At 55.0% G+C, this 57671-nt stretch carries 50 protein-coding genes (1 of these 50 cut by a window edge); 26 read left to right on the plus strand and 24 right to left on the minus strand.

What is annotated here, in order from left to right; translation table 11 throughout:
• The first annotated feature begins 234 nt into the window (after positions 1-234).
• From ABJV08_RS01435 to ABJV08_RS01445, 3 genes are read left to right on the plus strand one after another with little or no spacing between them, the layout of a single operon-like run.
• Positions 235-1509: an MFS transporter gene (locus ABJV08_RS01435; protein WP_348039155.1), complete on the plus strand. Its 1275-nt coding sequence runs from the start codon at positions 235-237 to the stop codon at positions 1507-1509.
• 3 nt (positions 1510-1512) lie between these two features.
• The gene (locus ABJV08_RS01440; RefSeq protein WP_348039154.1) at positions 1513-2877 is read left to right on the plus strand and encodes an alpha/beta fold hydrolase; all 1365 of its coding nucleotides are present in this window, start codon (positions 1513-1515) and stop codon (positions 2875-2877) included.
• Positions 2874-3779 carry a hypothetical protein gene (locus ABJV08_RS01445; RefSeq protein WP_348039153.1) on the plus strand — a complete coding sequence of 302 codons (906 nt, stop codon included), beginning with the start codon at positions 2874-2876 and terminating at the stop codon, positions 3777-3779. The genes ABJV08_RS01440 and ABJV08_RS01445 overlap by 4 nt, the downstream gene beginning before the upstream one ends.
• 15 nt (positions 3780-3794) lie before the next feature.
• Here the strand turns inward: ABJV08_RS01445 and ABJV08_RS01450 are convergent, their stop codons facing one another.
• Together ABJV08_RS01450 and ABJV08_RS01455 are read right to left on the minus strand one after the other, a co-directional pair.
• Positions 3795-4541 (minus strand): arylmalonate decarboxylase, encoded by a 747-nt coding sequence (locus tag ABJV08_RS01450; RefSeq protein ID WP_348039152.1) that lies wholly within the window; start codon positions 4539-4541, stop codon positions 3795-3797.
• 13 nt (positions 4542-4554) lie between these two features.
• Complete coding sequence (locus ABJV08_RS01455) at positions 4555-5760, minus strand: FAD-dependent monooxygenase (protein ID WP_348039151.1); 1206 nt, start codon at positions 5758-5760, stop codon at positions 4555-4557.
• A 236-nt stretch (positions 5761-5996) separates the two neighbouring features.
• Here ABJV08_RS01455 and ABJV08_RS01460 point away from each other — a divergent pair, with 236 nt between their 5' ends.
• Positions 5997-7142: a serine hydrolase gene (locus ABJV08_RS01460; RefSeq protein WP_348039150.1), complete on the plus strand. Its 1146-nt coding sequence runs from the start codon at positions 5997-5999 to the stop codon at positions 7140-7142.
• A gap of 10 nt (positions 7143-7152) precedes the next feature.
• Here the strand turns inward: ABJV08_RS01460 and ABJV08_RS01465 are convergent, their stop codons facing one another.
• Complete coding sequence (locus tag ABJV08_RS01465) at positions 7153-8658, minus strand: aldehyde dehydrogenase family protein (RefSeq protein ID WP_348039149.1); 1506 nt, start codon at positions 8656-8658, stop codon at positions 7153-7155.
• Between the two features lie 192 nt (positions 8659-8850).
• On the opposite strand from ABJV08_RS01465, the gene ABJV08_RS01470 reads away from it, so the two are divergent.
• The 4 genes from ABJV08_RS01470 (at position 8851) to ABJV08_RS01485 (ending at position 14619) form a co-directional block, all read left to right on the plus strand.
• A complete protein-coding gene (locus ABJV08_RS01470) occupies positions 8851-10899 on the plus strand; it encodes a hydantoinase/oxoprolinase family protein (RefSeq protein ID WP_348039148.1) in 2049 nt (682 codons plus the stop codon).
• A gap of 10 nt (positions 10900-10909) precedes the next feature.
• Complete coding sequence (locus tag ABJV08_RS01475) at positions 10910-12763, plus strand: hydantoinase B/oxoprolinase family protein (RefSeq protein ID WP_348039147.1); 1854 nt, start codon at positions 10910-10912, stop codon at positions 12761-12763.
• Between the two features lie 42 nt (positions 12764-12805).
• Entirely contained in the window at positions 12806-13663 is an 858-nt protein-coding gene (locus ABJV08_RS01480) for an isocitrate lyase/PEP mutase family protein (RefSeq protein ID WP_348039146.1), read from the plus strand.
• A 179-nt stretch (positions 13664-13842) separates the two neighbouring features.
• Complete coding sequence (locus tag ABJV08_RS01485; protein ID WP_348039145.1) at positions 13843-14619, plus strand: helix-turn-helix domain-containing protein; 777 nt, start codon at positions 13843-13845, stop codon at positions 14617-14619.
• 38 nt (positions 14620-14657) lie between these two features.
• Here the strand turns inward: ABJV08_RS01485 and ABJV08_RS01490 are convergent, their stop codons facing one another.
• From ABJV08_RS01490 to ABJV08_RS01500, 3 genes are read right to left on the minus strand one after another with little or no spacing between them, the layout of a single operon-like run.
• Positions 14658-16166 carry an aldehyde dehydrogenase family protein gene (locus tag ABJV08_RS01490; RefSeq protein WP_348039144.1) on the minus strand — a complete coding sequence of 503 codons (1509 nt, stop codon included), beginning with the start codon at positions 16164-16166 and terminating at the stop codon, positions 14658-14660.
• A complete protein-coding gene (locus ABJV08_RS01495) occupies positions 16163-17314 on the minus strand; it encodes an FAD-dependent monooxygenase (RefSeq protein ID WP_348039143.1) in 1152 nt (383 codons plus the stop codon). The genes ABJV08_RS01490 and ABJV08_RS01495 overlap by 4 nt, the downstream gene beginning before the upstream one ends.
• On the minus strand, positions 17311-18267 hold the full coding sequence (locus ABJV08_RS01500; protein ID WP_348039142.1) for a polysaccharide deacetylase: 957 nt from the start codon (positions 18265-18267) through the stop codon (positions 17311-17313). The genes ABJV08_RS01495 and ABJV08_RS01500 overlap by 4 nt, the downstream gene beginning before the upstream one ends.
• 195 nt (positions 18268-18462) lie before the next feature.
• Here ABJV08_RS01500 and ABJV08_RS01505 point away from each other — a divergent pair, with 195 nt between their 5' ends.
• Genes ABJV08_RS01505 through ABJV08_RS01520 form a run of 4 tightly spaced genes read left to right on the plus strand, consistent with a single transcriptional unit; the run spans position 18463 to position 22217 of the window.
• Complete coding sequence (locus ABJV08_RS01505; protein ID WP_348039141.1) at positions 18463-19503, plus strand: alpha/beta hydrolase; 1041 nt, start codon at positions 18463-18465, stop codon at positions 19501-19503.
• A 28-nt stretch (positions 19504-19531) separates the two neighbouring features.
• Complete coding sequence (leuC, locus tag ABJV08_RS01510; RefSeq protein WP_348039140.1) at positions 19532-20941, plus strand: 3-isopropylmalate dehydratase large subunit; 1410 nt, start codon at positions 19532-19534, stop codon at positions 20939-20941.
• Entirely contained in the window at positions 20938-21567 is a 630-nt protein-coding gene (gene leuD / locus ABJV08_RS01515; protein ID WP_348039139.1) for a 3-isopropylmalate dehydratase small subunit, read from the plus strand. Before leuC ends, leuD begins: the two co-directional genes overlap by 4 nt.
• On the plus strand, positions 21564-22217 hold the full coding sequence (locus ABJV08_RS01520) for an isochorismatase family protein (protein WP_348039138.1): 654 nt from the start codon (positions 21564-21566) through the stop codon (positions 22215-22217). The genes leuD and ABJV08_RS01520 overlap by 4 nt, the downstream gene beginning before the upstream one ends.
• On the opposite strand, the gene ABJV08_RS01525 is transcribed toward ABJV08_RS01520, so the two are convergent.
• Positions 22214-23170 carry a hypothetical protein gene (locus tag ABJV08_RS01525; protein ID WP_348039137.1) on the minus strand — a complete coding sequence of 319 codons (957 nt, stop codon included), beginning with the start codon at positions 23168-23170 and terminating at the stop codon, positions 22214-22216. The genes ABJV08_RS01520 and ABJV08_RS01525 overlap by 4 nt on opposite strands.
• A gap of 155 nt (positions 23171-23325) precedes the next feature.
• On the opposite strand from ABJV08_RS01525, the gene ABJV08_RS01530 reads away from it, so the two are divergent.
• Positions 23326-24885, plus strand: coding sequence for an FAD-binding oxidoreductase (locus ABJV08_RS01530; protein ID WP_348039136.1), 1560 nt, complete (start codon positions 23326-23328; stop codon positions 24883-24885).
• Between the two features lie 12 nt (positions 24886-24897).
• On the opposite strand, the gene ABJV08_RS01535 is transcribed toward ABJV08_RS01530, so the two are convergent.
• Positions 24898-26238: an MFS transporter gene (locus tag ABJV08_RS01535; protein WP_348039135.1), complete on the minus strand. Its 1341-nt coding sequence runs from the start codon at positions 26236-26238 to the stop codon at positions 24898-24900.
• A 27-nt stretch (positions 26239-26265) separates the two neighbouring features.
• Entirely contained in the window at positions 26266-27294 is a 1029-nt protein-coding gene (locus tag ABJV08_RS01540; RefSeq protein WP_348039134.1) for a DUF1838 family protein, read from the minus strand.
• 183 nt (positions 27295-27477) lie between these two features.
• On the opposite strand from ABJV08_RS01540, the gene ABJV08_RS01545 reads away from it, so the two are divergent.
• Positions 27478-28707 carry a class I SAM-dependent methyltransferase gene (locus tag ABJV08_RS01545; protein ID WP_348039133.1) on the plus strand — a complete coding sequence of 410 codons (1230 nt, stop codon included), beginning with the start codon at positions 27478-27480 and terminating at the stop codon, positions 28705-28707.
• The gene (locus tag ABJV08_RS01550; RefSeq protein WP_348039132.1) at positions 28704-29075 is read left to right on the plus strand and encodes a hypothetical protein; all 372 of its coding nucleotides are present in this window, start codon (positions 28704-28706) and stop codon (positions 29073-29075) included. The genes ABJV08_RS01545 and ABJV08_RS01550 overlap by 4 nt, the downstream gene beginning before the upstream one ends.
• 7 nt (positions 29076-29082) lie before the next feature.
• On the opposite strand, the gene ABJV08_RS01555 is transcribed toward ABJV08_RS01550, so the two are convergent.
• Positions 29083-30027, minus strand: coding sequence for an alpha/beta hydrolase (locus ABJV08_RS01555; RefSeq protein WP_348039131.1), 945 nt, complete (start codon positions 30025-30027; stop codon positions 29083-29085).
• Positions 30028-30301: 274 nt separating this feature from the next.
• Here ABJV08_RS01555 and ABJV08_RS01560 point away from each other — a divergent pair, with 274 nt between their 5' ends.
• The gene (locus ABJV08_RS01560; protein WP_348039130.1) at positions 30302-30742 is read left to right on the plus strand and encodes a c-type cytochrome; all 441 of its coding nucleotides are present in this window, start codon (positions 30302-30304) and stop codon (positions 30740-30742) included.
• 25 nt (positions 30743-30767) lie between these two features.
• Here ABJV08_RS01560 and ABJV08_RS01565 read toward each other — a convergent pair whose 3' ends face one another.
• On the minus strand, positions 30768-31742 hold the full coding sequence (locus ABJV08_RS01565) for an alpha/beta hydrolase (protein WP_348039129.1): 975 nt from the start codon (positions 31740-31742) through the stop codon (positions 30768-30770).
• A 19-nt stretch (positions 31743-31761) separates the two neighbouring features.
• Positions 31762-32052: a DUF1330 domain-containing protein gene (locus ABJV08_RS01570; RefSeq protein ID WP_348039128.1), complete on the minus strand. Its 291-nt coding sequence runs from the start codon at positions 32050-32052 to the stop codon at positions 31762-31764.
• A gap of 174 nt (positions 32053-32226) precedes the next feature.
• Between ABJV08_RS01570 and ABJV08_RS01575 the strand changes: the two genes are divergently transcribed.
• Positions 32227-33147, plus strand: a complete 921-nt coding sequence (locus ABJV08_RS01575) for a hypothetical protein (RefSeq protein WP_348039127.1) — start codon at positions 32227-32229, stop codon at positions 33145-33147.
• Between the two features lie 54 nt (positions 33148-33201).
• Here ABJV08_RS01575 and ABJV08_RS01580 read toward each other — a convergent pair whose 3' ends face one another.
• The 4 genes from ABJV08_RS01580 to ABJV08_RS01595 are packed head-to-tail and all read right to left on the minus strand — an operon-like array spanning position 33202 to position 37557.
• Positions 33202-34164: an alpha/beta hydrolase gene (locus ABJV08_RS01580; RefSeq protein WP_348039126.1), complete on the minus strand. Its 963-nt coding sequence runs from the start codon at positions 34162-34164 to the stop codon at positions 33202-33204.
• A complete protein-coding gene (locus tag ABJV08_RS01585) occupies positions 34161-35429 on the minus strand; it encodes an NtaA/DmoA family FMN-dependent monooxygenase (protein ID WP_348039125.1) in 1269 nt (422 codons plus the stop codon). The genes ABJV08_RS01580 and ABJV08_RS01585 overlap by 4 nt, the downstream gene beginning before the upstream one ends.
• Positions 35426-36265, minus strand: a complete 840-nt coding sequence (locus tag ABJV08_RS01590; protein ID WP_348039124.1) for an LLM class flavin-dependent oxidoreductase — start codon at positions 36263-36265, stop codon at positions 35426-35428. Before ABJV08_RS01590 ends, ABJV08_RS01585 begins: the two co-directional genes overlap by 4 nt.
• Positions 36262-37557 carry a M24 family metallopeptidase gene (locus tag ABJV08_RS01595; RefSeq protein WP_348039123.1) on the minus strand — a complete coding sequence of 432 codons (1296 nt, stop codon included), beginning with the start codon at positions 37555-37557 and terminating at the stop codon, positions 36262-36264. The genes ABJV08_RS01590 and ABJV08_RS01595 overlap by 4 nt, the downstream gene beginning before the upstream one ends.
• 114 nt (positions 37558-37671) lie before the next feature.
• Here ABJV08_RS01595 and ABJV08_RS01600 point away from each other — a divergent pair, with 114 nt between their 5' ends.
• Positions 37672-38523, plus strand: a complete 852-nt coding sequence (locus ABJV08_RS01600) for an alpha/beta fold hydrolase (protein WP_348039122.1) — start codon at positions 37672-37674, stop codon at positions 38521-38523.
• Positions 38524-38545: 22 nt separating this feature from the next.
• Here the strand turns inward: ABJV08_RS01600 and ABJV08_RS01605 are convergent, their stop codons facing one another.
• The 4 genes from ABJV08_RS01605 to ABJV08_RS01620 form a co-directional block, all read right to left on the minus strand.
• Positions 38546-39892: a cytosine permease gene (locus ABJV08_RS01605; protein ID WP_348039121.1), complete on the minus strand. Its 1347-nt coding sequence runs from the start codon at positions 39890-39892 to the stop codon at positions 38546-38548.
• A 114-nt stretch (positions 39893-40006) separates the two neighbouring features.
• Complete coding sequence (locus tag ABJV08_RS01610; protein ID WP_348039120.1) at positions 40007-40831, minus strand: formylglycine-generating enzyme family protein; 825 nt, start codon at positions 40829-40831, stop codon at positions 40007-40009.
• Positions 40831-41865, minus strand: coding sequence for a Gfo/Idh/MocA family oxidoreductase (locus tag ABJV08_RS01615; protein ID WP_348039119.1), 1035 nt, complete (start codon positions 41863-41865; stop codon positions 40831-40833). The genes ABJV08_RS01610 and ABJV08_RS01615 overlap by 1 nt, the downstream gene beginning before the upstream one ends.
• Positions 41855-43246, minus strand: a complete 1392-nt coding sequence (locus ABJV08_RS01620) for an MFS transporter (RefSeq protein WP_348039118.1) — start codon at positions 43244-43246, stop codon at positions 41855-41857. Before ABJV08_RS01620 ends, ABJV08_RS01615 begins: the two co-directional genes overlap by 11 nt.
• Before the next feature lie 287 nt (positions 43247-43533).
• Here ABJV08_RS01620 and ABJV08_RS01625 point away from each other — a divergent pair, with 287 nt between their 5' ends.
• The 5 genes from ABJV08_RS01625 to ABJV08_RS01645 all read left to right on the plus strand — a co-directional run bounded on the left by ABJV08_RS01625 (position 43534) and on the right by ABJV08_RS01645 (position 50636).
• Positions 43534-46134, plus strand: coding sequence for a TonB-dependent receptor (locus tag ABJV08_RS01625; RefSeq protein WP_348039117.1), 2601 nt, complete (start codon positions 43534-43536; stop codon positions 46132-46134).
• 165 nt (positions 46135-46299) lie between these two features.
• Positions 46300-47484, plus strand: a complete 1185-nt coding sequence (locus tag ABJV08_RS01630) for a serine hydrolase (protein ID WP_348039116.1) — start codon at positions 46300-46302, stop codon at positions 47482-47484.
• Positions 47485-47522: 38 nt separating this feature from the next.
• Positions 47523-48284: an alpha/beta fold hydrolase gene (locus ABJV08_RS01635; protein WP_348039115.1), complete on the plus strand. Its 762-nt coding sequence runs from the start codon at positions 47523-47525 to the stop codon at positions 48282-48284.
• Positions 48259-49272, plus strand: a complete 1014-nt coding sequence (locus ABJV08_RS01640; protein ID WP_348039114.1) for a phosphotransferase — start codon at positions 48259-48261, stop codon at positions 49270-49272. The genes ABJV08_RS01635 and ABJV08_RS01640 overlap by 26 nt, the downstream gene beginning before the upstream one ends.
• A 17-nt stretch (positions 49273-49289) precedes the next feature.
• Complete coding sequence (locus ABJV08_RS01645; RefSeq protein ID WP_348039113.1) at positions 49290-50636, plus strand: MFS transporter; 1347 nt, start codon at positions 49290-49292, stop codon at positions 50634-50636.
• Here the strand turns inward: ABJV08_RS01645 and ABJV08_RS01650 are convergent, their stop codons facing one another.
• Together ABJV08_RS01650 and ABJV08_RS01655 are read right to left on the minus strand one after the other, a co-directional pair.
• Positions 50637-51983 carry an MFS transporter gene (locus tag ABJV08_RS01650; protein WP_348039112.1) on the minus strand — a complete coding sequence of 449 codons (1347 nt, stop codon included), beginning with the start codon at positions 51981-51983 and terminating at the stop codon, positions 50637-50639. It abuts the gene before it with no gap.
• A 1-nt stretch (position 51984) separates the two neighbouring features.
• Positions 51985-52842 (minus strand): DUF1838 family protein, encoded by an 858-nt coding sequence (locus tag ABJV08_RS01655; protein WP_348039111.1) that lies wholly within the window; start codon positions 52840-52842, stop codon positions 51985-51987.
• A 156-nt stretch (positions 52843-52998) separates the two neighbouring features.
• Here ABJV08_RS01655 and ABJV08_RS01660 point away from each other — a divergent pair, with 156 nt between their 5' ends.
• Positions 52999-53976, plus strand: a complete 978-nt coding sequence (locus ABJV08_RS01660) for an alpha/beta hydrolase (RefSeq protein ID WP_348039110.1) — start codon at positions 52999-53001, stop codon at positions 53974-53976.
• Positions 53973-54344: a hypothetical protein gene (locus tag ABJV08_RS01665; RefSeq protein WP_348039109.1), complete on the plus strand. Its 372-nt coding sequence runs from the start codon at positions 53973-53975 to the stop codon at positions 54342-54344. The genes ABJV08_RS01660 and ABJV08_RS01665 overlap by 4 nt, the downstream gene beginning before the upstream one ends.
• A gap of 11 nt (positions 54345-54355) precedes the next feature.
• Here the strand turns inward: ABJV08_RS01665 and ABJV08_RS01670 are convergent, their stop codons facing one another.
• Positions 54356-55438, minus strand: coding sequence for an LLM class flavin-dependent oxidoreductase (locus ABJV08_RS01670; RefSeq protein WP_348039108.1), 1083 nt, complete (start codon positions 55436-55438; stop codon positions 54356-54358).
• A gap of 327 nt (positions 55439-55765) precedes the next feature.
• Here ABJV08_RS01670 and ABJV08_RS01675 point away from each other — a divergent pair, with 327 nt between their 5' ends.
• A complete protein-coding gene (locus tag ABJV08_RS01675; RefSeq protein ID WP_348039107.1) occupies positions 55766-57148 on the plus strand; it encodes an MFS transporter in 1383 nt (460 codons plus the stop codon).
• Positions 57149-57239: 91 nt separating this feature from the next.
• Here the strand turns inward: ABJV08_RS01675 and ABJV08_RS01680 are convergent, their stop codons facing one another.
• Positions 57240-57671, minus strand: the final stretch of a protein-coding gene (locus tag ABJV08_RS01680; protein ID WP_348039106.1) for a class I SAM-dependent methyltransferase. It continues 759 nt past the right edge of the window; only the last 432 of its 1191 coding nucleotides appear in the window; its start codon lies beyond the right edge, outside the window; the stop codon is at positions 57240-57242.

A 57671-nucleotide genomic window follows, 5' to 3' on the forward strand; every position in this document is an offset into this window, starting at 1 on the left:
CCGCAGCCTAAACTATCTGCCAGATAGAGGCGATATTGGCCCATGATTGAAACGGCAAGGCTTGGATAGCCGTCAGTCGGATAGGTATATCCAACTGGCACGCGAGTTCAAATAATTTGAAACAAAAGCAATAAACCTCTCGTCCCATTCGGCCTTTGACCGTTCAACGATCAAACATCGCAAGATGGAGGACTTCCACTGAGATTTCTCGGAAGCTCGAAACAAACTTGTGGAGTGAGAAAACTGGGAATGGTGAGCAGCAAATCGGAATTTTCTCACGGCTGGAAAATTCTTCTGGCCGGGCTCATCGGCGTCGCCTTTGGCGCGTCCCCCATTCCGTTCAACACATTGGGTTTCGCGATAGGCCCGATCCATGATGAAATGGGCTGGAGCTTTGCCGAGATCAGTCTCGGCTTCACCATCTTCGGGATTGTGGCGTCATTGCTAGCACCAGTCTATGGCTGGCTCGCGGATCGCTATGGCGTGCGCATTGTCGCTATTCTGTCCACTGCTGCCTTTGCCATCACCTTCGCCATGGTCGGTTTAACCCCGGCATCAATCCTGATTTTCTATCTTGCATGGTTCGTCGTCGGCCTGGTCGGCATCGGCTCTACCTCAGTGACATGGAGCCGCGCGGTCAATATGTGGTTTTTCCACAATCGCGGTCTCGCACTTGGCATTCTGCTGCTCGGCACCAGCCTGTCGGCCCTGATTGTTCCGCACATCGCGGTCTGGTCAATCGCGGAATTCGGTTGGCGCGGCATGTATCCTGTCGTGGCTTTGCTTCCCCTTCTGATCGCAGTGCCCTTGGCCATTCTCTGGTTCCGCGAACCGCGACCGGAAGAAGCGCCGGAAGCCATAATGTCGGGCGGCGCGCTGACTGGTATGACCTTGGGCCAGTCGCTTCGGGACCGCCGGTTCTGGACACTCTGGGTCTCTATCGCCTGCATCGCTTTGGCTTATGGCGGCGCGCATGTGCACATGCCGGAAATCATCAAACAGCATGGGATGAGCACTGAGCTCGCCGCGGGTATCATGGGAACCATCGGCATCTCCATTTTCGTCGGGCGCCTGTTCACCGGTTGGCTGTTCGACCGGCTATGGGCTCCAATGGTCTGCCTGCCGATCTTATTGATCCCCGCCATCGCCTGCTATTGGTTGCAAGGAACAGCTACTGATGAAGTGAAAATCTATCTGTCGGCCATCATGCTCGGCTTTGCGGCCGGCGCGGAAAGCGACCTGATCGCCTATCTCGCCAGCCGCTATTTCGGCATGGCCAATTATGGTAAGATATACGGCATGCTCTATATGCCCTTCGGAATCGCCGCTGGCATCTCGCCGGTATTATACGGCCGGGTGCGCGATGTGACGGGCAATTATGACGGGATGCTGCAAGCGTCGATGATCTTATTTGTGGTGGGCGCCCTGTTGCTGTTGACCCTCGGTCGCTACCCCGACTTTGCCAAACAAGCGGCAAAAAATAACCCTAGTAAGCCGCTAACCGCTTAGAAAATGCCACAGATCAGTCGCCATTTTTTGACCATAGCCGCTAGCGGGACAAAGCCACGGCGCACCGTCCATTATCGGCGATGCGGATCCGGTCCGCTTTTGCTGCTGGTCCATCAAAGTCCGCGCAGTTCGGCCGAATATGAAGACCTAATGCGTCGATGGTCGCATAGTTTCACCTGCATTGCCCCAGACTCTCCCGGCTTCGGGCAATCGGATCCGCTACCCGGTGTGCCCGATGTCGGCGATTTTGCCGACGCGATTGTGGAATTTCTGGACATATTGGGTGTATCGCGCTGCTGCGCCTACGGCTTTCATTCCGGCGGCATAATCCTTGCCCATCTTTTGAAGCGCCACCCGGATCGGCTGTCTGCTTTGGCAATCGGCGGCTATGCCATTTGGACCGCCGAAGAGATGCGGACCTTCGGGGAGCGCTACATTCCCGAATTCCACCCCAAGCCATATGGTGAGCATCTCGCATGGCTTTGGAACCGCATTTTGGAACAGAGCTGGTTCTTCCCCTGGTTTGATCCCCGCGATGAAACGCGCTTGTCCGGCGCGCATGCTGATCCCGATCGGGTGAACGCCATTGTCATGGAAATGCTCGATGCCGGCAATGCCTATCGCTTTGGCTATCGCGCCGTGTTGCTCGCTCCCGGCGAAGTACCGCCGCCGGATGCTGATACGGCACCGGTATTGCTTAGCGCCTATCGCGGCGATCCGTTCGGTGCCCATCTCGACCGGATTGACCAGCTTCCCAAAAACTGGCGGGCAGAAAAAGTTGAAACCCCGGCCGACCACCAGGATCTCAGCTTCGCCTTTCTCAGAGATCACGCAGAGAGTGCTTGTCCGGCACTGGCAGAAGATAATGATGCAGGCTTCGTCGCTGTTGGTGATGGTTTGATCCACTGGCGGGGAACACGCGGCGCACGGAATATGGTGCTGCATGCTCCCGGGGCTGAGCTGACAGAGCCATCCCCTGGAATATTGGCGATCGACGTTCCGGGCCACGGTCTTTCAAGCAATTTTGCAAACTATCCTGCGGCGATCGAAGCCGCTCGGGTCGCTTTGGGCGCATCAAAGGTTCTTTGGCCGGCCCTGCCGCTTGGTGACCCAGAGATTCTCTATCCTGATTTAACACCGGATCGTTTCGGCGGCTATCTGCAGCGCGCATGGTCGGTGGCACGGGCATTGGTGATGTTTGCGCCATGGTATGCTGCCGATCCGAAACACGCCATATCGGTCGAGCAGAACGCCCTGATCGATGAAGCCATCGCATTGCGAGCAAGGGCCCTGCTCCGCGCAGGTCAATCTGCCGCGACCTGGCATCATGAAATTGCCTCACACTTAAAAATGGAACCAAGACCATGATCGACACAAATGACGAAAACATGTTGCTGAGCCGCCGCACATTGATGGCGGGCGGCGTTGCCACCGGCGTAGCAGCGGGTCTGCCCATCTCCGCCATGGCCTCTGTCGCAACGCCTCCTGGTTCGGCGGATGATGGCGCGTTGCCGGCTGACCCTGCAACCCGCGCGGCCATCGTGCGCCGGATGCGATTGCGCCACAATGCGGGTCATGTTTTCTGGTGGTTCCGCGGCACCAGCTATGCCCAACAAGGCGCAACATTAATCCCCCTTTGTGGCATGGTTTTTGGTTCCATGATCAAAGTCACACCGCGAGACGATGGCGGATTGAATGTGATCCAATATGAACTGGGCTTCCGAACGGATCTCGAAACCGGTGAGCGACTGGAAAAAATGCGCAATCCCCTGACCGGTCAAATGATCGAAATTCCGTTCGCTCCGGTCGGTCCGACTGCGTTTTCCTACTCGGCAACCAACGACCTAATATTACCGGAGATGATCGGCGGTTCTCGATTTACCATCGAACATATTCCGGAACTATTTTATCGCGCCGGTGACATGGTTTTGTTTCAGTATCAATCTCGTGCCACGGTCGAAACAAAGGGCAAGCCAGATCGCATCCTGAATGATCTCGGCAATATATATGGTCCCGCATCCGAAGCACTGGATGCCAATCTCCCTACAGCCAATGCATGGGTCCAAGGCACCGATGTTACCGATTATGCCCGCTGGCTTCAGATGCCTCCCGGCATGGGAACACAAACGCTGCGCAGCATTGGACAGAAAGTGTTCCGCTTCGAAGATATGCCGAAAGACTGGCTAGAAATGATTACGAAGGCTGACCCGAAAATGGCCGATGATCCGCTTGCTGTATTTGACCGGGAAGAAGCAACCTATCGGAACTAGTCCATCAGGCTGATCTCAAAATTCGGAAAGCAAACGTCCTAGACCTTCGATCTTGTCCGGGATAGCGCAAGCCCGCAAGGCATGCCAATAGGTCGCCGCGTTGATCGCGATGACCGGCTTGCCCAGCCGTGCTTCGGTCTCAGCAGCAAGGTCAACCATCGAGAGATTCGTGCCGACTTGCAACAGCGCATCGACATCCGGCCCGTCTAGTTCAGCGAGCACATCGGTTAGTCGTTCGGGTGAGACTTTCGCGATATCCGTCCAGCATTGGCATTTGAGCGAGACATCGCGCGCCACTTCAAAGCCGGATTCTTCAAGATAGTTTCGCACTTCGGCATTGGCCGCCGGAAAATAGGGAGAGACGAAGCTTAGTTTTTTAATCCCGCCATAGGCTTTCAGCGCAGCGACCAGCGACTCTGATCCGATGCTGACATCTATCCCGGCAACCTCTTCGACTTGCTTCTTGAATCTTTCACCGCCCGCGATACCACCGTAAAACGTAACCGCAGACATGCCCATGACGAGATAGTCTGGCTTGCAGGTCATAACCGATCGCACAGCATCCATCGTATTGTCGGAAATCGCCTGCGTCCCGGCGAAGAAATCTTCGTCAGAAAGCGCAACCGGGTCGGTCACGAAAATCCGGGAATAATGGTTGGTGATGCCGCTTGGCCGCATGCGCTCCATATCGGGCTGCACCACTGTATTGGTCGACGGTCCGATCACACCCATCAATTTGCGTGAACCTAGAATATCAACCATCATGCCCTCCGGATCAATTGATCGCTTCTGCCTGTGCCAGGCTTTCATACATTGCCTGGCGCATCAGATAGTCGCGCCGACGGACATCATCCTGCTTGATCGCAAGCATTTCAAGACGTTTGCGTTCATGCGCATCGCCGCCATTGCCGCCGCGAATGAACTTCATATTCTCGATGGTCTGGGTCTGTGTAAAGCTATGCGTGACCTTACGCCGTTGCCGGTCATAATGTTCCAAACCGCCATTTGCCGGCTTCGATTTCAACAAAGGTTCCAGTTTCTGGAACAGGTTGAACGCATCATGCACGCCGGAGTTCATGCCGAAACCACCCAAGGGATTGTTGAGATGCGCAGAATCCCCGATCAAAACCACGCGGTTTTCAACAAAGGATTTGGCTACTCTTTGGTGCACGCGATACAACGTACGATGCCGCGTTTCAACGGATGCGCCGTCTCCGGTCAGCCCATCAAAAATCTTGTTCTTCATTTTATCCGAGCGCAGCTCATCATCATCCAGCGTTCCGTCCGTGGGAACCAGGACACGCCACAAAGAAGGCACGCGCAACAGAACCAGCCATTCATCGGGATCGGAAACATAGTTGACCGGCGCCAATCCGGGTAGATGCGCCGGCAGATCTGCCTCGGTGGACAGGCACAAAAACCGTTCAGGATAGGTGAAACCGTCAAATTCAATGCCCAACCATTTGCGGACGATGCTGTTCGCCCCGTCCGCGCCAATCAGATAATCTGCGCGGAGATGATCAATACCCAAAGCGGTCTCGACATCTATATCGACACCCGTCGCATCCTGTTCAAAGGACAGCAGGCGATTGCCAAAGCGGATATCGGCATTGTCGAATTTTTCCAGCCCATCGGCGAGCGCGCGGGACAGATGATATTGCTCGCACTGAATGCGAAACGGATAGCGGGTCACATCGGAAAGTTCGGTGAGATCAAAATCTATATATTCCCCCGAACCACGATCCCGCCAATGATATACCGGCGCTTTCAAACCGCGCTCAAGCAACATGGGTGTGATGCCGATTTGATCTAGCATTTCCAACGTGGGTGGATGAAAGGTTGAGGCCCGTAAATCCTGAGCACAGTCTACGCCAGATTCGAGAACAACGACATCCACATCGGCCTGCGCCAGCAATGTCGCCATCACCGTGCCAACCGGACCTGCGCCCGCAATTACAACTTGGCAGCGTTCCCGCTTCATCTGAGCATGTCTCCAACTTTTTCAATCACCTTAGTTCTATGGACATAAAATCGACATTTCTGATCAAACAGCTAGCGATCTATCCGCCTTGCGGTGATAACGGGTGGAAGAGACGTGACTCCTCCGTGAACCGTGGCCATATTCTGGGCAAAGGGAGACGGCCATTGTTTCGAAATTCAAAAATTGGAATCGCGCTGCTACTTTCAGCTTGCACGCTCGCATCATGCCAGCATGTGGTGGACACATCGGATAGCGAGCTCAGTCTAGGCACCGCCTATGAGACTCGCTTTCAGACATTCCTGCGCGATCCCGGAAATTTCATTTATGCGCCGATGGAGGCCGTTTCCGGGAATTCTGACTATGTAGCCCTCACTTCCGGAGGCGAAGAAGGCTTTACGCCCGAGGCCCTTGCGGAAGCCCAAAGCTATGCCGCGGCGAATCGCTCCAGCGCTTTGTTGGTCTGGCACAAGGGCAAGCTCGTCCACAGTTGGTACGCGCCGGATATTCAGGCCGACACGATATTAAACTCGAAATCTTTGTCGAAACCACTGACCGCCATTGCCATTGGACGAGCCATTGCGCTGGGCAAAATTCGCGACCTTGATCAACCGCTCTCCGAAATCCTGCCAGAGCTAAAGGATAAGCCTAAGGGCGATATCCTGGTCCGGCACCTTCTCGATATGCGCACCGGGCTGCTTGATCAGGGATATAGTCTGGATCCGGGCCACCCCTTTAACCGCGCCTATTTGGATCCCGATCACGGCCAATATATCGTTGATCATTATCCGCTCACCGGCACGCCGGGATCACGCTACACGTATAATAACGCCACCGGCGATCTTGTCGCGTTGATCATCGAACAGGCCACCGGCCGGCGCTATGCGGAATTTATCGGCAGTGAGATTCTCTCTGCGATTGGCGCCCAGGGTGGCGAAGTCTGGTTAAACAGCGAAGACGGGCTGGCCCATTCGGGCTGCTGTATGAAATTGCCGGCCGAAAGCTGGTTGCGATTGGCTGTTTTGCTCGCTCAAAAAGGCCACTGGAATGGCACGCCACTATTGCCCGCCGGATATGTCGACGAAATGCGGCGCGGCACAGAGCAGAACCCCAGCTATGGACTCGGCATCTGGTTGGGTGAACCCTATCGCGAGAAACGCCAATTTGGTGCGCCGGGAACCGTTGGCCCGACCGTGTATCAATCAGAACCGTTTCTGGACCCGCAAATGTACATGTTCGATGGTAACAGCAGCCAGACGGTGCATATCTCACCGAAGCACCAGCTGATCGTCTTGCGGATGGGCGCGAGCCCGCCCAAAAATCCTGTCTGGGACAATGCAAAGCTCCCCAATATCTTGATCCGCGGCCTGCGCCGACCGGACTAGAAACGAGCGATTACACGGCAGCGCAGACAGTTTTCCATTCGAGATAATTGTCCATCGCCTGCTTGCCGCTATCCCGGCCCCAGCCCGATTGTTTAATCCCGCCGATGGCCAGCGATGGATCATACATGGCATGGCAATTGATCCAGACCGTTCCGGCTTTTATGTCGCTGCTCATCCGGTGGGCGTTGGAAAGATTTTCCGTCCACACGCTGGCCGCCAGACCAAAATCGCTGTCATTGGCAGCGGCAATAACTTCATCCACGTCGTCAAATTTTTGAACCGCAAGCACTGGCCCGAAAACTTCCTCACAGACAATTTCCATATCAGGCGACACATCAGCCAAAACCGTTGGCGCAATGAACGTACCGGCTTCCCCGCTGCGCTCTCCGCCGGCCAACACCGTCGCCCCTGCGGCTTCTGCGCGTTTGATAAATCCTTCTACACGCTCCGCCTGACGGACCGACACCAGAGGTCCCATCTGCGTTTCAGGGTCAAGGCCGTGACCCATTTTCAAACCCTTGGCATAAGCCACCACACCAGCGACCAATTCATCATAGATCGCGCTATGGGCATAGAGGCGCGAGCCGGCGATGCAGACCTGTCCGCCGTTGAAGAAGATGGCATTGGCGACACCGGGAATGGCGAGTTCCAGATCGGCATCATCCATCACAATACAAGGTGACTTGCCGCCCAGTTCCAGTGTGACGCGTTTGAAATTTGTCTTGGCAGCGTCGAGAATGGCGCGGCCCGTAACGGTTGATCCGGTAAAGGCAATTTTATTGACACCGGGATGGGTTGCCAGAGCAGCTCCGGTTTCCGCACCATAGCCGGTGATGACGTTCAAGACGCCATCGGGCAATCCGGCCTCGCTCATCAATTCCGCTAGACGCAAAGCCGTCAATGACGTGTCTTCAGCAGGCTTCAGGATGATCGTGCAGCCCGCCGCCAAGGCCGGTGCCAGCTTCATTGCGGTCAATACAAGTGGCGAATTCCATGGCACGATCGCGGCAACCACGCCGACCGGTTCGCGGACTGTCCACGTGCGCATCTGCTTGCCTTCAGGTTGATAGTCGATGGAGCTTTCCAGGGTCTGGCCTTCGATATTCATCGCCTGGCCGGCAAAGAAACGGAATTGGTTCACCGCTCCTGGAATTTCTGCCCATCGCCCGACAAAAAGCGGCTTGCCCTGATCGAGGCTTTCCAGCTCGGCGAGCGCATCAATATTGGCTTCGATAATATCGGCGATTGCCCATAATATCTTGGATCGATTCACCGGAGTCGTGCTCTTCCATCCCGGAAGCGCAGCCCCCGCCGCAGACACCGCGGCGTCAACATCCGCAGAACCGGCCAATGCAATCTTGCCCGTAACGGCACCGGTTGCGGGGTCCACAGTATCAAAAGTCTTGCCGTCATCGGCGGTTTTCCATTGGCCATTGGCTAGCAAGCCTTCTCCGGCTGCGCGGCGGGCGAGAAACTGCTGATTGTCAGGATGAAGTTTAGTCAGATCAAAACCCATGGCAAAATATCTCCAGTATGTGTGCTCTTTCTGACTTCCCAGACAGGAAAGCACCATCCTTACCCACGCAAAAATTCGCTTGTCGGATAAGAATATCCGAAAACAGCCTAATCGGTCAGAGTTACGCTAGCAATATTGCCTCATCATTACCGTTGCGATTCCCGCATTCGGCGCAAATTAATTGGGGAAACTATGTCCTATCGTTTGGGAGTAGATGTGGGTGGCACGTTTACAGATCTTCTGTTGCTTGATCAGCAAAACGGAAACTTCTGGCGACACAAGACGCCGTCGACGCCGCATGACAGCTCGCAAGGCATTTTGACCGGCGTCACGGCTATTTGTCAGGAAGCCGGTACGAACCCCTCGGCAATCGAGTTTTTCCTCCATGGCACCACGGTTGCAACCAATGCGATGCTGGAGGGCAAAGGGGCCCGTGTTGGCCTAATCACCACAGACGGCTATCGCCAGACCATGCAGATCGCCCGCAGCTTTGTGCCTGGCGGACTGGCCGGATGGATCGTGTGGCCCAAGCCTGAACCTCTTGCAGCCCTTGAGGACAGCTTCGAAATTACCGGCCGTATCGACGCGCAAGGCAATGAGATAGCGGCGATAGACGAGGCCGAAATTCGGAAGATTCTGGAAAAGCTGAAAGGTTCCGGCATTGAAGCCCTCACCGTTAGCCTGATCAATTCTTACCTGAATGGCGCGCACGAGATACGGGTAGGCGAAATGGCTGCCGAGATCATGCCCGACATTCCCTGCTCGCTCAGCCATCAAGTGCTGCCCGAGATGCAGGAATATGAACGCACATTGACCACGGTTGCCAACGCCTCTGTTCGACCGGTTGTTGGCAAATATGTTCGGAATTTGCGCGACAGCCTTCGGTCCTGCGACATGAACGGATCGCTTTCCCTGCTCCGCTCGGATGGCGGCTTGATGTCTTCGGAAAAAGCAGAAGATCATCCGGTTTCGCTGTTGATGTCCGGTCCAGCAGGCGGCGTAACCGGCGCAATATGGGTTGGCCGCAATGCAGGCATTAAAAATATCCTCACGCTGGATGTTGGCGGCACATCGACCGATGTTGCGCTGATAGAAAATCTCGAAGCGCGGCGACAACGGACAACGGAAGTCGGCCACCTCTCGGTGCGCGCTTCCGCTCTCGACGTAAAAACCGTTGGCGCCGGTGGCGGTTCAATCGCCTATGTACCCGAGCTGACAGGGGCGTTACGGGTTGGTCCAGAATCGGCCGGCGCTGTTCCTGGACCGGTCGCTTACGGCAAAGGCGGGCTCGAACCGACGGTCACCGATGCCAATGTCGTATTGGGCTATTTGCCGGAATCATTGTTGGGCGGCTCGTTCACGTTAGATCGAGCGGGTGCTGAAAAATCCGTCCAGAATATAGCGGACACTCTTGGCATCAGCCTGATGGAAGCTGCCCGCGGCATCATCGATATCGTCAACGAAAATATGTTTGGCGCGTTGCGGATGATCTCGGTTCAACAAGGCTATGATCCGCGCCATTTCGCGCTGATGGGATTTGGCGGTGCCGGACCGCTCCATGTTAACGCGGTGGCGCGACTCATGGACAGTTGGCCGGCCATATCACCTGTCTCTCCCGGCGTGCTCTGTGCGCTTGGCGATGCCACAACTCGCATGCGGACAGAAACAGCCCGCAGCTTCTCTCGCCGCTTTAGTGAAACCGACGAGTCCGAAGTGATTGGCTTGCTTCAGGAAATCTCCGCGCAAACACGCGCGGAATTGATGGAAGAGGGGATAGCAGATGCAGACATTACGTCTGAGTTTGAACTCGATGTCCGTTACGAGGGTCAGGCTTTCGAAGTGCCGCTCTCGATTGATGAGAAAACGCTGCTGCAAGATGGACTGGCTGGCGTTACCGACCGGTTTGACGAGGAGCATCTCCGTCTGTTCACTTTCAATATGGAGAGCGCGCATGAACTGGTGAATGTCCGCGCCGTCGCGCTGGGCCCCGAACTAGACCTGCCTGCGCCGAAATTGGCCGAAGGCAATGGCGACCCGTCTGGAGCGAAACTTCGCGATCATCAGCTATGGGCCGACGGCAAGATGCAGGCGGCTATCATATATGACCGATCAAAATTGTTGGCCGGCGATATAATTCCGGGGCCAGCGATCGTCATCGAAATGGACTCCACCACATTGATCGAAGCAGACTGTATCGGCACCGTCGATCAGGTCGGCAACATCCTAATTAACTTGGCCTGAGGAGCGACCCATGCCTGCACAGATTATTCAATCTAACGAAACGCCCTTCAACACTGTCGCGATTGATCCGGTCACGCTGGAAGTCATCGAAAACGCATTGCGCAATGCCCGCATCGAAATGGATGCGACGCTGGTGCGCACTGCTATGTCTCCAGGCATTCGGGAACAAGGCGATGCCTTCCCGTTAATTGCGGACAGCAAAGGCCGGATGATTGTCGGGCAGTTTGGCAGTTATATCGGTCCGTTTCTAGACGGATTTGACGGCACGGTTGAAGAGGGTGATCTGATCTTCCTGTCCGACCCCTATTCGGTAGAAGGCGCGATCAGCCATTCCAACGACTGGCTGGTCTTGATGCCGGTGTTCAAAGACGGGCGCCTGCTCGCCTATACGTCCATGTTCGGTCATATGTCCGATATTGGCGGCAAGGTTCCCGGCTCCATGCCGATCGATGCGACCAGCATCTTTCAGGAGGGAGTCCGCATCCCGCCGATCAAAATCTGGAAACGGGGCGAGTATAATGAGGATCTGATCAAACTGGTCATGCATCAGACCCGGACGCCGGACTGGTGCAAAGCCGATTTGAACGCCTTGATTGCCGCCTGCCGCGTTGCCGCGCGCCGGGTTGTCGAGCTTTGCGATCGCTTTGGCGAAGATGTCTACGCTTCTGCTACGGATTTGCTGCTCGATCGAAATCATCGCGCGATGCAGACGCTTATCGAAACCTCGGTCAGCGAAGAGAAGGTCAGTTTCGAAGATTATATCTGCGACGATGGGATGGGCTATGGCCCCTATAAGATTCGTTGCACCATGTGGCGCGAAAACGGCCGGGTCATTCTCGACTTCGAGGGTACCGATCCGCAATCCAAAGCATCGATCAATTTTCTGCTGAACGAAAATATGATGAAGATGTTTTTTGGCATCTACATGATCATGGTGTTCGATCCCCAAATCCTGTTCAACGACGGATTTTATGATCTGATCGACGTCCGGATTCCCGAAGGTTCGCTGTTGAAACCAAAGTTCCCTGCTGCATTGTCGGGCCGGACCCACGCGCTCGGACGGTTGTTTGATATCCTGGGTGGTTTGCTGGGTCAAAAGACACCCGAATTTCTGAACGCCGCCGGTTTCTCGTCATCGCCGCACCTCTTCTACGCCGGCACAGATAAGAATGGGAAATGGTTCCAGCTGTTTCAAATCGGTTTTGGCGGCATCCCGGGACGCCCCTTGGGTGATGGGCCGGATGGCCACTCGCTTTGGCCGGGCTTTACCAATGTACCGAACGAGTTTCTGGAGCGCTATTTCCCGCTCAGGATCGAACGCTATGAAACCGTGTCGGATTCCGGCGGACCGGGCCTGCATCGCGGTGGCAACGGAATCAACATGGTCTATCGTTTCCTCGAGCCGGGTGTGATCGCTATTCATGATGACCGGTGGTTTGTTCCGCCATGGGGTGTGAATGGCGGCGAGCCAGGAGCCCGCGCGCGCAAATTGCTGGTCAAGAATGACGGCACCGAAATCATCCTCGGCAACAAGCTGGAAGACTATGAAGTGGAAGCCGGCGACCAGTTGCACTTTGTCACTTGGGGCGGCGGCGGTTGGGGCGATCCCCTGGAACGCGATCCGGAGCTGCTTGCAGTCGAACTAGAAAAAGGACTGGTGACCGTACAAGGCGCGCTGCGCTATGGCGTTGTGCTGACCGACGGAGCAGTAGATAGCTCGGCCACAGATGCCTTGCGGGCAAAAATGCGGGCGGACCGGGATGGCGACCTGCCGACCTTCAACTTCGGTCCCGATATCGAAACACTCCGTGCAAATTGCCTTGCGGAAACGGGCCTGCCCGCTCCCAAACAACCCCAGTGGTAAAAACCGCGACGCAAAGCGGATCATAGTGAAAGACGTAAAATAATGGCGAACCCAATCCTGCGAGAAAAGCTCGCATCGGGAAAATTCTTCGTGATCCCAGGTATTCAGGACATGATCACCGCGGTTATCGCCAACAAGGTCGGCTTTGATGTCGTTTATGGCACCGGCTATTGGCTTACCGCCTCTGCATCCGGATTGCCCGATGCCGGAATTGTCACCTACACAGAAATGCGCAATCGGATGGAAACGCTGGTGCGGACGAGCAATTCGGCGGTCATCGCGGATGGCGACACCGGCTATGGCGGCCTGTTGAATGTACATCATACAGTCAAGGGATATGAAGCCTCGGGCGTCACCGCCATCCAGCTGGAAGACCAGGAATTCCCGAAAAAGTGCGGCCATACCCCATTCAAGCGGCTGATCCCGTTGGAAGACATGGTAGAAAAGATCAAAGTCGCCGTCGATGCCAAAGAGGATGAGAATTTCCTGATAATTGCCCGCACTGATGCGCGGGAAAGTGAGGGAATGGACGGTGTGCTGCGCCGGTTGGAGGCTTATGACAAGGCGGGTGCCGACGTGGTCTTCCCGGAATCGCTCACCAGCGAAGAGGAAATGCGGAAGGCCTGCGCCAGTTTTGACAAGCCGGTGATGGCGAACATGTCCAATGGTGGGCTGTCTCCCGTGCCCAATGCCTCGGTGCTTGCCGAGATTGGTTACGGCTTTGCCATCTATCCGTCGCTGACCAGCCTTGCCGCCGCATCGGCTATGGAAACCGCCCTTATCGGACTCAAAGAAGATGGCATCGGTCAGCCTGATGGCATTTTCGACTTCAACGAATTCTGTTCGTTGATCGGTTTCGAAGAGGTTTGGGAATTTGAAAAAAAGTGGGCGAAGGACTGAAACACGCCGCCGAAACTATCGCAAGATCGACTTCTGCCCCTCTCGAGAATCCATCAGGCAATTAGTTCTTCCGTTCATCGGATAATATATCCGACAGTCGGATAATAATTTCCTATCTGCGGACATATATCATAATGATGTCACCTTTCTGCCGTCGGCATTGAGAGGGCCATAAGATCATGGAAAAAGGCGTACCGATTCGATCCATCACGCGAGCATTTTCTGCACTGCGTGCCATCAATCGTCATGGATCCATGACGATGATGGAAATCGCCAAAGCGGCCGAGGTTCCTTATCCTACTGCCTGCCGCATCGTTCAGACATTGCTCTATGAGGGTTTGGTCGAGCAAGAGCCCGCCCGCAAACGCTATCGGCCAACCGCGCTGGTACAGACGCTCGCCACCGGCTTTCAACATGAAGATCAGTTGGTCAGCGTCGCCCGGCCCCATATTGTCGATCTGACCAAACGCGTTGGTTGGCCCGTGTCCATCGCTGTCCGCGTAGGCCGCAACATGATGTTGCGAGACAGCACCCATGCCAATTCATCGCTGACCTTTGAACATTATTATCCCGGCTTCACCGTACCGATTCTCGACAGTGCCTCGGGCAAACTGTCCATGGCCTTCGCGATCGACGAAGACCGGGAGATGATTTTGCGCTTCATGCGTATTTCGCAGGAGATCGATATGGACTATCTCTCCACCGCAGAAATAGGGCTCAACGTCGATCAAATCCGGGAAGAGGGATACGCGACACAGGGCCGCAACCATTTCAACCTTACTCCCGGGAAGACATCATCGATAGCGGTTCCGATCTTCAAGAACGGACATTTCGAAGCCGCCATGACAATGGTATTCTTCGTCGCAGCAATGAAACTAAGCGATGCGCTAGAGGATTATCTGGATGAATTGCTGAAAACCGCTGCGGCGATTAGCCACGGACTTAGCAACAATTAGTCATCCGCACATTTTGAGAAATCGGAAGCCGATGTCAGTCAGAGCCGGGCTGTGACAGCCTTGGTCTCAAGATAGGCTTCCAGCCCCGCCTGACCAAACTCGCGCCCCCAGCCGGACTGCCCATATCCACCAAAAGGGATATTGGTTCCGACAGCGCCGTGACAATTGATCGAAACATGCCCCGAGCGCACCCGGCTGACCAAGCGATGAGCGGTGGACATATCTTCGGTCCAGACACTGCCGGACAGCCCATAAGGCGTATCATTGGCGAGCTTCGCGATCTTGTCCAAGTCCATCGTATCAAATTTTTGTACCGCCATAACGGGCCCGAAGATTTCATCGCGCATCACTTCCATATCGGATGTGCATTCGGAGAAAACCGTCGGACGAATGAAGTTGCCAGGTCGATCCAGGCGCTCGCCGCCGGCGACCAGATTTGCGCCCGCCTGTTTTGCCCGGTCTATAAACCCGATAACCTTGTCGGCATGGCCCGATGAAATCATCGGACCTTGTTGTGTCGCGGGATCAAGGCCGTGGCCCAAAACCATATAATTGGCAAAACCGGCCAAACCTTCCAGCAAGCGATCATGAATATCGGCATGCGCGAATATCCGTGTTCCTGCCATGCAGTTTTGGCCTTGCAAAAAGAATGTCGCCATTGCCACGCCAGGGATGGCCTGCTCCAGGTCGGCGTCGGGCATCACCACGACCGGGCCTTTGCCGCCGAGTTCCAGCGACACCTTTTTTAGGTTGCCCATGGCGGCCCGGACAATGGCCCGGCCTGTGCGCGTGGAGCCTGTAAAGGATATTTTGTTTACGTCATCATGGGATGATAGCGCCGCTCCGGCATCTGCTCCCAGACCATTCACGATATTGAACACCCCTTCCGGGAAACCGGCATCAATCACCATTTGTCCAAGCGCGAGTACCGATAGTGGCGTTTCTTCAGAAGGCTTCATCACCACGGTACAGCCAGCGGCCAATGCCGGTGCGAGCTTCAGTATCGCTGTCGATAGCGGCACATTCCAGGGCACAATCTGACCAACAACACCAACCGGTTCTTTCAGCGTATAGGTCAGCGCTTCGGTTTCCGCCGCAATATGCCGCGGTGGAACCATCGTCGAACCTTCGATCCGCATGATTGCACCGGCGTAATAGTCGACCATTTCCACGCAATTGGCGGTGGTCAATCCGGCAATGAAGCTTGGCATCCCGTTGTCGAGAATATCCAGTTCGGTCAGCATCTGTGCATTTTGCTCCATGATGCGCGCCAGTCGGGACATCAGTGCCATGCGATCCGAAGCCGTCATTCCTCGCCACGGTCCTTCGAAAGCCGAACGTGCAGCGGCGACCGCCAAGTCAATTTCCGTTGCGCCACCGATTTCGAATTCGGCCAGAACCAATCCGGTAGCCGGATCGCAGGTTTCCATGACCTCCATACCATCGACCCACTGCCCGTTGATCAGCAGCTTACCGCGCTTGCCCAAAAATTCGCGTGTTTCCGGCGCGATAACATGGCCATCAAAGGCAATAGCATCATTCATCATACTGGCTCCAAACGACAGTCATAGTTGAACAGGCCCAGAGATTCTTCATCCTTGGCCTTGCCTATGCCAAACATATCGGCATCCTGCCCCTGCATCCGGTCCGCATTGGCGTTGGACTCTGATTGGATCCAAGTAGCTCGTTCATGACGGGCGGCCTGATAGCGAGATAGCCCTTCGGCAATATCACTTGAAGCGGCCAGCGTGCGAGCCAGAATGACCGCATCTTCAATGCCACATGCCGCGCCATGACCGAGAAACGGTGTCATTGCATGGGCAGCGTCACCAATGAGCGTGACATTGTCATCAATGATCCAATCGGGCAGCGCGCCTCTGGCATTTATCGCCCATTTGAACATCGGCTGGTGGCAGGCGGCTTCGATCAGCTTCTGTGCATCACCACACCAGCCGGCATAGATTGCTTCAATCTCGGACGGGTCAGCGGCTATCGCCCATCCATCATCCGTCCAGCCGTCCTGCCGGGCAAAAAAGACCAGGTTCATGGCGGCACTACCGCGGATATTATAGCGCGTTATCATCGCACCCGGGCCAATTATGATACCCGGAAAGTCCGACATTTCTTGAAGCTCTGAAGTCACTGGCACCAGGGCCCGCCACGCGACATGGCCGGTAAAATGCGGTTCGGTCGGTTCAAAGCGCTGGCGAATGATCGACTTCACTCCATCCGCACCGATCAACAAATCGCCAGCCACCCGGCTGCCATCGTCAAGAATTGCTGTGGCCCCTTCACTATCAACGACGACACTGTTGGTGCGCATATCCACGCCAGCCGTGCGCGCGGCATCGGTGAGCAAATTGTGCAGATCTGCCCGATGAATGGTCACATAGGGCGCGCCATATTTTTCGCGCTGGGTTGACCGGTCCATCGTGACGAGCGTGCGGCCGTCTTCCCAGTGCTGAATGCGTTGGCGGGTCGGCTCAACCCCGGCAGCGGCGACTGCCTCGCAAATGCCAATAAAATCCAGTCCCTTCATCGCATTGGGCGACAGTGTCACACCAGCGCCAATTTCGCCAAAAGCGGGCGCGGATTCCAGAAGAGTGACAGCAAATCCCTGTCCGGCGATCGCCGCGGCGGCGGTCATTCCGGCGATTCCACCGCCGACAATGACAATTTTTTCGGCACGGCTCATCCCAATTGTCCCGGAATATGGCTTTCGTGGTTTTCCAGATACCATGCAGCAATTTCTTCTCGGGTTGCCCACCAGACCCCCGGCAGGGACTTGGCATGTTCGATAAATTCGCGCAGCGCCCGCACGCGATGGGCCCGGCCCGATACGTGCGGATGCAGACCGACATTCATGATCCGGCCGCTAGTGGCGCCCTCTTCATAGAGGACATCCAGTTCTTCGATCAGGGCGTCGCGAAATTGATCGGTGGTAAAATTCTTGCGCGTGATGAAAGTGAAATCGTTGATCTCATTTGAATAGGGCACGGATACGATGGATCCGTTTGGCGTCCGCAGCAAATAGGGCTGGTCATCATTCATGATGTCACAATAGAATGTGCAGCCATTTTCGGCCAGAATATCCGCCGTCTGCAACGTCCCCCTCAGGGAAGACGATAGCCAGCCTTTCGATTTTCGACCGGTGAATTTTTCAAACTGGTCCAGCGTCCGCAAAACAATTTCGCGCTCTTTCTCAGGATTGCCCGCAAAATTGGTCAACAATTCGCCTTGCTCCCAATTGTGGGTCAGCAATTCCCAACCGCGCTCCAATACAGCGTCAGTCATAGCCTTGCGCCGTTCGAAGGTCACAGCATTGGTGGTGCAGCTGGCTTTTACACCAAGCTGATCAAACAGCTCGAACAAGCGCCAGATGCCAACCCTTTGACCATATTCGCGCCAGCTATAATTCGGAAAATCGGGCGTGTTGCCCGGCAAAATATCCGGCAAAATGGAGGGTCCACCTGCATAATAAGGCTTATCCGTATCTTTCGTCAGATCCCAGGTTTCCAGATTGAAGGTCAGGATCAAGGCCACATTTGCGCCATTCGGCCATTTTAGCGGCTGGCGTTCTGGCAAGGGGACGTAATCATATTCCATTTGTTCTACCTGCTTGTGGCTGACTGCAACCGGTTGAAACATATTCAGCAAATCCGCACCAGCTTTTTACGAGCGCCGAGAGGACTCCCCACCAGTCGGATACTCGCGGCCGCGCTTTGATCCCCGCCCTTTCAGATCATATAGGAATATCGATTGTTACCACTCGGCCTCATCCTTCCTATGAACCTGTGATACGTCGGCTGTAGAACCCGAAGATGCAAAATGGAGAAAACCGCAATGCCCGCTATTCGATGGTCCCGCAAACTGACTTTGACCTGCACCGCAGCAGCAATATTGGCCACTACGCCGGCTTGCTCTGCCGCTCAATCGGGACAGCCAAGCACCTCGGCATCGATACCTGCCGCTCCGGATGAAGCGCAGCCCCGCCTCACCATTGCAGAATTGCGCGCGCTTTATGGTGACGAGCAAAGCCGCTATGTCGATATTCGCGGGGTAGAAATCCATTATAAGGATGAAGGCAGTGGGCCGGTTCTATTCATGGTCCACGGATCGGTCAGTTCGACGCGGACATGGGATCGCATCACGGAAATCCTAAAACCCAATTACCGGGTCATTCGGTTTGATATTCCCGGATATGGCCTTTCCGGCCGGGTGTCCGATGAAGCGGCCGCTAATGTTCAACCGGTCGAAATTGCAGAAGAACTTGTCGAACGATTGGGCGTAAAAAAGCTCACCTTCGTCGGCGTATCCAGCGGCGGCACCATGGGCATGTATCTGGCCGCAAAACGCCCCGACCTGGTGGAGCGGTTGATCATCTCGAACACGCCATCTGATCCGGTCGACACCAGCCATTTGGTAATGCCCGAAAGTTTTTTGAGCGCAACCGCCAAGGCCCGCAAAACAGGCTTTTCAGACATGAAGTTCTGGAACGAATATCTGACCTATTTTGCCGGCGATCCAGCGCGAATAAGCGCACAGACGCGCAAGGAATATTATGACCTTAACCGCCGGACGGCGGAAAAACATCCGATCGCTCTGGTCGCGCGGATCGGCGATGGCGTACAAGCAAAAATCGAGATGAAGAAGATCACCGCACCCACTTTTCTGATCTGGGGTGGTGCCGATGCTTTGCTACCAGAAAGCGCTGCGGATGCGATTACCGGCTATCTCGGGTCAGCCCAGATTTCTCGCGTTATCATGCCGGATGTCGGTCATTATCCGCCGCTGGAATCGCCAGACCGTTTTGCACAATTGATTGCCGCCTATGTCGAGGCGGGCGTTGTTTCCGATAACCAACCAGCAGCGGCAAAACCGTGATCCAAGATGTGTTTCGGAAGATTTGAAGGTGGCGGGCGCAAAAACACTCTACGAAAAATTATGGGACAGCCACCGCGTCTGCGATCTGGCTGACGATGAGGCGCTCATCTATATCGACCGCCATCTGGTGCATGAAGTGTCCAGCCCCCAGGCTTTTGCTGCTTTGCGGGCAAGCGAGCGGCAGCTTCGCCGCCCATTGACCCACTATGCCGTTGCCGATCATGCAGTACCCACTCGCAACCGCACAGATGCAATCGAAGACCCGCTGGCCCGGGCGCAAGTCGCCGAACTGGAGGACAATGTTGCGGACTTCCATGTGCCTTATGCGGCTTTGCAAGGCGCGGATCAGGGTATCGTCCATGTAATAGGTCCGGAAAGCGGATTCACCCTGCCCGGCACCACCATCGTGTGCGGAGACAGTCATACGACAACCCATGGTGCTTTTGGTGCCTTGGCCTTTGGCATTGGTGCCAGCGAATGCGGTACCGTGATGGCCACCCAATGTCTGCGCCAGAAAAAAGCGCTTACGATGCTCGTCCAACTGTCAGGGATAGCCTCGCGACATGTGACAGCCAAGGACATTGCTCTGGCCTTGATCGCGCGCATTGGCACCAATGGTGCCGCCGGTTATGCGGTAGAATATGCCGGACCAGTCGTGTCGGCGATGTCGATGGCCGAACGGATGACCCTGTGCAACCTAACGATCGAAGCCGGCAGCCGTGTTGGTTTGATCGCACCGGACGAAACCACACTAGCCTTCGTCAAAGGCCGTCGCCTTGCCCCACAAGGGCCGTCATGGGATCGCGCCGCGTCTTACTGGCTGAGCCTCCTGACGGATGCCAGTGCTGAATATGACAGCATAGTCGAGCTGGATCTGGATAGGATAGAACCGCAGGTCACGTGGGGCACCAGTCCCGACCAAACGGTGTCTATTGCCCAAGCAATTCCCGATCCCACCGCCATCGCCGATACATCCGCGCGCCGACAAGCTGAAACAGCATTGGATTATATGGGCCTGAAAGCAGGAACACCTCTCGAAGGCACAGTTATAAGCCATGTCTTCATCGGATCATGCACCAATGGCCGCATTGAAGATCTACGCGCTGCCGCCGCCGTTGCCGCAGGCCGTTCGGTTGCCTCAGATGTGACGGCCATTGTTGTCCCGGGCTCGGGGGCCACCCGTCTTCAAGCAGAAGCGGAAGGGCTGGACCGGATTTTCTCCGAGGCCGGTTTTCAATGGCGCCACCCTGGCTGTTCTATGTGCGTCGCGATGAACGATGACCGACTGGAACCCGGGGATCGATGTGCCAGCACATCCAACCGCAATTTTGAAGGCCGTCAGGGCGCTGGCGGACGGACCCATTTAATGAGCCCCGCCATGGCCGCCGCAGCCGCCATCACCGGCTACCTCACCGACGTTAGAAAAATAGCAGAATGAAACCCCAACCCTTCAAAACTCTATTCGGCACCGCAGCTCCGCTCGAACAAGACAATATCGATACCGACATTATTTTCCCGGCCCGCTTTTTGTTGATCACGGCGCGCGAAGGGCTTGGTCGATATGCGTTCCACGACCGGCGGTTTGAGAGCGATGATCAAGAAAACCCGGATTTTATTCTCAATCAACAACCATTCCGAGAAGCTCCGATCCTTTTGGCTGGTGCGAATTTCGGATCGGGCTCAAGTCGCGAACAAGCGGTATGGGCCTTGCTTGGTTTCGGAATCCGCAGCATCATCGCGCCCAGTTTCGGGGAAATTTTCCAGGCCAATTGCTTGCGCAACGGCATATTGCCAATCACTCTGCCCGACCACATAGTGCGGCAGTTACTCGGCCGCGCGCTGAGTGGCCTGAATTTGACAATTGACCTTGAAAGCCAGACCGTAGCAGTGGATGATGAAAGTCGTTTTGATTTTGATATCCCGCCGGAACGCAAGCTGGCGCTCATCAATGGCTGGGATGAAACCGCGCAGATATTGAATCAGAAAGCGAACGAGATTACCGCCTTTGAAGCACGGCAACGCCAAGAACAGCCTTGGCTCTATGAAAGAGAGATTGATCAATGAGCGAAGAAGACCTGCTTGAAAATTATCGCCGCGCTTATGACACAAAAGTCGGCTTTGGTCAGCGGCCTGCCCTGATCCTGATCGACTTTTGCCAGGGCTATTTCGATCCCGATTGTGATCTTTATGCCGATGTCGACGATGTACTGGCCTCAGCACTGCGGGTTCGCGATGCCGCTAGATTAGCCAAAATACCAGTGATCCTGACCGGTGTATCCTATCATCCCAGCACGATTGACGGCGGACGTTTCTTTGAAAAAGCCGCGCCTCTTCGCTATTTTGTACAGGGCAATCCCATGGGCGCCTTTGCCAAGGGTCTCGATCCACAGGATAATGAGCTGATCATTACCAAACAATATCCCAGCGCCTTTTTCGGTACCTCGTTAGCTTCCACTCTGACGGCGATGGGCGTCGACAGCGTTTTATTGACCGGACTGACGACCAGCGGCTGTGTCCGGGCAAGTTGCATCGATGCGATGTCGCACGGGTTTCGCACAGCGGTCGTTGCCGATGCTTGCGGCGATCGACATGAAGCGCCGCATGAAGCCAATTTGTTCGATATGAATGCTAAATATGCGGATGTTGTCAGCGAAGGCGAAACCATGACGTTCCTTCAGGGTTTCAACAAGGATGATGCGCACGCGGACGTCTAACGTACCAAAGACTCACAGGCTTCCAGTCGCACGCCCCAAGGCGTTATGGCCGCGACAGCGAGGCACTTTCCGTGCGGTGCCCATTCCATCTGAACCGGACCAATGATTTCACAACCCCCGCGCTCGGCTCGAGACTGAAAATCGGCAAGGCTAGAGACCGGGAAGCGCAACGCAGCCCATCCCCGCATGGGTGGACCGTCGGCAGAGAAGTCTAATCCCTCACAATCAAATTGGATGATCTCGACCGATCCCTCCATCAGGCCATGGGCTTGATAAACGCCGACGGTCACCAATATGTCGCGGGCCAATCCAATCGGCAGCCCCATGCAATTGTGGCCATCGGAATGCATCCAGCTGGCTTCCTGCACCACTTGCCATCCCAGTTGCTCGACAAAGAAGCGACGGGCCACAGAAAAATCTGACACAATCTGCGTGGCATTGAAAACCCATGATGCCGGTCCGGCGACATTTTCGAATCCGGTCAATGGCGGCGTTACCCGCTCCATCAAAGCAAAGCATAGTCCATCGCCATCGCGCTCCAGTACTTCGCGCACAGACACCGGGTCAAAATCGAAACTGGTGATCGGTGCGGGGGCAACAAAGCCGTTCCGGCCCATGGCCTGGTGGAGACTGTCGATGGATTCCAGCGCTCTGACATTGACATCGAACAGCGCCCCTGTGTCCCAGGCCTGCGCCCCATCGCGCATGATGCCGTGCGACTGGTCTTGCAGCGAAAGCAAACGGATGTGGCCGCGCGGACTGGTTGGGTGCGACAAGAGAAGTTCCTGCCCAGACACATCCTGCTCGATTCCCAGCAATGTCAGAGCAGCGGCGGGAACCTCTCTGCGATAGAGTTCGACGAAACCCAAAGCCGCCGCCAGTCGGTGGCCGCTGCGATCAAGGTCGTCCACAATCCCGACCGTTTCTTGAAACCCGTTATCCCGCGCAATCATCTGCAGACAGATCCTTTCGCGTGAACAATAGCTAGACCGGCACCCGCACAGCGGGCAAGCACGCTGCTGACCGACCAACGGATAGATCGAGCAGTAACATAGGAAGTGACATTTTTGATCCGCATCCATAGGCTGGACCAACGGAGCCAGAGCAAATGACCAGCAGCAAAAAATCAGCAGACCTTCTGAAGCAGATGCAAAAATTGCTGGGCGCGGAAAGCGTGCTGACCGATGCCGATTCCCTCTCCTTTTTTTCCAATGATGTCTACAGATCGGGCGGTCTGCCACTTGCGATTGCAAAGCCAAATTCAGCAGAGCAAGTGCAAGAGGCTGTGCGCCTGTGCGCAGGCGCCGGCGTGGCAATGGTCCCCCGGGGTGGCGGTGCGTCCTATACAGATGGCTATCTCTATCCCTCAGGCGGTCACATATTATTTGATCTTGCTGCCTTGGATGACATCAAAATTGACGCCGCCAATTTGCTCGTCACCGTTGGCGCCGGCACCACATGGGTAAAGCTGAAAGAAGCGCTGGATGCACAAAAATTGCGGACGCCTTTCTGGGGGCCCTTTTCCGGCTTTGCTGCGAGCGTCGGCGGCAGCATGAGCCAGAACACGGTCAGCCACGGCAGCAGCGCCCACGGCGTGTCGGCCCAGTCCGTCCTCTCGATGGATGTGGTTCTGGCCAATGGAGAATTGATTACCACCAGTGCAGCCAAATCAACTCGCCACTATGGTCCTGATCTCACCGGTCTTTTCACAGGAGATTGCGGGGCTTTCGGTCTGAAGACAGCGATCACACTGCCCTTGATCCGGACACTGGACCATTGCGAGCCGATGAGTTTTGCTTTTGATGATTTTGAATCCTACCACCGCGCGACGCAAATCGCGCAAGCCGAACGGCTGGACGATTCCCACTTCGGTCTCGACCTGGCCCTGTCGCAAGGACAAATCGGCCGACAAGAAGGCGTCGGCGCGCGCATAAAAATTGCAGCCGAAGTGATGCGCAAGGCCCCTCGCAAGTTGCAGGGCCTGGCCCAGTTGATGCGCATGGCCGTCGCAGGCGAAGACCCCATGCGGTCTGGCGCCTATATGTGCCATTTCATTGTCGAAGGATTTGATCCCGCCGACGCCGCCGCGAAAGCCCGCCGATTGCGTTTTCTGCTGGCCGATGTTGGACGAGAGATTGCCAATTCCATGCCCGCTTTCGTGCGGGCCATGCCCTTTGCCCCATTGACCAATATTCTCGGCCCAGGCGGAGAAAGATGGGTACCGGTCCACGGCATATTAAACCATGATGCTGTCGTTGCATTCAACGCCGCCTTTCATGCCTTGGTCGCGGAGCACCAATCAGAAATGGACCGTTTGGGCGTCTGGCTGGGGACCATGTTCTCTCCCGCAGGTTCCGCCGGCTTCCTATATGAAATCGCGCTCTATTGGCCGGATAATCGCAGCAGCTATCATCATGATACACTCGGCGCAGAGCATATCGCGAGCATTCCTGCTTTTGAGGAAAATGCCGAAGCGCGCGAATATGCCAATGTTCTGAAAGAGGCGATCATCGCGCTCTACCAGAATTTCGGCGCGGCCCATTTCCAGATCGGTAGGGCCTATCCCTATCAGACGCGCCTCGATCCTCAGGCGCTGAAACTGGTCAAGGCAATGAAGCAGGAGCTTGATCCGTTCGGATTGATGAACCCCGGCGCTTTGGGTCTTTAGGACTTCTGCGCTTCAGGCAGCAGCTGGTTCTTTGTCACCAACCTGCCCCCAACGTCCAAAAATAAACGCCCCGACTATATTGAGCGTTACCGGTATCGCGGCAAAGGCAACAATGATTCCCATCATCGCGGAATCCGATTGTGGCAATCCCGCGACCGCTTTTGCAGAATCAAAGCCGAATATCGCTAGCGTGACGCCAACCAACAAAGTGCCTCCAAGAGCAAACGCGATTTTGTCCGTAGCAATCCAGGCTGCCGAATAGAGGCCAGCATGTTCTTCATCCTCGGATGCAATATCCGACATCATCGAGAAACCGAGCATCGTCCAACCCGAATTGCCGACAGCGGCAACAAAGGAAAGAGCAAAGGTAGCGATGCTGCCCCAGGATGCGGCAAAGCCCCATATGACGTAGGTCAGCAGATAGAGAATGGTTGCAGCAATATATGCCCTGCGTTTTCCAATCGCATCGGCCAGTCTTACCCAGAGTGGCTGCGCCAGAACAATTCCCAAACAAGCCATGATGACAACGACGCCGATTAGCTGGAAAGCGTCGGCACGGCCCATATTATAGGTCAGGAAATAGAGCAGTGAGGCATAAGCCATGCCCGCTCCGGTCAGTTGCAACAAATTTGTCAGCAGCAAGACTGAGTATCGTGGTGCCAGCAAGATTGAACAAGCCTTCTTGAAGGAGAGACGATCAGCCAATGCCGGTCGATCCGATGCCGCAGCAACCTTTGCTGTTTTAGCGGAAGAGAAGAAGGCAATCAGCAAGGAAATGGGGCAGATAGCTGCCAGAACCAGCGCCATATCTTCATAGCCAGACTGCCCACCGCCCTGCATTTCGATGATCGCTGGCGCAAGCGCGCCTGCGACCAAAACACCAACCGCGGTAAATACCAGACGCCAGGCCATGACCACGTTCCGTTGGGACGGGTTGGATGTCAGATCGCCAGCCATAGCCAAATAGGGGACTGAGAAGCTCGCGAACACCGCCATGTACAAGCTGAACGTGCCGGCAACATAAGCCAATTTTAGAGTCTGACTGCCTTCCGGAACGTGGAACAACAAGATCATCGCCAGCGGAGACAACATCGCTCCTGCAAGCAACCACCAGCGCCTTGCAAATTTCCTCCGCAACCGGTCCGACAAAATACCGACCGACACATCAAATATCGTGCCGAACAACAGCTTCGGCACGAAAATCGTAACACCGGCCACGTCGGGTGCGATGCCCAATACTGTTGTCATGAAAAACAACAGCAGGAGCGACGGGAGGTCGCGGAATACCTGACCCGCAACCTGACCCGCTCCATAGCCGATCTGATTGGCTATCGATGCGTTGCGGCTATCCATGCCGGCGGGGATTATTGCCAATTTTGATCAGCTCTTTCTCGGCGGGAAACCGGCAGGCGCTTCTGGCGCTTTCGGCGGTTCCCATCCAGCTGGCACAGGTGCGGGTGTCTGTTCCCGCGCATAATGTTCGAGGCTGGACAGGGACGGTCCATAATCTTCGGTCGGAGCGCTCAACCATTTTTCATCCATGGCCCGGGCTGCCTTGACAAGATGTGCCGGAAGTCCCGCCACTCCTTCAGGAATCGTCTGGAAATGGGTGAAATAGTTAATCTGCCCTTCTGCCGTTCCCATCAACATCCACGGCAGCCAGGGCGTGACCCGCGACCAGGACCCGATATGGGGAATGTGCGTTAGTTCGGGATTTTCAACGTCCTTCTGTTCCACAACATAGATGAAATGTTCCGACACACGGTTCATGACACCAGCGGATTCGCGAACCCACTTGCTCGGTTGAAGCGCGTTTGGATACATGAGATCGATCCCGGTATTCAGGATCATCGTTCCGTTCGGGCCATATTCCCAATCTTGCAAAAACGGCTTGCGCTCGCGCAGGTCTTTGTTCAGCCCGCCATAGGAAGGGCCTTCAGGCAGAAATTCACTGATCGTGAAATTGAAAGGATCATTGGCAATCGGAACCACCTTAACCGTCTCGTTGGAATAGGGGTTGTCCCATTCGGTCAAGATTTCACCAGTTTCCAAATCTGTGTAGAAAACGATTTCACGGAGCATCCGGCGATAGCTGCCATCCTCCAGTTTTTTCACCCGCACAAAGCTAAAGCCTTCTACGCCAAACAGGGTACGTACCTTTTCATTCGGTCGCACGCCCATGGCCTTGCCTTTGATCCAGCCACATTTTTCCTTGGTCGGATCGATATCAGCATCGAGCCGCGCATAGACATCGCGGTTCCATTTCGGGTCTTTAAAATCGATCTTCGTGATAAAGTCGACACCTGACTTTTTGTTATGTGCGCCGGCAACAGCAGGAACGGCTGCCAGACCGGTCGCTAGAGCGGCAAGGCCTAGGCTTTCTCGCCGACTAAGGTTAAACTTGTCCATTATCATCTCCAGCTAATTGCGATCTAAATTGGATATGGAACCACTTGTTCGCGATTCCAACTATCGTCGACACGAAAATGCCCTTGTTGTTCGCCTGCCGGATAGGAAGTTGATCCGCTTATTGCTCTTATGCCAGTGAGCTTGCATTGTTACGGGCAACGAACCCCATTTGGAGTCAGACTGATGCTCAACACGTTTCAACAAGCTCATCATCGCGCCTTGCCCCATGCCTCGCATGACGAAGCAGCGCGCGAAGAATTCACCAAGAGTTTCAAGGGCTTTATCCAATCGTCCCTATTGCCGGGCCTAACCCCTATTTACAATGAACAGGTGAAGCCTGCGTTTCAAAAAGAGCATGGCCGCGAACCAGCCGATCGGCGCGATATTCGATCGGCCATGGTGAAAAACCTGTATTTTCAACATTATGCCTCCGCCAATCGGGTCGCGCAGGAAATTTTGTGGGAATCGGTCAACGTCTCGCTAGACCGGCAATTGCCCGAATTGTTGGAAACCGCAAAACAGCTGTCCGCTTCCAGCAAGGCCAGGCTGGATATTCCGGAAGATTTTACTCCGCCACGCTATATTACCGCGCTCGACATTCACTGCATGCCCGGCGGCTATGCCAGCGAAGTCGCGGAGCAGGACATTACTGCCGGCGCCCTCTATGACCGTGGCGTCTATCTCTATTCCATGGGATATATGGGACCGGAAAACGACGATATGGGCCGGTCGGTATGCAATTATCTGCGCCGCAACAAGCCGGACTTCAAACCCCTTCGCATTTTGGACATGGGCTGCACCGTTGGCCATGCGACCCTGCCCTATAAGGAATATTTCCCGGATGCAGAAATCTGGGGCATTGATGTGGGTGGACCCGTGGTGCGCTACGCCCATGCCCGCGCAGCAGCCATGGGTCATGAGGTCAATTTCGCCCAGATGAATGCCGAGGAGACAAGCTTCCCCGATGGTCATTTTGATCTCGTTGTCAGCCATATTTTGCTGCACGAAACCAGCGGCAAGGCGATGCCGCGCATATTCAACGAATGTCATCGGCTGCTATCGCCCGGCGGCATGATGATTCACGCGGATTTACCGCCATTTGACCTGATGGACCCCTTCACCCAGTTCATCCTCGACAATGAAACCTGGTATAATAACGAACCCTTTTGGGGTGCGATGCGCGAAATGGATCAGGTTGATCTGGCCAAACGCGCAGGATTTGCAGCCGAGGCGATCAAATTTGACAATGCCCCGATGGCGGTCATGGAATTTGCAGGCGGATCGGACGGCTATAGCGAAGAAAGCGCGACGGAAGTGGCCGATCGCGAATTTACCGCTGGCGAATATGCCCCCGGAGGCGGCTGGGAGGTTCTCGTCGCCGAGAAAGAACTGGCGCAGGAGATGGCCGCATGAACGACGATTATATGCAAGATGACCGTCCCCATGTGATCCGCGATGCGCGGGGCAAGCGCCCGCAATTCTATGACACGCCGGGCATGGATCAAGTCATGTCGATGATCATGGTGCTGGCCGGTGACCTGTGTGTCGTGCGTGACCGACTGGATTCTGCAGAGCGTGTGGCCAAGGCCAATGGTATTGATCTAGCCGCAGGTATCGAAGAGCTGGAACTGGATCAGGAAGCCCTGGAAGAACGGGAAGCCAGACGCCAGGACCTATTGGCCCGCATGTATTCTCTGATGCGCAAGGAGGCCAATGAAGCGGCCCAGCAAGAAAGCGCGCGCGGCTATCGTGAGACGATTGAAGAAATCGCCAAACAGTAGATTTTCACTATTTGCTGAGCAAACGAATGGGGAGCTGATCGGTGGTCCGTTCCTCAAGACTCTTGCGCGCACCATTTTGACCGAGACCATGGCCCCTTAAAAACAGGCTCGACAAGCTGACCGCGGCATCCAGCTGTGCCAGTTGTGGCGGACCGGCTTTATCATAATCGCAAATCGCGCCGCCAAAATAATGGTCCACGCCTGCCAGCACCAGTCCATATCGATGGCCGCCGGCCGCGGCCGCGTCATATGGCACCAGATGCCCTTTCCAGCCATCTTTGCTATCGTCCGTGATACCGGGCACGATATCCAGCGTTCCAGTCTGGATGAGCGCGGGCACGGATAGTTCTGCATAGCCTTCGCGGGTTACCAGCACGGGGATGGGCGCAGGTGGCGAGAAAGCAAGCACTGCTTGCACTTTGTCATCATCCAACGGGTCGTCGAATCCTTGGGGAGGAATGGATTTGGCGCCGCCCAAGGTAAGCGCAACCAGCCCGCCATAGCTATGACCGGCGGCAACATAATGCTCGCCGCCAAGATAGGCCGACAAAGCACGCATGTCTTCCAAGCGTGTAGTCCAGCTTGCCAGCCCGGTGTATTTCGCGGTTTCGGGGTGGTCCCGGGAATCGACATGAAGCGGCGCCAACACGCGCCAGCCTTGCGACACCCACGGTTCGATCAGGCGGGTATATTTATCGGGAGAAGATCCAGCGCCATGAGAGAAGAATATGGTTCCGACAGTACAGCGAGAGGATGACCAATCGAAAATCGCTATTTCGCGGCCATTGTCCGCTGTCAGTGTCATTTTCGTCAAAATAGGCGCGCTCTGACCGAAGCGACTTTTATGCGCAACAGCCGCTGTCGCCATGGTCCCGAATCCAACCAGCGCCGCGCGCCGCGTCATCGCCAACGACAGTTTCGAGAAATTTCCTGTTTTGCCGTTGCTGTTCATGAGGCCTCCGATTTTCTGATCATCTTTGCCAGTCCAAATCAACGTGCCTTGATTTCAACCGCTGCGAGCGTCAGGATAAGCCATAGTTTAAGCAAAACAACCGCGTTTGATTCTTGGCAAAGCTATTCACTGCTCGGACAAATGTTGATCAAGATTATATGATACGGACAAGACTTCGCTAAAAGGGCTCTCCTCTTCACGGATAGTTTGACCATAGAATCGCGTGGCGTTCACGGCCGGTGATAGTGACAAAGCAAGTTAGGAAAAGACTGCAATGGCAATAGCTTCAAAATTGGTCCTCGCGACGGCAACTTGTTTCATGCTCGTCGCATGCGGCAGTCAACCAGACAGCGCTGCCGGAGAGGACATAACAACCGAAGTAGCTTCGGTGGCCCCCAAAGCGGTACCCGGCAAGATATTGTTCTTGCAATGCGCGGCATGTCATTCTCTCAAAGCCGATGGCGTCAAGAAGAGCGGGCCCAATTTGCTCGGCGTGGTGGGCCGGAAATCGGGCTCGGTTGATGGCTTTAAATATAGCAAGGCACTGAGCGCCGCAAACCTGACGTGGACCAGGGAAGAACTGGACAAATTTATCACCAAACCCTTCGAAGTGGTGCCCGGCACGATCATGGCTTTTTCCGGCATAGCCGACCCCGAAAAGCGTAAGCAATTGATCGACTATATTGAATCGGCTGCTGCGGAACCAGCCGACTAATATCGTTTTGCGAGGCGCTGTTGGTTCAGTCGTCCGCCATTGTCATTTCCGCCCATGCCAGAAATTGCTGGGGCCAGCGGTCAGCGGTGATATCGTTCTGCACCACCCCGAAGGCGTGCTTTCCTCGGGCATATAAATGCATCTCCGGCCGGTATCCGGCTGCGAAAAGCTTATCATAAAAAGCGCGGAAGCCGATGCCCACTGCGAGATCATCCTGTGCCATAGCCAAAAACATCGGCGGCAGGCGATCTGGCGCAGGCGTCGCGGGGGGCTGCAACCACGGTTCGCTGGGCGTGCCTTCGGGATAGGGGAGATTGGCGGGTGGAATGGCAGGGCCAGGCTCGCCGAAAGGCATACCATAGATCATGCCTACAAAATTCGGACGCTCTTCCAACGGTCCAAACATTGTCATTGCGGCGATGTGGCCGCCTGCGGAGAAGCCCACAGCACCAACCTTCTTCGGGTCAATGTTCCAGCGCGCCGCGTTGGCGCGAATAATACGCAGCGCTTCGGCGGCGTCTTCCGATCCCGGAATACCGCCGACTCCCGGAGCCAAAGTTGCCTGGACACGAGCGCGCATTTCCTCGTTGCTTTCACCGGGGGGTGACTGAATTAGACGATATTTAAGAACGAAAGCGGCAAACCCGCGCTCTGCGAACCAGCGGGCCACCCGAGTTCCTTCGTGATGAATAGCCAGCAAACGAAATCCGCCGCCTGGCGCGATCATCACCGCCATTCCGTTGGCCTTGTCCGGGGCAGGCAGAAAAGCTTGCAGCGCAGGAACAGTAATATTCCAAGCCTGCTCTCCTTCGGCCCGCAGCTCTTCTGTGACCGGAACCTCTGCCAGACCGGGCCAGTCCTTCATAGACGGAACGCCTTTTGGCCAGACCGGCATCGGCGCCAGCTCTTGCCCTTTGCTAGCCGTCCCGTCTGGAGGAGAAGCCAATAGAGGCTGGGCCGTTGCAAAAAGCAATGCGGTCAAAGCTATCAATATTTTCATCGAAAATTCTCCAATATGCTTAACCGTCCACCAGAGTGACTGTGACGTCAGCCAATCCATCCCGCAGTTTCTTGATTTCAGAATATTCAGGAGAATTCCAGAATTCTAGTGCGGCGGCGCGATCCGGCCATTCGATCACGACAGCGCCTGCTCCATCCTCCTCGTCACCCTCCAGAACCTGTCCGCCGCGACCGCGCACAATATATTTGCCTCCCATTTTTTCGGCCAGCTTCGCTGTCACAGGCGAGTAAACTTTACCGAATGTTTCGGGATCGTGAACACGGGCATTGATTATAAACCAGGCGGGCATCTGCTTCTCCATTTTTCCGAGCTTTGATGATATCTAGAACAGGCCCTTGTCTCATTTGCTTTGACCACGCCGCCTGTCCGACCAGCGAGCATGATCCTGCCTTAAAAAGCGATCAATCGCGCGCAGTGGTAAGGAAAATCTAAAGAACAACACCATCAAAAAGGGGTGACCGCTATGTATGATCCGAATGATGAATTTTCCTTGCTAAGCCGCAGAACAATGCTGGCAGGCGGAGTGACCCTCGGCATAGCGGGCAGTCTGGCAAGTTGCTCCCGGGCTGCGCCAAACGCAGAGAACCAAGCCGAAGCAGGCGGACTGATCCGGGAAAGAGGAATCCCGCAAGACACGGCAAGCCGAGTAGCCATGATGCGGAGAATGCGGCTCCGTTCGGACGCCGGACCGGTCTTCTGGTATTTCCGTGGCCGCAACTATGCCCAGCAAGGCGCCAACCTCATTCCGATCTGCGAACTCGTTTTCGGTGCCTTCATGATGGTGGAACCGAAACCCGACGGCACGATGAAGGTGGTCCAATATGAGCTGGGCTTTCGGTCACCACTCGATAGTGCGAAACGCGCGGAACAATTGCTCAATCCGATTACCGGAGAAATGATCGACCTGCCCTTTGCGCCTGTCGGACCGACACACATCACATATGACCAGAACAACACACTACAATTGCCGTCGAAAATCGGCGGATCGACCTTTACCCTCGAACATGTTCCAGAGGTCTTCTATCGCGTCGGCAACACCGTCACGTTCCAGACCCATAGCCGCGCCACTGCCGAAACGCCGGGCCAACCAACACGTGTTCTAAATGATATGAGCATGATCAGCAGTCCAGAACATGAGGCACTGGATCCCAACCTGCATTTCGCCAGCGCTATGGCCTATGGCGGCGATGTTACAGACTATGCTCGGTGGTTGAAGATGCCTGCCGGGGCCGGGACCCAGACTTTGCGCTCTGTCGGCGAGAAAGTCAGCCGCTATGAAGACATGCCGGAAGACTGGCGGACCATGCTGGCTGAAGCCGATCCTGAAATGGCAGCAGACCCCATTGCTGGATTGTCACGAGACGCCGCCGAATATCGGAACTAGATAGGCCTGGTGGCACACCTGATTTATGAGTAGCGGGGTTCGGCCTATACCCCGCTATTCCGCTTCCAATTCACGGTCCAAAAAGGCCGCAAGATCAGCGGTAAAGCGGTCCGGGTCTTCCCACATCGGGAAATGCCCCATATCCTTATACTCGATCAGTTCAACCGTTGTGTTGGTAAAGCGTTCAACAGATTTCTGCGCTGTTTGGGAAATCACGGTGTCATAAGAGCACCATTGCAAAAGCACCGGAACCCTAACCGTTTCGGCAATCGCGGCAACGTCGCTTGTCAGGAATAGCTTGGTATTGGAATCGATATAGGCCTTCTGCCGGGTCACTGCACCGGGCAAATTGTTCATATCGTACATTTGTTCGACCATCTCTGCCGTCGGTTCAAAGCTGTTCGGTGTCGTGTCTTCCAAGATCAATCGATACCATGAGCGCGCGTGCCACTCCGGAAAGAGATATTTGTGAAAGGGCATCATCGCCCGCAACCGCCAGTCAATCTCTCGGGTCTGGCTAGGCCGTTCGAGCGGCAGGACCGAGAATGCCATGACCGATGCGTTGCCCGGATATTGCCGGTTATACTCAAGCGCTACATTCGCCCCGTTGGACGTCGATACCAGTGAAAATTTATCGATTTCCAGTTTCTGCAACAACCCATTCATCAAATCGGCCGCGCGTGCCGTTGTATAGACCCCTTTAGGGTCCGGTCCGGAAAGGCCATAAGGGGGCCAGTCGAACCGGACCACACGAAAGCGGCCTTTCAGCCGCTCTGCAACTTCGTCCCACTCATGCAAATTCAAAATACTGCCATGCAAGAGAACGACCACCGGCCCTTCTCCTTCATCCCGATAATGAATCGGCACATTATCGATGGAAATAAATTGTGAAGGCTGCTGCGCCCATTTTTCTGTCACCTGCTCACGGTCAGTATTCCAAGCGCCTGCCCGCATGGAAAGCACCAGACCGCCAACAACCAGCAGAATGATTACAATAAACAAACCAAAACGTTTCATGCCGCGATTCCCATTGTATCGCGCAAGGTCGGCCCCGGATATTCGAGCCGCAAACGACCGGCCTTCTGCAACAATGGCACGACCTCATCGACAAAAATCTCAAGCTCGCCGGGCATATAGGCTGGCTGCAGCGTGAAGCCGTCACAAGCGCCTGAATCGATCCAGTCGATCATCCGGTCAGCCAGTTGCTGCGGGGTGCCACGGAAAACAGTGTGCCCGCGTGGGGTACGTACATGACCCGAGGCAAATTCGCCCAGTGCAATGCCGCTCGCTGCCGGCTTTTCCAGCATACGGGTAATATCTGCAGCCGGAAATTCTGTGCCAGCAATGATATCATTAAACGGGATCGGCGCCTTCGGGTCGTGGTCGCCCAACCAAAAGCCGATCGACTCCCCTAAATATTCAATGCACAAGGCCTCGTCTGCCAGATCGAGCACCGCTTCATCTTTGGCAATGGCTGCTTCTTCTGAATCCGCCAAAATGAATGACAGTCCGGGCATGATCTTGACGGCTTCCGGGTCACGGCCCGCGGCCGCAATGCGCGCGTGCATATCATTGCGGAAAGCGATGCCGTCTTCCTTGGTTGGAGCAGGGCAGAATATCGCTTCTGCGGTCGCCGCCGCAAAAGCGCGCCCATCCGGAGATTGTCCCGCCTGCACCAAGACCGGGCGACCTTGCGGCAACACCGGTCCGGGCATCGTGCCGTCCATCGTGATATGCTTGCCACGATACTGAACTGGCTCAGCATTGCCCTCCGAATCCGCGCTATCCCAAAGCTCGCAGGCCGCATTTACAAACTCATGAGCCCGGGCATAGCGGGAAGCCTTCTCCGGCATCTCGTCCTGCCCGAAATTCCATGCCGAGGCCGGATGGGCAGTTGTGACGATATTCCAGCCAGCCCGTCCCCCGGTCACCCGGTCCAATGTTGCGAAACGTTCCGCGACAGCTTGCGGTTCGAAATAGGTGGTCGACACCGTGGCGACCAAGCCAATATGATCAGTGACCGCTCCCATCGCTGCCAGAAGCACAATCGGATCGAGCGTCGGGATGGCCACTCGTTCCGGCGTGTGTCCGTTCGCACCGCGCGATTGCAATTGATCCCCGAACACAATGGAATCAAAACAACCGCGCTCGGCAAGCTGACCAATGGATTTGTAATAGTCCACATCGAAGACAGCTTCGGGCGTAGCGTCAGCATGGCGCCAGCCGCTTGGATAATGTCCGATGCCCTGCAGAAATGCCCACAAATGTATCTGTTTGGTCATGCGAATGCTCCTTCGGAAACCAGCTGTTCAGCCAACGGAAGGCAGAGCCTTTCGCGCAAAGTTGCCCCGGATTGCATGTCTTGCCTAAAACCAGAAACGGCTTCTGCAACGGCCGCAATCTTCGGGATATCCTGCCCTGGATCATCAATTTCCCAATGCACGCCAGCGATATCACCCGCTTCAAAACCGGCGACAAGCGCTGTCAGATCAGGATTGAGTCCCGCGCGGCGAAGACAGCCCGTGTTCGGCAGCGTGGCCTGCTGGGCATCGACAATCGCCAGATCGGTCCCGACGGCTTCAAAGGGCGAAGATGCATCGCACACCAGTAGAGGATGTCCCTGCAACGGACGGGCAGCGTTCAAAGGCCCGCGAACCTTGAAATGCGGTCCCTCGTAATTGCTCAAACGGACTTTGGACGCATCAAGATAGCGGCCGGTTTCCTTGTCGATGATCAACGCATCACTCGCCCAACCATCCCAAAGGCTTCGCGCTGCCAAAACCATATCCTCGGTTACCGCCTTGCTATGCGCCGACCCTGCAACCGGGTTCCAGGCGGAACGACCAGATGACAGAAAGTCGATTGCCGATAGCGAACGCGCTGCGTGAAAAGGATGCGAAACAGCAGTAGAGACGCATGGAACAAGTCCGATTTTTTCTGTCATTGGCGCGGCCCATGCAGCCACCACAATCGGATCAAAAGGCAAAGAATTGGGAGCCCCGAGAACGACCAAATCAATACCAGCGCGTTCGGCTGCGGCCAGCGCACTGCTCGCCCACGCAGGATCATTAAGCCCCGGCTGCGAGATTGTTGCGGATAAAATAAAATGTCTGTTCATATAACAATCACCGGTTCGTGTAAGGAATGAATGGGTTCGGCACCGTCGGCCGTGATCACCATCAGATCTTCGCAATGGGCGGAACCCCCGATGCCGGTATCGAGGACCGGGCAATCGACGCTTATGATCATGCCCGGCTCCAAAGTCAGATCCGGTTTGTGGTAAAAACCGCCGGCCAGTTCTCCCGGTTCATCGGTATGGGCAAGTCCGACGCTGTGCGGACTGAACCCGATGGTTGCACCAAAGCCCTTTTGCGTCACCGCTTTTTGACCCATGGTGACAATTTCCGAATAGCGGAGGCCCGGACGCAATTTTTCACGGATCGCTGACCAACCAAATGCCGCCGCCTCTGCGGCCTGGCGCGCGGCTGCGGCGGGTTCTCCCACGAAAATAGTGCGGGCATAGTCGCCATGATAGTTCATGAAGTGGCTCACCCCATCGAGAAAAAGGGACTGCCCGTCTTTTATGGCCTCCTGCGACAGATCCGAGGAGACGCGGTCGACGTTTAAGAATACCGCCTTATTGCCCCGGGATGCGGTCTCAGCAAGATACAGACTCTGCAAATCCCTGTGCGTGGCGCCGGCTCGGACTGCCGCGCCAACGGCATTCAAAGCAAGCACATTGGCTTGCGCCGCCCGGCGCATCAGGGCAATTTCAAGAGGAGATTTTATCAACCGGATTTCTCGGAGAATATTGTCCGCCAATATCAAATCGCCCGGCATATCATGCCGCTCGGCGACCTCTTGAATGACCGGATCATCAAAGCCGATACGCCCTTGCCACAAACCCATGTCCTGCATCGCCTGAACGAGCGCCGCGCCGCTATCCATGAAGCTTTGACGTTGCGCCAATCGCTCGTCCAGCGCAGCGCGTCGATGGCTCTCAAGAGAACTTAGCGGCTCCGCTTTCTGATCTGGACAAAATTCAAATCTCGGCGCGGGGCCAAAATCGCTCTCATCCCCCAGACCATTATATAACCAAGTCTGAACATCATCCCGGTTCCGTCCATCGGACCATGTATAGAAATACAGGAAACTGCTTGTAACGAGGCCAAGTTCCTCAATGTCTCTGCGCGTAATCAAAGCAAAAGTACCGGGCGGTTGTCCTGTCCGCGTGCGCGCTATCTGTGGCCAATGGCCGGTGGCGTGGAAGACATTTTCCGGAGCACCGACGATCAGTCCGTCCAATCCGTGCCTGTCCATCACCGCCAAAGCCCGCTCCCAATTCATTGGACCACGGCTTTCAAGCGCGCGAAGCAAAGTCGCATCATCAGTGGGTGCTGAAATAAGCATGCGCTAACCTCGCACCCACAGGCAGCTGCGCGCAGTTTGTCTCGCCGCTATCCGCCTGTTGGATAGGATTTGCGTAGATTGATTACGGTCCGTCGAACACCCTAGCGTGCTGCCATGACAGACCAAAAAATCAATCGTGCGTTCGTCAGTCTTGATGAAGGCCAGATGCATTTGCGCAAGCTCGAAGGGGATGAAAACACCATCCCAATAATTTTGCTCCATGCCTCACCCGCATCATCATGGTTCATGCAGACGATGATGCAGGAATTGGCTGCCGCCGGTTTTCGCGGCTCGATTTTGGCTCCGGATACTCTGGGCAACGGAGACTCTGATGTGCCGTCAGAAGAAGAACCGGACATCGCCTATTTCGCAGACTCCCTAAATCGGATGATGACGGAACTTGGTATTGAGAAAGCCCATTTATATGGGACCCATACCGGTGCCCGCATAGCCTGCGAATTTGGCATAGTTTTCCCCGAAAAGACAAGCACCGTCACTCTTGACGGGATTACGGAATATGAAGATGATTTGCGGGAACAGATTCTCGCCAATTACGCGCCGAAGGTAGAGCCGGACGAATATGGCCGCCATTTGATCTGGGCGTTTAACTTCTGCCGGGATCAAGCACTCTATTTCCCCCATTTTCAAAAGGCCCCGCAAAACCGGTTGTCCGTCCCCATGCCACCGCCGGAAATTCTGCACCGCATTACGCTTGATGTGCTCAAATCACTGGATAGCTATTCGAAGCCCTATCTGGCGGCTTTCAACTATCGCGCATTCGATAGGATGCCGCAACTGGACGCCCCCACACTGTTGCTGAAACCAGAAGGGGAGCTGGCCAAATTGAACGCGGCCGTCGAAACCGCTCTAAAGCTACTCCCGCATGGTCAAGCTGCTAGCATCGCTCCCGAGCCAGGTCAGAAAGCATCGACCATCGCCGCTTTTTTACAAAAACATATGCGATAGAAAAACAATCTGCGCGCAAATATTAGACGCTAGAATATCCAACTTTCTTGCCCAACAGCGCAGAAATGCCGCAAATCGCAGCGTAGCAACCCATAGACACCAGCAACCCGAACAGAGACGGGATGAGCGCTTCAGGCAAGGTGAGAAGTTCCTTCAAATGAGCATATGCGAAAAAAGCGCCTGCCAGATAGGATGCTATCGCAACCCAATTCCATTTGTGCAATTTCGGTAAATCCTCGGCATCATATTTGCCTTTGTGAACCAGATAATAGTCGACGATCAACGGTCCCACCAGCGGCGGTACCAGTGCTGCGAGCAGATTGATCCAGTCGAGAAAATATTGATACAGGCCCAAACCTAGGACTGTGCCCAGCAAGCCCCAGATCACAACCATCACCCGCTTGGGCCGCCGCATCACCGCAGCCGTCTGGATAGCAGGCAGATAGAGATTGGCATTGCCGGTCGTCCACAAAGCCAGGCTCATGCCCAATATGCCGAGACCGGCAACGATCATGCCCTGATTGAGCAGATAGGTCGTAAAATCGGGAGAACCGGAAACGACAGAACCCATCGCACCAACGATCTGCAGAAACCATTGAGCGACAATCATAACGATGAATGGAATGGCAATCGCGACCCAAGCCTTTTTGGCGAAGCGCGCATATTCAGCCATCACCACAGCTCCGACAACCCAGGACCCGACAACCAGATTGACCGCTGCTGGAAAAGACATGGGAGTCTTGGCGGCGGTTTCTTGAGACAGGGCAAGAAAGGCAGACGCACCGCCCGCATTCCCGACATTGAGATAGATCGCATATAGTCCGACCAGCACAAGCACGACCACCGAAGGAACACTGACTTTCTCTATCCCTTTAACTCCGAAATAGGCAGTTGCGGTAAACAGCAGGCCGCCAAAAATGGCGACAGCATAAAACAAAGGGCTATCGAAGCTCTGGGCAAAGGTGAAACCGAATGCACCCACGATAATCGCTTGCCACCCGGTCAGCAGCATCGCCACAAACACCACAGGCAGATAGACTCCTCCGCGCCCGTAAACAAACTGATAGAGCAGGCCCGAGTTGCAGGCCGTTTTATAGGCGATATACGCGACCAGCGCGCCAATCACGAAATTGATCAAGTTGCCGACAAATGTCGCAAGAATGAAATCAGGCCAAAAGGAAAGGCCAGACCCGATCTGGCCGCCGGCAATCAAGCCGGTGATCAGAAAGCCCCAGCCAAAGGCCAAAGCCAGCATAGGCATCGTATCTTGCCGCTGATCAGGGGTTACCGGCGCAAAAGGATTATCCGCAGATTGCGTTTCCATCGCTTCATCGAGCGTCCACCATTTTTTCAGATCGAATTTCATCATCACCCCCTGTTTGCGATCATAGATCGACGAACAAAGGAGACCATGTTTCTGAGGCACCGACCTTTCCCATAATCCAGTTTGCTCGCGCTGCGGATAGTTTCTAAACAGCGCCGATCAAGGTTGCGGCAGATCGCGCGCAATTCTGAAACCCAAGTGATCATTGCGCGCTTTTGGCGGATCACCGATCCGTTGGGCCACCCGGACGCTCCACCCTTGCAGGCTCCAGCCGCCGCCGCGCACGTTGCGCAACTTGCAGTCTCCAGTCATCCATGCCGAACCGTCGGTCGGCGCATCGACATAATCGTCATGATGGCAATCCTGCACCCATTGGGCGGTGTTTGCTGTCATATCGTAGAGACCGAACCGGTTCGGCGGATAGCTGCCGACCGGTGTTGTGCGGTCTAGATTATGGCCATAATTTGCTTTGTCCGGGTCAATAGCATTGCCAAACGGGTACCAGCTATCGGTCCCGCCACGGCCAGCATATTCCCATTCAGCCTCGCTCAGCAAACGATAAGTTTCGCCTGTTTTTCCTCGAATCCAAGCCACATAGGATAGGGCGTCGGCAAAGTTGACATTGATGACTGGCCTGCGACCCCGGCCCCATCCTTCATCGGACGGTACATAGCCGTTGCAACCACCATCGGCGACGCAGGCATCCCACTGATCGAAAGTGACCGAATAGCGCCCTACCGCTAAATAATAGCCGATGGTGACTGGATGGCGCGGCGATTCCATCTTGTCGAACATCTCCATCACGCCGAGCGTGTCTCGTTCTTCCTGGGAAGAACCCATGACGAATTCTCCCGGCGGGATGACCACCATTTCAGGGCATTGTTTGCAGTCGGTGAAAGCCGCACCTGCCCGCACAGGTGAAAATCTTGGTTGTTCCCGAGGGGGTTCCGCTGCAGCTGAAGCGGCAAACAGCAACAAGGACATTAATTCTTCTCCCCAAATTTTGGGTTTATGGCGCCGCCGCTGTTCCGCAATGCTTGTTCTCGCACAAGATCAATCAATTCAATCAGACGTGCTGCATCTTCACCGGTCGGACAATGGTGCTGTTCGCCGTGGACAGCCTTTGCAAATTCCGAGAGCTGAGCGCCAAAATAGTGGGACAGATCGCGCCCACCCATCTTGTTGCGGTCGGACAATATATCTGCGGCCGGTTCGACCAGCACATCACCATTCCATCGCAATATTTCACCATCTTCAATCTCGGCCACGCCCTTGTCGAAAAACAGCGTCTTCCGGTCATGCACATGGGGCTGGTTGTAAGAGATATGGATGCTGACCATCTTGCGGTCCGGATAGGCGAGCAGCATCATGGCCTCATCTTCGGCCTGCCAGCCTGACTGGTGCCGCGCCGCTTCTGCGTGGACGCGCAAAGGGTCTTCTTTGCCCATGACCAGTTGGACAAAGTCAAGCGCATGAGGCGCAAATAGCGACAATATCAGACCTTCCACAGGACTGCGATCTGCCCACCATGGAGCTTGTGGTCCATCCCAGAAAACGCATTGACTGACTTCTACGGACATCAATTTCCCGAAGGTCGGCAGATGCTCCATCAACGACTGAACCGCTGGTCCGTGCCGGAATGTATGGCCAGCAGCCAGCACCAATTCCACCGCCTCGGCCGCCTTGGCCAGAGCCAATGCCTGCGCCCCGGTTTCGGCAATCGGCTTTTCTACCAGTGCATGTTTGCCAGCATCAATGGCTGACATCGCCTGCTCGAAATGCAGAGCGTTGGGGCTGGCAATCAGAACAGCCTCGACGTCCGGCAGGCGCAAGGCTTCCGTCATAGTCAAAAAGGACTTGGCACCGAATGGCTCGGCCGCTGCCTGCGCTGCTTGCAAGTCCGGATCGACGGTCGCGATTAGTCGGAACAATGGGTTACAATCCGCAAGCGCCGAAAGATGGGCCGCGCTGATCCTGCCGCAACCGACCAGGGCCAATCCAATGGGCTCAGACGTCATCCGTCACTCCGTCAGCACCTTCGATGATCTGCTCATCATCCGGCAAGAACATCCAGATCAAGAGGGCAGCGACCAATTTGGCGACACCGGGGAGATATGCATAAGATAGCACGATGCCTTGAATGGCCTCCGCGCTCTGGGCGATGCCTTGCTTCGCTGATTCCGTATCGAATCCTGTATAAGACAATATGCCGCCAACCACCAATGTACCGCCCGCTGCTATGCCGGCCTTTTCAATGATTGACCAAACCGCCGAATAGGCACCAGCCCTGTTTTCCCCTCGTTCCTCGCGAGACCGTGCAATCGCATCCGAAAGCAGGGATAATATTATGAGGCCCCACCCTGAGTTGAACAGGGCGAGCAGCCCCACCATGATATAGGCAAAATAAACCGGACTATCCGCGAACATGCCGAAGCAAATGAGAGTCAGTCCGTGACAAGTTGCGGCAAAAATATAAGTCCGTTTCTTGCCAAGCCACTTTGCCACATAGACCCATGTTGGTGCTCCCACCATAACCACAATGGCCATGATTGTAGACAATATGCCAATCTGGACGAAGGCGTCATTGCGCTCCATCGCGAAGGTCACGAAGAAGGCAAAGCTGGCATAGGAGATACCCGCAGCAACGGTCATGATGATGGCGGATAGGCATAATATAACAAACCGGCGGTCAGAAAAAACCTTGAGCAATTCTTTCAGTTCCAGCGGCCGGGCGCTGTTCTTCCGGTCAGGAATCTTGCCTGCGCTATGCCATGCTATCAACAAAGCCGCGGAACAGATCAAACCGATGACCCCGATAGACCATATATAGGCTGACCGCCCGCCCCCCAAGAAATGGATCAACACCGGGGTGCCGGCCGAACCCAGCAATATACCCACGCCGGTGAAGCCATGTTTCCATGCCATCAATTCTGTCCGCTCCGCCGGACTATCGGTCATTTCCGCAAATTGCGCCAGATAGGGCACCGAGAATGTGGAGAAAACCGCCATGTAGAAACTGAAGCTGATAAACACCCATGCGAGTTGCAGAAACTGCGACCCTTCGGGTACGGTAAACGCGCCCAGCATCGCAAAAGGAGCCGTTACCGCGCCAACCAACAACCAGCGCCGGCGAGCGAATCGCGCTGCATAGCGATCCGAAACCAGACCGACGGTGAGATCAAATCCTGCACCGAATAGAACTTTCGGTATAAAGATAACCGCCCCCGCCAAAGCCGGCTCAATCCCCAATATGCTCGTCAGATAGAACAGCAATAAAAGCGAAGGAGCATCCCGGAACAATTGCCCGGCGATCTGGCCAATGCCAAAGCCAGCCTTGGTCTGTACTGCCAAGCCCGAGCGCTGCGAAAGTTCGACTTTTTTCGATTGAAAAACCTTCATCTCACCCTGCCCTTGGCGTCAGTTCCCACAAGAAAATTTACATCCAACATGCACACTCTGGACAATTCAAATGCAAGAAGCCGCCGATCGAGGCCAATTGACCGCGTGGTGGATATTGAGTGAAACGAGATTGTAACAATGCGCCTCTCGCAGGACAAACGGTATCGAGTTGAGGTCAGGGAGATCCGACTTGGATAGCGGGGGTGGAATAAAATCCGCGTAATCGCTCAGAGATTAAATCCAACAAGGTCCCATCGAAGGGCCGGACAATATCGGGAAGGTTTCAAATGAAGAAATATCTTACAATGACAAAAAGGGTCAATTGCTCACTCGCAGCAATTGCCGTTGCAACAACCAGTCTGGCACTGCCAAGCGGCGCTGCGCTAGCCCAAGAAACAGAGTCTGCAGCGGACGACAATTCAGGCGTTATCGTAGTTACCGCTCGTAAGCGCGAAGAAGACCTGTTGAAGACGCCGATCGCAATTACGGCGTTCACCGCGGATGCCATCGAGGCAAAGGGGATTACATCGATCAATGATCTGGTCGAGAATACACCAGGTATCAACGTTTCGAACGTCAGTTCTGGCCGGAATGACCGTTCATTCCAGCAGATTTCCTTGCGTGGCTTCACGCCGTCGACCGCTACATCGACATTGACGGCAACCTTTATCAACGGCGTCCCGGTTTCATCGGCTACCGCTGTTAACGCAGTCGTCGATCCAGCGCGGATTGAAATATTGAAAGGCCCTCAGTCGGCCTATTTCGGGCGTAACACATTCGCCGGTGCTGTGAATGTTGTAACTCGGGCGCCAGCAGACACGTTCGGCGGTTCGATCAAAGCATCCGGCGGATCGCGGAGCAGTTATGATTTGGCTCTTTCGCTGGAAGGCCCGATCATCGAAGACGTTTTGAGTTTTCGTGCCACCGGCCGCGCTTGGGGTACCGATGGATCCTATGACAACGCTGCCAATCCAGGCCAGACTCTGGGCGACCGGCAAACTCGCACCGGTACACTTCAACTGGAATTCACACCGACGGACAGTTTGAAAATCAGCGGCTTTGGTCTTTACTCGGAAGACAAGGATGGTCCATCCGCACAAGGCTTGCTTTCTGCATATGAAGTACGTTCCAACAACGGAGCGTTGAATATTCCGTTCAACTCTGGAAACAGTGCCGGCAATATCCTCATACCAAGCCTTTCCAACTGTAACCTAGTTGGCTTAGCGGCTGGCATTGCCGCTACCGAAGCCGCCGTAACGCGCCCTTATATTTGTGGTGCAGCACCGGCTCTTCCTAGCGGCTTCAGTCCTGCGCAAAACACCACCGAGGATTCTTTGCTCGCTGGGATTTTGAACAATTATGATCAGCGGATCACCTCGCCAAGCACCGGTGTCCAAGGCTATGGTCTAGTAAGAAGATATTATCATCTCAACCTGACGATGGACTATGAGGTCGGCGATACCGGCATCACGCTTTCGTCTCTAACCGGCTATAACAACGAGATTTATAGCCAGTTGGCTGATCTGGACAATTTTGACAGTGATTCGATCGTCAATGGTGCGGCTGCATTCATTCCAGGTGCAAGAACGACTTATTCTTTCCCATTCCTGGTCGAACGGGCTAACCGCGATTTCTCTCAGGAACTCCGTGCATCCTATGACGATGGTGGTGCTTTGCAGGCCATGATCGGCGTAAGCTATCTGAATGCTCGCACGGAGAACGATCTAGTAAGCGTGTTTGCCGAAGAACAGTTCCGGGCACCGCGCAGCACCGGTAGCCTTGGCCCTCCAGGTAAAGCTATCACCAAGAGCATCTTCGCCAGCGCAAGCTACGAAGTTATCGAAGGCCTGAAGATCAGTGCAGAAGGTCGTTACCAGCAAGACAAGATTTTTGCTTTTGCTGGCGGACGAGGCCTAACGATATCGCCAACCAATCTATTCGGATTGCCCGGCGGCACTTTTGGTCCGAGGGAACAGTTCTTCTCGAAGAAATATAACAATTTCCAACCTCGGGTAATCGTCAATTACGATATCACACCTGACCTGATGATCTATGCATCATGGGCCAAGGCTGCGAATGTCAGCATCAGCTCTTTCAACACGAGCTTCCTCAGCGGCAGCGCCGGCGAAGTTGCTGCGGCTGCGTCGATCGGTCTTCAGGTTGTGACAGAACCGGAGAAACTGACCAACTACGAGGCCGGTTTGAAAGGATCGTTCCTGGACGGTGCTGTAAGGGCTTCCTTTGCGGTCTACAAAGCCGACTGGACCAACCAGTATAACAACCGGTCCACTGTGTTTAACGACACATCTGTAAACCCACCGGTTCCATCGATCATCAGCGGAGTTGCAAACTCGGGTGATGTAAATCTGTGGGGTGCAGAGCTAGACATGCTGATTAATCCGGTAGAGGGCGTGACCATCACGGCCGCTGGATCAATCAACGACAGCTCTGTTCAGACCTTCTCCGACCCATCAATCTCTCGTGTTACGGGCATTATTGACGGTGGCTTCAACGGAAACCAACTGCCTCTGACGTCCAAATATTCAGGAACATTGGGTGTCGAATTTTATGGCGACATTGAAAACTGGGAAGATGCCGGTTGGTACATTCGGACAAACCTGAACTACAAATCGAAACAATTTGTGGATGCAGCAAATCTGACTTGGATCAAGGGGCGGTCTGTTGTGAATGGCCGGATTGGTTTCACCAAAGGCGACCTGTCGCTGGAAGTGTTCGCCAACAACCTGCTGAACAACAAGCAATATACCTCTATTGCCCAGAACGTTATTTTGACGCCTGACTTCTCTTTGACGGGTGCCAATGGCTATTTGAATGTTGGGCTTCCTGAGAAACGGACCATCGGTATCAAAGCCGGTCTGAAATTCTAAGCTTAAAACCAAGCTAGACAGCAGGGGCGGCGCGTTTGTGCCGCCCCTTTTTTATGCCTGATCGCTACCCGCCAGTCGGTTAATGATCAGTCCAGAATATCAAATGATATTGGACGCCTCCATGTTAAGGTCGAAGGCTACCCATCAACAAGGCGACAGATCCCTATGCGTAAAATCACCGCTCTACTTGCTGTTTGTCTAGCCAGTTCCGCCACGGCTCAAGAGCCCAGACCTTCTTGGCCAAGCGAAGATCAGATTAAGATGGTCGATGAACGGCTCGCAAGCTTTCCAATTCAAACCTCGGTCAAAGACGTCGACTGGTACAAGCCACAAGAAGCGGTGGCCGGCAGCAATGCAAAAAAACTCCAGCCAACCAGCAAACCCAAAATTAGCGCCGCAGCCATCGAAAAAGCCATTGCCCTGGCAGAGCGTGAAAAAAGCTATGCCCTGCTCGCGTGGAAAGACGGCGAACTCCAATTGGAGAAATACTGGGACGATTTTGATCAAAGTTCGCGCTACGTCACGGCTTCGATGGCCAAGACTGTTGTTGCACTCGCAGTCGGAACAGCAGTGGCCGAGGGGCACATCCGCAGCGTGGATGATCCCATTTCCGACTATATTTCTACAATGAAAAACACAAGACGCGGTTCCATGCCGATCCGCGCCTTTCTCGAAATGGCGAGCGGTATGCAAACGCCCGGCGGCAAGCGCACCACCGATGGTGCCTATTGGCAATATAGTCTCGGAGACGACATTGGCGAAGCAACTGCCCGCTGGCCTGACGATTGCGTTCCCTTGAAAGAGTTTTGCTACGCCAATGGCAGCACAGCGATGCTGGGTTGGGCCATAGAAGGCGCGACTGGCATGCGCTATGCGGAATGGCTGTCACGGACGATCTGGCAACCGATCGGAGCATCGGATGCCACGTTGTGGCTCGATCGCGAAAGTGGCTCTCCACGCTATTCCTGCTGCCTGATGGCCAATGCTCAAGACTGGTTGCGCGTCGGAATGCTGGTTCTCAAAAACGGCAAGGTTGGCAAAGATCAGCTTGTACCGGACAACTGGATAAAGCAGATGACGGCCCCGTCGCCAGCAAATCCCAACTATGGCTGGCAGGTCTGGCGCGGCAGCCCGCATGCTCCAAAGCGCGGCTATGGCAAAGGCATCAACGCGGCCGTACCTGCCGCCGAACCATTTGCTCGTGAGGACGTCTATTATCTCGACGGGTCGGCCGGTCAGCGGCTCTACATCATTCCATCGGAAAATCTGCTCATCGTACGGATTGGCACGCCAAGCTTTACCTGGGATGATTCCGCCTTGCCCAATATTATTCTGGCAGGAATCGACTGAAAGTTTCGCGCGCCTATACCCAATGCCGATATGGGCAAATGCACTACCGGTTCGCCGGGCCGGACAAACCGGCCAAGCCGGCACTGGTGTTGTTGCATCAAAATCCGTCATCGTCTTTTGAATATGAGCAGCTGATGGCTGCTGTCGCTACCGACCGACAGGTATATGCCTTTGATACACCAGGCTATGGCATGTCCGATGCACCGCCCGAACCACTCCATATGACGGGATATGCCGCGAGCTTTTCGGATGCGATTGACGCCTTGACAATCGATGGTCCTATCGATGTCTACGGCTTTCACACCGGTGCACTTCTGGCCATTGAGCTGGCGTTGCTGCGCAGCGACAAAATCGGCCGGATGGCCCTGACCGGAATTCCGATGTACCCGCCCGAGAAGCGGGCAGAGCTGCTAGCACAGGCAAAAGACGGGCCGGCTCCGGATGAGAAGGGAGAGGCGACCCTGTCCCTGCTCTCGCGCTTGTGGGATTATATTGTTGTACAGCGTGATCCCCGCGCGCCGTTTGATCGCGCAATGCGTTCTTTTGCCGACAAGGCAATGGTATTGGATCGTGCCAGCTGGGCCTATCAGGGCGTCTGGTCCTATGACTATGCTCGATTAAGCGCGCTCAAGCTTCCTACCCTTTTGCTGCAACCCGATGAACAACTGAGAGACGCCTCTCTGGCGGCAGCAAAATTGATAACCAATATCAAGGTCCGTGAACTTCCGGACCTGGATCGAGACATTTTTGAATTCGCACAGGAAAGAATAGCCAATGAACTACACAACTTCTTCGATTAGCAGTGACCTTCCGGTTGCGCAGATTTCCCATTCGGTGATCCATCCTGATTTTATCGCGCAAGAGGTGGCCGCGCGCTATCCGGTTTCGGGAAAGGTCGAGGCGTGGCTGCTCTACCGCGGCATGAATGACGTTTATCTGGTTCAGGATGCCAAGACAAAATACGCCTTGCGTGTCTGGCGCAAGACATATCGCGATGTCGATGATGTCGCCTATGAACTAGACTTTCTTGCCTTTCTAAAGGATCGCGAATTCCCGGCATCGGTTGCCGTGCCACAGCATGACGGGGCCCTATATTTCAAAGCATCGTCTCCCGAAGGTGACCGGGCATTGGCGCTATATGACTGGGCACCGGGCAAGAAATTCGGTGAAATGTTGAGCGAAGACACCGCTGCCAGCATCGGCGCAAAATTCGCCAAGATGCACCTGCTTGGCATCGAACATGCCGGAGCGGACCACAAGTTCACGACCGACACAGCCTGTGATTACAATATCTGTCTGCCGGCTCTCCTCGATTTTGTTTACGACCGGCCGGACGATCTGCGGGACTATCCTATCATTGCATCCGCACTCGACAAGAGGCTGCAGGAACTTGCTGACGCCGGCGTCCCGATGGGTATCTGTCATCGCGATTTTCATCCCAGCAATGTGCATGTCGATGATCAAGGGATCATTACATTCCTGGATTTCGATGCGGCCGGAGAAGATTTCCTGATGCAGGACGTAAAAAATTACGTCTGGGGCAATCTGTTCTATGATTTCTCACCCGCTTATGGCGAAGCGTTCGAGGCCGGATATCAATCGGTCCGTCCGTTCACTCCGTTAGAGATTGAAAATGGTGAATTGTTCATGATGGCCAAAGCCTTCCGGCTTGTTGCCGGTATGGCGCATAGCTCGGTATCGGTCGGACGAGGTACATTGCGCTTCCGCAATCTTGACTGGCTCGGGGACTATATCAAAACGCGCGCGCGCGATGCAGGCCTCCTGTGACCGTCGGCGGAGCTCCCGTGACATGGCCCCGCACCGGCACGGCCTGGTGGATGGTCAGCCTGCTGTTCCTGGCCGGCATTTTTTCGGTCATTGATCGCGCGATCCTGAATATTGTGGTCGACCCGGTACGGCTCGATCTCGGCATCACCGATGTTCAGATCGGCCTGTTACAGGGTCTGGCTTTTGGCGTATTCTATGCGTTCATGGGTTTGCCAATGGGGTTGCTGGCGGACCGGACTTCTCGCAAACGCTTGCTGGTCGCCGGTATTACGATCTGGAGTTTGGCCACCATAGCAAGCGGCTATGCCACAAGCTTCGGTGAACTATTTGCCGCGCGCCTGATGGTCGGGCTGGGCGAAGCCGCCTTGGGCCCCTGCGCAATCTCCCTGATCGCCGATATGTTCCCGCCAGAGAAACGCGGCCGCCCGATCAGCGTCTATATGATGGGTCAGGGACTGGCCAACGGCATTGCCATATCGGTTACCGGGATCATAATCAGCGTCGCCATCGCCGGCGGTTTTGCCGCTGTCCCGCTGATCGGGGAGATGGCACCATGGCGCACGACCTTCCTCATCTGCGGCGCACTCGGTCTGCTTGTCGCGCTTGGTCTCCTGACAACCCGCGAACCGGCGCGGCAGAATGTCACCGTAACCAAACCGTTGAAATCGGCGCTGCCCGGTGTCGCAGAAGCGCAATTTTTCTGGCGCAATCGCGGGGTAATGCTGCCGCTATATTTCGGGTTCGCGATCGTTTTCCTTGTCGCCTACGGGGCTGGATCCTGGGCACCGGCGATGCTGATGCGCGGCTTCGGCGCATCTCCCGCCTTTCTTGGTGCGTGGCTGGGGCCCTTTTCAATCGCCTTTGCCGCCGTCGGCCCACTGATTGGCGGATTGCTGCTCGATCGCTCAATGAAGCAGGGGAAGGTGATGAAGCGGTTCGGAATCTTGTCTCTGGCACCGTTGCTGGCCATTCCTTCCGCGCTCGCGGTCATGGCGGACAATGTCTATGTCGCGGCTCTGCTCGTTGCGTCCAGCGCCGCTATATTCTCGGTGATCGGAACGGTGATGTTTGCCACGTTACAGGCGATCGTGCCGCCGCAGATGCGGGGCAGTTCCATTTCCCTGACGCTGATCCTCAATACCATGATCGGTGCCGCTTGCGGACCGTTGCTGATCGCGACCGTTACCGAGCATATATTGGGCGATGCCACGCAGGTGGGCTGGTCGATCGCGATCGTCTCCATCCCCGCGCTCATCGTCGGTGCAGCGCTCAATGCGCTGGCCTGGCGCGGCATGAAGCAAGCGCGCTTAGCGAAAACCGAAACAGCGCTGCTGCTGGATCCACAACTTGCGGATCCGGCCTAGTCAGGCTGGATCCGGTTCCACCAGATCTGCTTCATTGAGTTTATAACGGCTGACAATCAGTCCAGCACAGAGCATGGCAACAAATGGCACGATGGTCAGGCATATCAATATAGCATTGACCGCGCTTTCAGGCTGGCTCGCATCCGCCGCCTGGGTGGTCGCGGCATAGCCTCTATACTGCAGGAAAAAGCCCATTAGCGCTATGCCAGCTGCGGCGGACAGCTTGTCTAGCAAAGTGGTGAAACCGGCAAAGGCACCTTCACGGCGCAATCCGCTGCGGATGTAATCAAAGCGCACCGCGTCCGTCATCATGGAATAGGATGTCAGGATCATGCCGCCCGCCGCAACGCCGGTCAGAAGCGCGCGCAGGCCAAGCAATTCGATTGCCTCGCCCTTCGTCGCGGTAAACCAGAGAAGATGCATCAGTCCATAGGATGCCATGGCAGTGATATAGGCGCTTTTCTTGCCGGCTTTGCGTGAGAACCAGACCCAGGCAGGCATCGTTGCAACCGAACCGATCATGGCAACCATATAATAGGATCCCAGATAGCTGTCCGGCAACTCCAAGACATAGCGGGTGAAATAGGCACCGGCAGCTGACGTAACCGCCGTTCCAGCCAGAACGAACATATGAGCGAACGCCAGCAATCGAAACGGATGATTGTCCCAGGCCAGCTTGACCTGATCCTTCAACCGATAGCGCTCTGTCTCACCATCAGGGACGGTGCGGGGCGCATTTGCCAATGCCAACAGCGTGAGCACCGTGGCCAGCGCAACGGCTCCGGCGACAATCATCGACATGCCTGTATGGCCCTGCCGTCCCGCACCCCAGGTAACCAACAGCAACGCCGGCATCGTCGATCCGATAACCACTCCGATAGAATTGCCAAAAACGCGCCACGCCATCAGACTCGTACGGGCATGATAATCCTTCGATGCTTCAACCAACATGGCAAGCCCGGGTATCGTCAATGCGGTGTAACCGCTCGCATGCAACAGCAGAGCAAAGCCCAAGAATATATGCAGCAATAGGGGCGATGCGATATCGGGCGGCGAGAATATCATCAACACCCCCCCGACCATCATAACGCCACCAGCGGCCACAAATGGCAGTCGCCGGCCCCAGCGGGATTCGAACCGGTCCGTCCAAGCCCCGACCGCCGGGTCAAGCAACCCGTCATAGACTTTCACAATTGCAAAGAGGAACCCGGCCGCTGCTGCCGATATTGCTAGATTATCCGTGAAAAAGCGGAAAGCGAGCAACGTGACGACATTAAAGCCTGCAGAGTGGGCAATGGGCAGTGTTACAAAACCAAATTTTACCCGCCAATCGACGCCGCTGGCCATTTTAACTGTCAGCCCAAGCAGATTTCAAAAATGCCCCCGGATCTTGCAAAAGCTCTGGACGACGTACTTTCGCTCGATCAATCCAGGCTTTTGGCACTTCCGCAAAACGCGATCCGGTGCGTCCGGAACCAAAGGCCGAAAGATGGCCCGGATGATCCGCTGGCATTTTCAACCAAGGGCGCCAGCCAACAACATTGCTATAGCCAACCAGGCTAGGCACTTGTTTTGCCTCGGGATCTGCCAAAGCCTGAGCACTGGCATGATAAGTGGAGACATCGTTATATCGGAACGGTTTTGGAGCGCCGGGGAAGAGGGCCTCTGACTGGACGCGTTCGGTCAGCCAAATTTGCCCGTCGGATTGATAGAGCGGGGAAATATGATGGTCCAGCGTCATGCCGGGGATTGGTTTTTCCAGCCTTTGTTCAAGATCCGCACTGATCAGCACAACCGAAGGCGGATAGCCACCGTCGGGAATTGTGACGGTTTCCCCGGTATAAGGATTGTCAAACGTGTCGATGACCGTTGTGCCTTCATGATCAGTGAAATAGCCTAATTCATAAGAAACACTGCGATAACCGCCGCCCGCTTTCGGCCGGCTTTGTGTCAGCACGACCGAAACCACGCCAAATAGCGGCGTCATTTCATCTCCGACCATGCCGAAATAACGTGCCTTGGCCCAGTTCACGACAACCCGCTCATCCAACGCATGCCGGATGAGCATGAACGTCCGCAAACGCTCCTCAGGGCTCTGCAAATCCAACGGCACCGCAGGAGTATGTCCGCTCGCTTGAGCAGGCAGGGCTGCTGCTGCCGCAGACGCTCCCATAATTTTCATCGCATCGCGCCGTTTCAGGTCCATCGTTTTTCCTTCAATTGATTGTCCAAGCTGTCATTTTTGGGCCGCTATACCACAGGCCAGACATGATTATCCGCTAGCCGGACAAGAACGAGTATGATGGCGCATACCACTGCATGATCCATAGATTTCCAGTTTCTTATTTGGCGGAGTATATCCATGCGGTTTTTCAAATGGGCTGGCGGCCTCATTCTTATCCTTATTCTCGGGGTCGCCATTATTCTGGGTACCATGCGCTTGGGCTGGTGGAATCCAAGCTATGAACAGGTGAAGACCGAATATGCAACGCCACCGTCTGAATTTATCCAGGTTGGCGATATTTCGGTCCATATCCGCGATGAAGGCGAAGGTCCGGTCATCATCATGCTCCATTCGTCGATGGCGAATTTGCGCCAGTGGGACGACTGGGCAGACTTGCTGAAAAAAGACTATCGGGTCATTCGGTTTGACTGGGCGCCTTATGGTCTCACCATCGATCCCAATCCCCCGACAGGAATGCCCGGAGCAGTACAATTGTTGGAAGCCGTCGTCGCCCAGAAACAGCTAGAGACATTCACGCTGGTAGGCAGTTCCAGCGGGGCCACGGTTTCGGTGCTTTACGCGTCTGCCCATCCGGAGAAGGTTCGTGCCTTGGCGCTTTCAGCTCTGCCGCTCAAAGCACCGCCGCCGACCGACTTCAGCCAGCTAACATGGGGATTGATCTGGGTTCACCAGAACCTCATCCCCAATTATAACTCTCGTCTCTATTATAAGCAGGCCATGTCCGAGCTTTATGGCAAGCCGGAACGGCTAACGCCTGAAGTGGTGGATTGGTATTATAAGACCAACACAATACCGGGCGGCTATGCCCGTGTGCGCGCTTATTACGAAGCCAATAAACAGGCCGTATGGGCTACGGGCGCAGGCGATTACGCCGCCAAAGTACAAGCGCCGATCCTGCTGCAATGGGGAGACCGTGATCCGGTTCTGCCGATCGATATGGCGACGGATGCGGTGAAACAATTTTCTGGTACCGACGTTACTCTGGTCCACTACCCCGATACAGGCCACTATCCTATGCTCGAAAATAACGTCGAAACAGGGGCGGACCTCAAAGCATTTTTGGTGAAAGTTCACGCGAATGAGGCAGGCCAATGACCGACATTTCAGGCAGTTGGGCAATGCATGGTATCGCACTCGCACCCGATGGTTCAACGATGTACGAGTGGGATGCTGGCATACAGATCAATATCGAAACCGCGGGCGCGAAAGTTGTGATGGAAACATCGGGCATCAAATCGTCCCGCTCTATCAGCTATGCTGAAAAGCTGATCGTCCAGCCGAATGGAGAAATCCAGTTGCGCTATGGCTATGAAGCCGATCCGGACCATGAAGCGACACAGGATCATGATTTTTTCGGTCTGTCACAACTGACATTTGCGCCCGACGGACAAACTGCCCAGGGCACATCCTGCAACTATAACGGCCGCTATGTAATCATGCAGATTGAACTGAAACGGGCCTAATCCGCATTTCTTCAAGCGGAGGTTGCGTTTTCCTCGTCGCGCGCCGCTACTTTTGCGCGTAGCAACGGGATCAGGTCACGGCCGATTGCGATAACATCATCTACCGGGTCAAAACCCCGGAGAATGAAGGCCGAAACCCCCGCATCATAATAATCCATGAGCGCATCACTAAGCTGTTCAGCGGTGCCCACCAAAGCGCCGGAATTGCTTTGACCACCGCGCAATTGGTTGATGCCGTTCCAGAAGCATTTTTCCAGCCGGTCACCCCGCTTGGCAATTTCCTCTGTTCGCCGGAAACCAGACGCTTTTGCCGCAGCCGTGTTCACGTCTAGATCGCCAAGATTGCCAGCGATTGTGTCACGCAGTTCATCAGCGCGCTGCCACGCAGCTTCTTCCGTGTCAGCAATTACTATCCGGATCGACATCAAGAAGCGCGGATCTCGATTGTGAAGCTTGGCATTGGCGCGCACCTTCTCGACAACTTCAGTCATCCCTTCGACGGTATCGCTGAGCGTCGCGAAAACATCCGCACATTCTCCGGCGACATCAAGCGCGGCGGGTGACATGCCGCCGAAATAGATCGGGATATCGGACCGCGTCGGCTTTACGGCTGCAAAACCGCCATCGAAACGAAACCATTTTTCATCATGATTGAACGGCTGTGGGTTGCTCCACATTTCGCGCAATATCCCGATATATTCTCTGGCGCGATCATAACGTTCGACCTTGGAGACATAGTCGCCGTCGGCTTTGACTTCCTCGTCACTGGCCGCCGTAATGATATGAACACCAATCCGTCCCGGCATCAATTGATCGATGGTCGCCAGCATGCGCGCCGCCATCGTCGGCGGAATGAAACCAGGCCTGTGCGCCAGCATGACGCCCAAACGTTCGGTTGCGGCGGCAACAAAGCCGGCAAGGCTGATATTGTCCGGCATGACCGCTGCGTTGGCTAGCAACACTTTATCATAGCCCCAGTCATCGTGAAGTTTGGCCATCCGTATAATGCCGTCACGATCAAAATGCGTGAAAGGAAGAGGATGGGTCTCGCTGGAAATATTGTGGTTGAGCAAACCATTGATTTCGACCGGCATTTGAATTCTCCCTTGGGTTGGGAGAAACATTAATCGCCCTTGGGTAGCCGACCAGCAGACTTGTAACGCCTATCCGACAGGTGAACCTTACACGCAGGGCAGATTTCGCTTCGGCTGTCATATCTCTCGAAACAGAAACCAATACCGAATATCTACTATCCGTCCTGCGGCCAAATTCACTCGAGCGTTCGATTGGACCGAAGCCGAGTGTACATGTTACCACTATGGATAGACAGACCAGCTGATGCGCGATACGTGCAACCAATTCCTCCAGTCGAGGCCTACCGATGGGCCGGCTGACATGCGATTTGTGGTGTTGATTCAGGAATGAGCAATCCACAGCACGTAAACCCCGACGGCACCTCAGATCCGCCACTGCCGCTCAGCGTATGCCTTGGATTTGGTGTGGGTACGATCGGTGTCTCGATCATGCTGAATGGCGTTACCACCTATTTCCCCGCCTTCATGTCCACTGTCCTCGGCAAGGATGCGGAGGTCGCGGGCTATCTCTTGATGGCATCAAAGCTTTATGATGCGATAGCGGATTTTGTGATCGGCTCCATGAGCGACAAGACGCGCACAAAATGGGGAAGACGCCGCCCTTATCTGCTGGCGGGTGCTCTGGTTTCGGCTCTCTCTTTCTTTGCCATTTTCTCCCCGCCGACTTTGGCCGACGAACATATCTCGCTTTATATGTTCCTGGCGCTGATCCTTTATTCTACCGGCTATTCCCTGTTCAACGTGCCTTATATGGCCATGCCATCCGAGATGACCGGATCAAAATATCAGCGATCTCGATTGCTGTCGTTTCGCACATTGTTCGTTTCCATTGGCCAAGTATTGGCCATGGCAGGAACGGCGGCGCTAATCTCATGGGGAGGCGCCGATGCCAATGGCTATATGCTAATGGGCTGGGTAATCGCCTTGGTGATCGGCTCGGCGATGTTGGCGTCTTTCTGGGGCACCGCCAAAGCTCCGCATATCGAGGCATCAAAAGAACCCGAGCCAGCGATAAGCTGGGAAACGGTAAAACAAATCCTCAACAATAAGCCGTTCGTTGCCATCATTGCGGCCAAAATATTCCAGTTCCTTGCCTTCGCAAGCCTTGCGACAACCGGCCTGCTGTTCAAACTGAACGTATTGCTCATCGGCTATAGCGGACAGGTGCAGCTCGCCCTGGCACAGAATATCTCGACCGCCGTATCGATGCCCTTCTGGCTTTGGATGGAAAGACGATTGGGCAAACGCAACGCCTATATTGTCGGTCTATTGTTGATGGCGATCGGTTCTCTCAGCTGGCTGACTACCGACAGTTCTATTACGACCTGGGGCGTGATCTGGCGTGGGATCATTAGCGGCGTCGGCTCTGGCGGTATGATCCTGCTGTCGATCTCGATGTTCGTCGATAGCCTGGCGCATGACCGTGAGGTTACCGGGCTCCGGCGCGAAGGACTGCTATCAAGTGTGATTGCCGTTATCGAGAAAACAACCTTTGCGCTGGGCGTTGCTGCCGTCGGTGCCTATCTCAGCTTTGCCAACTACCTTCCCACAAAAGGCGGCGAGATAGTTCAGCAACCTGAATCGGCTGTGTTTGCGCTCTATTTCTGCTTCGCGATATTGCCGGTCTTCTTCTTCGCCTGCAACGCCGTGTGTATCAGCTTTTACAAAATCGGCGGACGCTATCCGGATACTAAGACGCCTGAGCAATAGCCGAAGCGCTACCCATTCAGGTGGGATGCAATGATCGACAAAAAAGCGGGGCAGAAAAACTGCCCCGCCTATTCATCCAATAAAATAAAGCTCAGTCCTTGGTGGCGGAACAGGCATACCAGCTTCCCAGCATGGTCCGGCCTTCCGGATGGCCTTCGGTAAAGAAATCATCACGGTCGACCTTCAGTTCCGGCACGCCCTTGCGATAACCTACCAAGATTTTGTCGCGTTCGAAACCAGCCTTTTCTGCGACCTCTACCCAGTCCGTCCGGGCGAGAGAGGTCATGAAGGGTTCGTTATTATAGTGCGATTCAAAATCACAACGCATCTGGTCCCAGAGCGACAAATGTTCATGGCGCGGCGGCACTTCAACGTGGCACATGATCCCGCCGGGACGCAGCAAACGGTGACATTCACGCATGATGGCGCGCATGCCCTTTGCTGAGGTTTCGTGGAACATCGCCGACGATGTCACCATATCAAAGCTTCCATCCTCGAAATTGGTGCATTCCGCATTCTGCTG

The organism is Parasphingorhabdus sp., assembly GCF_039982395.1.
Classification (GTDB): Bacteria; Pseudomonadota; Alphaproteobacteria; order Sphingomonadales; family Sphingomonadaceae; genus Parasphingorhabdus.

Coding starts and splice junctions, on each gene's coding strand:
- ABJV08_RS01650 (WP_348039112.1), bottom strand. CDS start 51,983: ATGGCCAGCGGCGTCGATTGGCGGGTAAAATTTGGTTTTGTAACACTG.
- ABJV08_RS01520 (WP_348039138.1), top strand. CDS start 21,564: ATGAGCGAAGAAGACCTGCTTGAAAATTATCGCCGCGCTTATGACACA.
- ABJV08_RS01635 (WP_348039115.1), top strand. CDS start 47,523: ATGCACTACCGGTTCGCCGGGCCGGACAAACCGGCCAAGCCGGCACTG.
- ABJV08_RS01575 (WP_348039127.1), top strand. CDS start 32,227: ATGTATGATCCGAATGATGAATTTTCCTTGCTAAGCCGCAGAACAATG.
- ABJV08_RS01440 (WP_348039154.1), top strand. CDS start 1,513: ATGCCACAGATCAGTCGCCATTTTTTGACCATAGCCGCTAGCGGGACA.
- ABJV08_RS01630 (WP_348039116.1), top strand. CDS start 46,300: ATGCGTAAAATCACCGCTCTACTTGCTGTTTGTCTAGCCAGTTCCGCC.
- ABJV08_RS01600 (WP_348039122.1), top strand. CDS start 37,672: ATGACAGACCAAAAAATCAATCGTGCGTTCGTCAGTCTTGATGAAGGC.
- ABJV08_RS01565 (WP_348039129.1), bottom strand. CDS start 31,742: ATGAAAATATTGATAGCTTTGACCGCATTGCTTTTTGCAACGGCCCAG.
- ABJV08_RS01640 (WP_348039114.1), top strand. CDS start 48,259: ATGAACTACACAACTTCTTCGATTAGCAGTGACCTTCCGGTTGCGCAG.
- ABJV08_RS01455 (WP_348039151.1), bottom strand. CDS start 5,760: ATGAAGCGGGAACGCTGCCAAGTTGTAATTGCGGGCGCAGGTCCGGTT.
- ABJV08_RS01585 (WP_348039125.1), bottom strand. CDS start 35,429: ATGACCAAACAGATACATTTGTGGGCATTTCTGCAGGGCATCGGACAT.
- ABJV08_RS01605 (WP_348039121.1), bottom strand. CDS start 39,892: ATGATGAAATTCGATCTGAAAAAATGGTGGACGCTCGATGAAGCGATG.
- ABJV08_RS01465 (WP_348039149.1), bottom strand. CDS start 8,658: ATGGGTTTTGATCTGACTAAACTTCATCCTGACAATCAGCAGTTTCTC.
- ABJV08_RS01555 (WP_348039131.1), bottom strand. CDS start 30,027: ATGAACAGCAACGGCAAAACAGGAAATTTCTCGAAACTGTCGTTGGCG.
- ABJV08_RS01445 (WP_348039153.1), top strand. CDS start 2,874: ATGATCGACACAAATGACGAAAACATGTTGCTGAGCCGCCGCACATTG.
- ABJV08_RS01550 (WP_348039132.1), top strand. CDS start 28,704: ATGAACGACGATTATATGCAAGATGACCGTCCCCATGTGATCCGCGAT.
- ABJV08_RS01480 (WP_348039146.1), top strand. CDS start 12,806: ATGGCGAACCCAATCCTGCGAGAAAAGCTCGCATCGGGAAAATTCTTC.
- ABJV08_RS01530 (WP_348039136.1), top strand. CDS start 23,326: ATGACCAGCAGCAAAAAATCAGCAGACCTTCTGAAGCAGATGCAAAAA.
- ABJV08_RS01580 (WP_348039126.1), bottom strand. CDS start 34,164: ATGAAACGTTTTGGTTTGTTTATTGTAATCATTCTGCTGGTTGTTGGC.
- ABJV08_RS01485 (WP_348039145.1), top strand. CDS start 13,843: ATGGAAAAAGGCGTACCGATTCGATCCATCACGCGAGCATTTTCTGCA.
- ABJV08_RS01545 (WP_348039133.1), top strand. CDS start 27,478: ATGCTCAACACGTTTCAACAAGCTCATCATCGCGCCTTGCCCCATGCC.
- ABJV08_RS01495 (WP_348039143.1), bottom strand. CDS start 17,314: ATGAGCCGTGCCGAAAAAATTGTCATTGTCGGCGGTGGAATCGCCGGA.
- ABJV08_RS01590 (WP_348039124.1), bottom strand. CDS start 36,265: ATGAACAGACATTTTATTTTATCCGCAACAATCTCGCAGCCGGGGCTT.
- ABJV08_RS01525 (WP_348039137.1), bottom strand. CDS start 23,170: ATGATTGCGCGGGATAACGGGTTTCAAGAAACGGTCGGGATTGTGGAC.
- ABJV08_RS01540 (WP_348039134.1), bottom strand. CDS start 27,294: ATGGACAAGTTTAACCTTAGTCGGCGAGAAAGCCTAGGCCTTGCCGCT.
- ABJV08_RS01505 (WP_348039141.1), top strand. CDS start 18,463: ATGCCCGCTATTCGATGGTCCCGCAAACTGACTTTGACCTGCACCGCA.
- ABJV08_RS01620 (WP_348039118.1), bottom strand. CDS start 43,246: ATGAAGGTTTTTCAATCGAAAAAAGTCGAACTTTCGCAGCGCTCGGGC.
- ABJV08_RS01450 (WP_348039152.1), bottom strand. CDS start 4,541: ATGGTTGATATTCTAGGTTCACGCAAATTGATGGGTGTGATCGGACCG.
- ABJV08_RS01665 (WP_348039109.1), top strand. CDS start 53,973: ATGACCGACATTTCAGGCAGTTGGGCAATGCATGGTATCGCACTCGCA.
- ABJV08_RS01470 (WP_348039148.1), top strand. CDS start 8,851: ATGTCCTATCGTTTGGGAGTAGATGTGGGTGGCACGTTTACAGATCTT.
- ABJV08_RS01615 (WP_348039119.1), bottom strand. CDS start 41,865: ATGACGTCTGAGCCCATTGGATTGGCCCTGGTCGGTTGCGGCAGGATC.
- ABJV08_RS01625 (WP_348039117.1), top strand. CDS start 43,534: ATGAAGAAATATCTTACAATGACAAAAAGGGTCAATTGCTCACTCGCA.
- ABJV08_RS01610 (WP_348039120.1), bottom strand. CDS start 40,831: ATGTCCTTGTTGCTGTTTGCCGCTTCAGCTGCAGCGGAACCCCCTCGG.
- ABJV08_RS01660 (WP_348039110.1), top strand. CDS start 52,999: ATGCGGTTTTTCAAATGGGCTGGCGGCCTCATTCTTATCCTTATTCTC.
- leuD (WP_348039139.1), top strand. CDS start 20,938: ATGAAACCCCAACCCTTCAAAACTCTATTCGGCACCGCAGCTCCGCTC.
- ABJV08_RS01570 (WP_348039128.1), bottom strand. CDS start 32,052: ATGCCCGCCTGGTTTATAATCAATGCCCGTGTTCACGATCCCGAAACA.
- ABJV08_RS01500 (WP_348039142.1), bottom strand. CDS start 18,267: ATGTTTCAACCGGTTGCAGTCAGCCACAAGCAGGTAGAACAAATGGAA.
- ABJV08_RS01535 (WP_348039135.1), bottom strand. CDS start 26,238: ATGGATAGCCGCAACGCATCGATAGCCAATCAGATCGGCTATGGAGCG.
- ABJV08_RS01490 (WP_348039144.1), bottom strand. CDS start 16,166: ATGATGAATGATGCTATTGCCTTTGATGGCCATGTTATCGCGCCGGAA.
- ABJV08_RS01655 (WP_348039111.1), bottom strand. CDS start 52,842: ATGGACCTGAAACGGCGCGATGCGATGAAAATTATGGGAGCGTCTGCG.
- ABJV08_RS01475 (WP_348039147.1), top strand. CDS start 10,910: ATGCCTGCACAGATTATTCAATCTAACGAAACGCCCTTCAACACTGTC.
- ABJV08_RS01560 (WP_348039130.1), top strand. CDS start 30,302: ATGGCAATAGCTTCAAAATTGGTCCTCGCGACGGCAACTTGTTTCATG.
- ABJV08_RS01595 (WP_348039123.1), bottom strand. CDS start 37,557: ATGCTTATTTCAGCACCCACTGATGATGCGACTTTGCTTCGCGCGCTT.
- ABJV08_RS01670 (WP_348039108.1), bottom strand. CDS start 55,438: ATGCCGGTCGAAATCAATGGTTTGCTCAACCACAATATTTCCAGCGAG.
- ABJV08_RS01675 (WP_348039107.1), top strand. CDS start 55,766: ATGAGCAATCCACAGCACGTAAACCCCGACGGCACCTCAGATCCGCCA.